The sequence below is a fragment of the Geodermatophilus sp. SYSU D00867 genome, assembly GCF_054050315.1.
The window spans coordinates 165,578-220,648 of sequence record NZ_JBJGZC010000001.1 but is presented as its reverse complement, the minus strand read 5'-3'; the positions used below and the strand labels follow the sequence as shown (position 1 = coordinate 220,648).

General features: G+C 76.0%; 60 protein-coding genes (2 of these 60 only partly in view). 18 read left to right on the top strand and 42 right to left on the bottom strand.

Features of this window, described 5'->3' with window-relative positions:
- Positions 1-483, bottom strand: the 5' portion of a protein-coding gene (locus tag ACI8AK_RS01205; protein ID WP_456954879.1) for a hypothetical protein. It extends 360 nt beyond the left edge of the window; only the first 483 of its 843 coding nucleotides appear in the window; the start codon lies at positions 481-483; its stop codon lies off the left edge, out of view.
- Here ACI8AK_RS01205 and ACI8AK_RS01200 point away from each other — a divergent pair.
- Positions 467-823 carry a CAP domain-containing protein gene (locus ACI8AK_RS01200; RefSeq protein WP_456901363.1) on the top strand — a complete coding sequence of 119 codons (357 nt, stop codon included), beginning with the start codon at positions 467-469 and terminating at the stop codon, positions 821-823. The genes ACI8AK_RS01205 and ACI8AK_RS01200 overlap by 17 nt on opposite strands.
- 1,135 nt (positions 824-1,958) lie before the next feature.
- Here ACI8AK_RS01200 and ACI8AK_RS01195 read toward each other — a convergent pair.
- Genes ACI8AK_RS01195 through ACI8AK_RS01180 form a run of 4 tightly spaced genes read right to left on the bottom strand, consistent with a single transcriptional unit; the run spans position 1,959 to position 5,416 of the window.
- Positions 1,959-3,182 carry an NADP-dependent isocitrate dehydrogenase gene (locus ACI8AK_RS01195; RefSeq protein ID WP_456954878.1) on the bottom strand — a complete coding sequence of 408 codons (1,224 nt, stop codon included), beginning with the start codon at positions 3,180-3,182 and terminating at the stop codon, positions 1,959-1,961.
- 60 nt (positions 3,183-3,242) lie between these two features.
- A complete protein-coding gene (gene mdh / locus ACI8AK_RS01190) occupies positions 3,243-4,196 on the bottom strand; it encodes a malate dehydrogenase (RefSeq protein ID WP_387987598.1) in 954 nt (317 codons plus the stop codon).
- A 51-nt stretch (positions 4,197-4,247) separates the two neighbouring features.
- Positions 4,248-4,547, bottom strand: a complete 300-nt coding sequence (locus ACI8AK_RS01185) for a DUF3017 domain-containing protein (protein WP_387987600.1) — start codon at positions 4,545-4,547, stop codon at positions 4,248-4,250.
- Positions 4,547-5,416, bottom strand: coding sequence for a bifunctional methylenetetrahydrofolate dehydrogenase/methenyltetrahydrofolate cyclohydrolase (locus ACI8AK_RS01180; protein WP_456954877.1), 870 nt, complete (start codon positions 5,414-5,416; stop codon positions 4,547-4,549). Before ACI8AK_RS01180 ends, ACI8AK_RS01185 begins: the two co-directional genes overlap by 1 nt.
- Before the next feature lie 94 nt (positions 5,417-5,510).
- Between ACI8AK_RS01180 and ACI8AK_RS01175 the strand changes: the two genes are divergently transcribed.
- Positions 5,511-6,119 (top strand): hypothetical protein, encoded by a 609-nt coding sequence (locus tag ACI8AK_RS01175; protein WP_456901367.1) that lies wholly within the window; start codon positions 5,511-5,513, stop codon positions 6,117-6,119.
- Positions 6,120-6,254: 135 nt separating this feature from the next.
- Here the strand turns inward: ACI8AK_RS01175 and ACI8AK_RS01170 are convergent, their stop codons facing one another.
- The 9 genes from ACI8AK_RS01170 to ACI8AK_RS01130 form a co-directional block, all read right to left on the bottom strand.
- A complete protein-coding gene (locus ACI8AK_RS01170; protein ID WP_387987606.1) occupies positions 6,255-6,899 on the bottom strand; it encodes a pentapeptide repeat-containing protein in 645 nt (214 codons plus the stop codon).
- Positions 6,896-8,464 carry a bifunctional phosphoribosylaminoimidazolecarboxamide formyltransferase/IMP cyclohydrolase gene (purH, locus tag ACI8AK_RS01165; RefSeq protein WP_387987610.1) on the bottom strand — a complete coding sequence of 523 codons (1,569 nt, stop codon included), beginning with the start codon at positions 8,462-8,464 and terminating at the stop codon, positions 6,896-6,898. The genes ACI8AK_RS01170 and purH overlap by 4 nt, the downstream gene beginning before the upstream one ends.
- Positions 8,461-9,069 (bottom strand): phosphoribosylglycinamide formyltransferase, encoded by a 609-nt coding sequence (gene purN, locus ACI8AK_RS01160; protein WP_387987612.1) that lies wholly within the window; start codon positions 9,067-9,069, stop codon positions 8,461-8,463. Before purN ends, purH begins: the two co-directional genes overlap by 4 nt.
- A gap of 31 nt (positions 9,070-9,100) precedes the next feature.
- Positions 9,101-10,297 (bottom strand): cell division protein PerM, encoded by a 1,197-nt coding sequence (locus ACI8AK_RS01155; protein ID WP_456954876.1) that lies wholly within the window; start codon positions 10,295-10,297, stop codon positions 9,101-9,103.
- A gap of 136 nt (positions 10,298-10,433) precedes the next feature.
- A complete protein-coding gene (locus tag ACI8AK_RS01150; RefSeq protein WP_456954875.1) occupies positions 10,434-11,495 on the bottom strand; it encodes a hypothetical protein in 1,062 nt (353 codons plus the stop codon).
- 189 nt (positions 11,496-11,684) lie between these two features.
- Positions 11,685-12,563, bottom strand: a complete 879-nt coding sequence (gene sucD / locus ACI8AK_RS01145) for a succinate--CoA ligase subunit alpha (protein WP_456901370.1) — start codon at positions 12,561-12,563, stop codon at positions 11,685-11,687.
- 91 nt (positions 12,564-12,654) lie between these two features.
- On the bottom strand, positions 12,655-13,815 hold the full coding sequence (gene sucC / locus ACI8AK_RS01140) for an ADP-forming succinate--CoA ligase subunit beta (RefSeq protein WP_456901371.1): 1,161 nt from the start codon (positions 13,813-13,815) through the stop codon (positions 12,655-12,657).
- A gap of 64 nt (positions 13,816-13,879) precedes the next feature.
- Positions 13,880-14,263 (bottom strand): methylmalonyl-CoA mutase, encoded by a 384-nt coding sequence (locus ACI8AK_RS01135; protein ID WP_456954874.1) that lies wholly within the window; start codon positions 14,261-14,263, stop codon positions 13,880-13,882.
- Complete coding sequence (locus tag ACI8AK_RS01130; protein ID WP_456954873.1) at positions 14,260-15,360, bottom strand: hypothetical protein; 1,101 nt, start codon at positions 15,358-15,360, stop codon at positions 14,260-14,262. The genes ACI8AK_RS01135 and ACI8AK_RS01130 overlap by 4 nt, the downstream gene beginning before the upstream one ends.
- A gap of 186 nt (positions 15,361-15,546) precedes the next feature.
- Here ACI8AK_RS01130 and ACI8AK_RS01125 point away from each other — a divergent pair, with 186 nt between their 5' ends.
- Both ACI8AK_RS01125 and ACI8AK_RS01120 read left to right on the top strand, forming a co-directional pair.
- Entirely contained in the window at positions 15,547-16,437 is an 891-nt protein-coding gene (locus ACI8AK_RS01125) for a lipase family alpha/beta hydrolase (protein ID WP_456954872.1), read from the top strand.
- A 192-nt stretch (positions 16,438-16,629) separates the two neighbouring features.
- On the top strand, positions 16,630-17,556 hold the full coding sequence (locus tag ACI8AK_RS01120) for a M23 family metallopeptidase (protein ID WP_456954871.1): 927 nt from the start codon (positions 16,630-16,632) through the stop codon (positions 17,554-17,556).
- 109 nt (positions 17,557-17,665) lie between these two features.
- On the opposite strand, the gene pcrA is transcribed toward ACI8AK_RS01120, so the two are convergent.
- The gene (gene pcrA / locus ACI8AK_RS01115) at positions 17,666-19,960 is read right to left on the bottom strand and encodes a DNA helicase PcrA (RefSeq protein WP_387987626.1); all 2,295 of its coding nucleotides are present in this window, start codon (positions 19,958-19,960) and stop codon (positions 17,666-17,668) included.
- A gap of 251 nt (positions 19,961-20,211) precedes the next feature.
- Here pcrA and ACI8AK_RS01110 point away from each other — a divergent pair, with 251 nt between their 5' ends.
- The 4 genes from ACI8AK_RS01110 (at position 20,212) to ACI8AK_RS01095 (ending at position 22,864) form a co-directional block, all read left to right on the top strand.
- Positions 20,212-20,481 carry a chorismate mutase gene (locus ACI8AK_RS01110; protein ID WP_387987627.1) on the top strand — a complete coding sequence of 90 codons (270 nt, stop codon included), beginning with the start codon at positions 20,212-20,214 and terminating at the stop codon, positions 20,479-20,481.
- Positions 20,482-20,602: 121 nt separating this feature from the next.
- Entirely contained in the window at positions 20,603-21,175 is a 573-nt protein-coding gene (locus ACI8AK_RS01105; protein WP_387987629.1) for a carboxymuconolactone decarboxylase family protein, read from the top strand.
- Positions 21,172-22,044: an RNA polymerase sigma-70 factor gene (locus ACI8AK_RS01100; RefSeq protein ID WP_387987631.1), complete on the top strand. Its 873-nt coding sequence runs from the start codon at positions 21,172-21,174 to the stop codon at positions 22,042-22,044. Before ACI8AK_RS01105 ends, ACI8AK_RS01100 begins: the two co-directional genes overlap by 4 nt.
- Before the next feature lie 85 nt (positions 22,045-22,129).
- Positions 22,130-22,864 (top strand): PIG-L deacetylase family protein, encoded by a 735-nt coding sequence (locus ACI8AK_RS01095; RefSeq protein ID WP_387987633.1) that lies wholly within the window; start codon positions 22,130-22,132, stop codon positions 22,862-22,864.
- A gap of 9 nt (positions 22,865-22,873) precedes the next feature.
- Here ACI8AK_RS01095 and ACI8AK_RS01090 read toward each other — a convergent pair whose 3' ends face one another.
- Complete coding sequence (locus tag ACI8AK_RS01090; RefSeq protein WP_387987634.1) at positions 22,874-23,533, bottom strand: response regulator; 660 nt, start codon at positions 23,531-23,533, stop codon at positions 22,874-22,876.
- The gene (locus ACI8AK_RS01085; protein WP_387987636.1) at positions 23,530-24,819 is read right to left on the bottom strand and encodes an ATP-binding protein; all 1,290 of its coding nucleotides are present in this window, start codon (positions 24,817-24,819) and stop codon (positions 23,530-23,532) included. Before ACI8AK_RS01085 ends, ACI8AK_RS01090 begins: the two co-directional genes overlap by 4 nt.
- A 125-nt stretch (positions 24,820-24,944) precedes the next feature.
- Here ACI8AK_RS01085 and ACI8AK_RS01080 point away from each other — a divergent pair, with 125 nt between their 5' ends.
- Both ACI8AK_RS01080 and ACI8AK_RS01075 read left to right on the top strand, forming a co-directional pair.
- Positions 24,945-25,841, top strand: coding sequence for a PspC domain-containing protein (locus ACI8AK_RS01080; protein ID WP_387987638.1), 897 nt, complete (start codon positions 24,945-24,947; stop codon positions 25,839-25,841).
- Entirely contained in the window at positions 25,834-26,133 is a 300-nt protein-coding gene (locus ACI8AK_RS01075; protein WP_387987640.1) for a hypothetical protein, read from the top strand. Before ACI8AK_RS01080 ends, ACI8AK_RS01075 begins: the two co-directional genes overlap by 8 nt.
- 71 nt (positions 26,134-26,204) lie before the next feature.
- On the opposite strand, the gene ACI8AK_RS01070 is transcribed toward ACI8AK_RS01075, so the two are convergent.
- Positions 26,205-26,789: a dienelactone hydrolase family protein gene (locus tag ACI8AK_RS01070; RefSeq protein WP_387987641.1), complete on the bottom strand. Its 585-nt coding sequence runs from the start codon at positions 26,787-26,789 to the stop codon at positions 26,205-26,207.
- Positions 26,790-26,853: 64 nt separating this feature from the next.
- Here ACI8AK_RS01070 and ACI8AK_RS01065 point away from each other — a divergent pair, with 64 nt between their 5' ends.
- Positions 26,854-27,540 (top strand): helix-turn-helix transcriptional regulator, encoded by a 687-nt coding sequence (locus tag ACI8AK_RS01065; protein ID WP_456954870.1) that lies wholly within the window; start codon positions 26,854-26,856, stop codon positions 27,538-27,540.
- 3 nt (positions 27,541-27,543) lie between these two features.
- Here ACI8AK_RS01065 and guaA read toward each other — a convergent pair whose 3' ends face one another.
- From guaA to guaB, 3 genes are read right to left on the bottom strand one after another with little or no spacing between them, the layout of a single operon-like run.
- The gene (gene guaA / locus ACI8AK_RS01060) at positions 27,544-29,106 is read right to left on the bottom strand and encodes a glutamine-hydrolyzing GMP synthase (RefSeq protein ID WP_456954869.1); all 1,563 of its coding nucleotides are present in this window, start codon (positions 29,104-29,106) and stop codon (positions 27,544-27,546) included.
- Positions 29,106-30,248, bottom strand: coding sequence for a GuaB3 family IMP dehydrogenase-related protein (locus ACI8AK_RS01055; RefSeq protein WP_387987647.1), 1,143 nt, complete (start codon positions 30,246-30,248; stop codon positions 29,106-29,108). The genes guaA and ACI8AK_RS01055 overlap by 1 nt, the downstream gene beginning before the upstream one ends.
- Positions 30,245-31,762: an IMP dehydrogenase gene (guaB, locus tag ACI8AK_RS01050; RefSeq protein WP_387987650.1), complete on the bottom strand. Its 1,518-nt coding sequence runs from the start codon at positions 31,760-31,762 to the stop codon at positions 30,245-30,247. The genes ACI8AK_RS01055 and guaB overlap by 4 nt, the downstream gene beginning before the upstream one ends.
- 210 nt (positions 31,763-31,972) lie before the next feature.
- Here guaB and ACI8AK_RS01045 point away from each other — a divergent pair, with 210 nt between their 5' ends.
- Entirely contained in the window at positions 31,973-32,365 is a 393-nt protein-coding gene (locus ACI8AK_RS01045) for a DUF5319 family protein (protein WP_387987652.1), read from the top strand.
- 64 nt (positions 32,366-32,429) lie between these two features.
- On the opposite strand, the gene ACI8AK_RS01040 is transcribed toward ACI8AK_RS01045, so the two are convergent.
- Positions 32,430-33,164 (bottom strand): response regulator transcription factor, encoded by a 735-nt coding sequence (locus tag ACI8AK_RS01040; RefSeq protein WP_456901378.1) that lies wholly within the window; start codon positions 33,162-33,164, stop codon positions 32,430-32,432.
- Positions 33,165-33,408: 244 nt separating this feature from the next.
- Between ACI8AK_RS01040 and ACI8AK_RS01035 the strand changes: the two genes are divergently transcribed.
- Positions 33,409-33,708: a WhiB family transcriptional regulator gene (locus ACI8AK_RS01035; RefSeq protein WP_387987654.1), complete on the top strand. Its 300-nt coding sequence runs from the start codon at positions 33,409-33,411 to the stop codon at positions 33,706-33,708.
- A 158-nt stretch (positions 33,709-33,866) separates the two neighbouring features.
- Here the strand turns inward: ACI8AK_RS01035 and groL are convergent, their stop codons facing one another.
- Together groL and groES are read right to left on the bottom strand one after the other, a co-directional pair.
- Positions 33,867-35,510: a chaperonin GroEL gene (groL, locus tag ACI8AK_RS01030; RefSeq protein WP_387987656.1), complete on the bottom strand. Its 1,644-nt coding sequence runs from the start codon at positions 35,508-35,510 to the stop codon at positions 33,867-33,869.
- 105 nt (positions 35,511-35,615) lie between these two features.
- A complete protein-coding gene (gene groES, locus ACI8AK_RS01025) occupies positions 35,616-35,924 on the bottom strand; it encodes a co-chaperone GroES (protein WP_110005357.1) in 309 nt (102 codons plus the stop codon).
- A gap of 183 nt (positions 35,925-36,107) precedes the next feature.
- Here groES and ACI8AK_RS01020 point away from each other — a divergent pair, with 183 nt between their 5' ends.
- The 3 genes from ACI8AK_RS01020 to ACI8AK_RS01010 are packed head-to-tail and all read left to right on the top strand — an operon-like array spanning position 36,108 to position 38,082.
- A complete protein-coding gene (locus ACI8AK_RS01020) occupies positions 36,108-37,322 on the top strand; it encodes a THUMP-like domain-containing protein (protein WP_456954868.1) in 1,215 nt (404 codons plus the stop codon).
- A gap of 32 nt (positions 37,323-37,354) precedes the next feature.
- Complete coding sequence (locus tag ACI8AK_RS01015) at positions 37,355-37,597, top strand: RNA polymerase subunit sigma-70 (protein WP_387987661.1); 243 nt, start codon at positions 37,355-37,357, stop codon at positions 37,595-37,597.
- A complete protein-coding gene (locus ACI8AK_RS01010) occupies positions 37,597-38,082 on the top strand; it encodes a Clp protease N-terminal domain-containing protein (protein ID WP_456901380.1) in 486 nt (161 codons plus the stop codon). Before ACI8AK_RS01015 ends, ACI8AK_RS01010 begins: the two co-directional genes overlap by 1 nt.
- Here the strand turns inward: ACI8AK_RS01010 and tsaD are convergent.
- The 7 genes from tsaD to ACI8AK_RS00975 form a co-directional block, all read right to left on the bottom strand.
- The gene (gene tsaD / locus ACI8AK_RS01005; RefSeq protein WP_456954867.1) at positions 38,072-39,109 is read right to left on the bottom strand and encodes a tRNA (adenosine(37)-N6)-threonylcarbamoyltransferase complex transferase subunit TsaD; all 1,038 of its coding nucleotides are present in this window, start codon (positions 39,107-39,109) and stop codon (positions 38,072-38,074) included. The two genes, ACI8AK_RS01010 and tsaD, sit on opposite strands and share 11 nt — an antisense overlap.
- Positions 39,102-39,569 (bottom strand): ribosomal protein S18-alanine N-acetyltransferase, encoded by a 468-nt coding sequence (gene rimI, locus ACI8AK_RS01000; protein ID WP_387987665.1) that lies wholly within the window; start codon positions 39,567-39,569, stop codon positions 39,102-39,104. The genes tsaD and rimI overlap by 8 nt, the downstream gene beginning before the upstream one ends.
- Before the next feature lie 73 nt (positions 39,570-39,642).
- On the bottom strand, positions 39,643-40,278 hold the full coding sequence (tsaB, locus tag ACI8AK_RS00995; protein WP_456901381.1) for a tRNA (adenosine(37)-N6)-threonylcarbamoyltransferase complex dimerization subunit type 1 TsaB: 636 nt from the start codon (positions 40,276-40,278) through the stop codon (positions 39,643-39,645).
- An 11-nt stretch (positions 40,279-40,289) separates the two neighbouring features.
- Positions 40,290-40,655, bottom strand: coding sequence for a GNAT family N-acetyltransferase (locus tag ACI8AK_RS00990; RefSeq protein ID WP_456954952.1), 366 nt, complete (start codon positions 40,653-40,655; stop codon positions 40,290-40,292).
- Between the two features lie 241 nt (positions 40,656-40,896).
- Positions 40,897-41,646 (bottom strand): hypothetical protein, encoded by a 750-nt coding sequence (locus ACI8AK_RS00985; RefSeq protein WP_456954866.1) that lies wholly within the window; start codon positions 41,644-41,646, stop codon positions 40,897-40,899.
- Positions 41,647-41,719: 73 nt separating this feature from the next.
- The gene (gene tsaE / locus ACI8AK_RS00980) at positions 41,720-42,169 is read right to left on the bottom strand and encodes a tRNA (adenosine(37)-N6)-threonylcarbamoyltransferase complex ATPase subunit type 1 TsaE (protein ID WP_456901383.1); all 450 of its coding nucleotides are present in this window, start codon (positions 42,167-42,169) and stop codon (positions 41,720-41,722) included.
- Entirely contained in the window at positions 42,166-42,765 is a 600-nt protein-coding gene (locus ACI8AK_RS00975) for a uracil-DNA glycosylase (RefSeq protein ID WP_387987673.1), read from the bottom strand. The genes tsaE and ACI8AK_RS00975 overlap by 4 nt, the downstream gene beginning before the upstream one ends.
- Between ACI8AK_RS00975 and ACI8AK_RS00970 the strand changes: the two genes are divergently transcribed.
- Complete coding sequence (locus ACI8AK_RS00970; RefSeq protein WP_387987675.1) at positions 42,655-43,464, top strand: TIGR04222 domain-containing membrane protein; 810 nt, start codon at positions 42,655-42,657, stop codon at positions 43,462-43,464. The two genes, ACI8AK_RS00975 and ACI8AK_RS00970, sit on opposite strands and share 111 nt — an antisense overlap.
- 4 nt (positions 43,465-43,468) lie before the next feature.
- Here ACI8AK_RS00970 and ACI8AK_RS00965 read toward each other — a convergent pair whose 3' ends face one another.
- From ACI8AK_RS00965 to ACI8AK_RS00915, 11 genes are all read right to left on the bottom strand, one after another.
- Positions 43,469-44,689, bottom strand: a complete 1,221-nt coding sequence (locus tag ACI8AK_RS00965) for an alpha/beta fold hydrolase (protein WP_456901384.1) — start codon at positions 44,687-44,689, stop codon at positions 43,469-43,471.
- On the bottom strand, positions 44,689-45,819 hold the full coding sequence (gene alr, locus ACI8AK_RS00960; protein ID WP_456901385.1) for an alanine racemase: 1,131 nt from the start codon (positions 45,817-45,819) through the stop codon (positions 44,689-44,691). The genes ACI8AK_RS00965 and alr overlap by 1 nt, the downstream gene beginning before the upstream one ends.
- A complete protein-coding gene (locus ACI8AK_RS00955; protein ID WP_456901386.1) occupies positions 45,816-47,270 on the bottom strand; it encodes an NAD(P)H-hydrate dehydratase in 1,455 nt (484 codons plus the stop codon). Before ACI8AK_RS00955 ends, alr begins: the two co-directional genes overlap by 4 nt.
- Positions 47,267-47,659 (bottom strand): holo-ACP synthase, encoded by a 393-nt coding sequence (locus ACI8AK_RS00950; protein WP_456954865.1) that lies wholly within the window; start codon positions 47,657-47,659, stop codon positions 47,267-47,269. Before ACI8AK_RS00950 ends, ACI8AK_RS00955 begins: the two co-directional genes overlap by 4 nt.
- A 120-nt stretch (positions 47,660-47,779) precedes the next feature.
- Positions 47,780-49,654, bottom strand: coding sequence for a glutamine--fructose-6-phosphate transaminase (isomerizing) (gene glmS / locus ACI8AK_RS00945; protein ID WP_387987685.1), 1,875 nt, complete (start codon positions 49,652-49,654; stop codon positions 47,780-47,782).
- 88 nt (positions 49,655-49,742) lie between these two features.
- Positions 49,743-50,582: a DUF427 domain-containing protein gene (locus tag ACI8AK_RS00940; RefSeq protein WP_387987687.1), complete on the bottom strand. Its 840-nt coding sequence runs from the start codon at positions 50,580-50,582 to the stop codon at positions 49,743-49,745.
- Positions 50,583-50,651: 69 nt separating this feature from the next.
- Positions 50,652-52,001, bottom strand: coding sequence for a phosphoglucosamine mutase (glmM, locus tag ACI8AK_RS00935; RefSeq protein WP_387987689.1), 1,350 nt, complete (start codon positions 51,999-52,001; stop codon positions 50,652-50,654).
- An 11-nt stretch (positions 52,002-52,012) separates the two neighbouring features.
- Positions 52,013-52,432: a 30S ribosomal protein S9 gene (gene rpsI, locus ACI8AK_RS00930; protein WP_387987691.1), complete on the bottom strand. Its 420-nt coding sequence runs from the start codon at positions 52,430-52,432 to the stop codon at positions 52,013-52,015.
- Complete coding sequence (gene rplM / locus ACI8AK_RS00925; protein ID WP_387987693.1) at positions 52,429-52,872, bottom strand: 50S ribosomal protein L13; 444 nt, start codon at positions 52,870-52,872, stop codon at positions 52,429-52,431. The genes rpsI and rplM overlap by 4 nt, the downstream gene beginning before the upstream one ends.
- Positions 52,873-53,191: 319 nt before the next feature.
- Positions 53,192-53,677, bottom strand: coding sequence for a beta-class carbonic anhydrase (locus ACI8AK_RS00920; RefSeq protein ID WP_387987695.1), 486 nt, complete (start codon positions 53,675-53,677; stop codon positions 53,192-53,194).
- A 76-nt stretch (positions 53,678-53,753) separates the two neighbouring features.
- Positions 53,754-54,809 carry a PfkB family carbohydrate kinase gene (locus ACI8AK_RS00915; protein ID WP_456954864.1) on the bottom strand — a complete coding sequence of 352 codons (1,056 nt, stop codon included), beginning with the start codon at positions 54,807-54,809 and terminating at the stop codon, positions 53,754-53,756.
- Here ACI8AK_RS00915 and moeA point away from each other — a divergent pair.
- A protein-coding gene (gene moeA / locus ACI8AK_RS00910; RefSeq protein ID WP_456954863.1) for a molybdopterin molybdotransferase MoeA crosses the window boundary here: on the top strand, positions 54,789-55,071 show its 5' end (the start). The gene runs 911 nt beyond the window's last position; the window shows 283 of its 1,194 coding nt (coding positions 1-283); the start codon lies at positions 54,789-54,791; the stop codon falls past the right edge of the window. The two genes, ACI8AK_RS00915 and moeA, sit on opposite strands and share 21 nt — an antisense overlap.

The following is a 55,071-nucleotide window of genomic DNA, read 5'->3' as shown; positions in this document are numbered from 1 at the left end:
CGCCCCGACCACCGCTCCGGGGACGGCACCCGGCGCGCCGGGCTCGTCGGCGGCGGACTCCCCCGCGCCGGGCTCGTCCGCGCCGGACACCCCCGCGCCGGGGACCTCCTCGTCGGCGGGCCGCTCCACCGCGTCAGGCGGGTCGTCGTCGGCGCCCTCGTCGTCCTCGGCCGGGACCTCGTCGTCCGCGTCCTCGTCGTCCGCGTCCTCGTCGTCCTCGTCCTCGTCCTCGTCCTCGTCGTCCTCGTCCTCGTCGTCCGTGCTGCCCGGGTCCCCGGCCCCGGAGCAGGGCGGGTCCTCCTCGTCGGCCGGGTCCTCGTCGTCGGCCGGGTCCTCGTCGTCGGCCGGGTCCTCCGCGTCGGCGGCGGGGTCGGGGACGCAGACGCCGCCCCCCTCGTCGGAGCCCGCACCGGCGCCGGTGGCCCGGACCGCCGCCGCCCCGGCCGACCCCTCCGCTGAGGCCGCGGTGCTGACCCTGGTCAACCAGGAGCGCGCCGCCGCCGGGTGTGCGCCGGTGGTCGCGGACGCGGCGCTGGCCGCCGTCGCCCGGGCGCACAGCGCGGACATGCGCGACCGCGGCTACTTCTCGCACGACACCCCCGAGGGGCTCGACCCGTTCGACCGGGCCCGGGCCGCGGGCGTCGGCAACGCGCGGGCGGAGAACATCGCCCAGGGCCAGCCCGACCCGGCCGCGGTGATGGCGGCGTGGATGAACAGCCCCGGCCACCGGGCGAACATCCTGAACTGCTCGCTGACCGAGCTCGGCGTGGGCGTGGCCGAGGGCTCCGGCGGCCCCTGGTGGACCCAGCTCTTCGGCGCCTGAGCGCCGGCGCCGGGTGATCACGCCGGGTCAGGAGGGCTGTCAGCGTTCCGCTGGCACTGCTGGGTCCGGGGTGATCACCGGTCGAGGGCGCGCGCCAGGTCGCGGAGCAGGTCGTCGGGCCCCCGAGGTCGCCCTTCGTCACGAAGTGGACGCGCCAGCCGGCGGACGTCAGCCCGTTGAGACGGCGCCGGTCCCGCGGCAGCTGGTCGGGCGCCCCGTGCCAGGCGCCGTCGTACTCGAGCGCGAGCCGGTGCTCGGGCCAGGCGAAGTCGACGCGGGCGACGAAGCGCCCTCCGCACCGGACCTCGTACTGCGCCACGGGGAGGGGCAGGCCGGACCGGTGCAGGAGGAGTCGCAGGCGCGTCTCCTGGGGCGACTCGGCGAGCCCGTCGGCGAGCGCCACCGCCCGGCGGGCGTACGCGCTGCCACGGCACCGGGGCAGCGCCGCGACCGCGGCCCGCACGGCAGCGAGGTCCGCGACGCGGGCGCGGACCAGTCCGTCGAGCAGGACGACGGCCTCGTCCGTCCCGTCCCCCGGACGAGGTCCACCGCCGTCCGCACACGCGCGGTCCAGCGCAGCCAGGATCCGTCGTGGACGACGTCCCCGCGCAGCGGAGCGCTCCGCACCGCGACTCCGGGTCCCGGGCTCCAGCGTCGCCCTGGCGGCACGACGACCTCCACCGGGTCCTCGGCTCCCGCGAGGTCAGCGGCGCCCCAGAGCACCGCCGCGGTCCGCCCACCCAGCGCGGCGGACCGGGGCATCACCAGGCTGACCCCGCGGGCCATCAGCCGGTGGTCGACGGGCAGCCCGGCATCGGCGTAGACGTCCTGGCGCAACCGGCGCCAGGCCCCGCTCCGCAGCTCGTCCTTCGTCAGCACACCGGCCGCCACCGCCCACGTACCCCGGAACACCCGTCCGTGGAGCAGTGGTGGGCGGCGGGGCGCGACGGGCACCGGTGGAGCCTGCCCGGCGCCGGTCGTTCGGCGTGCCCGCTGTCCACAGCCTCGACCACCTCGGGTCGGGAGGGCGCTCGACGCCCGCGAGTGCCCGCCGGACCCGAGGTGATCACGCGGCCCCGAACGCGAGCGGCCCCCTCACCGCAGGGTGAGGGGGCCGCCGGCGTCAGCGACTACGTCAGGCCATGGCCTTCTGCAGGTTGCTGTCGATGGCCGCCAGGAAGTCCTGGGTGGTCAGCCACGGCTGCTCCTTGCTGATCAGCAGCGCCAGGTCCTTGGTCATCTGACCGCCCTCGACGGTGTCGATGCAGACCTTCTCGAGGGTCTCGGCGAACCGGGTGACCTCGGGGGTGCCGTCCAGCTTGCCGCGGTGGGCCAGGCCCCGCGTCCACGCGAAGATCGACGCGATCGGGTTGGTCGAGGTCTCCTTGCCCTGCTGGTGCTGGCGGTAGTGCCGGGTCACCGTGCCGTGGGCGGCCTCGGCCTCGACGGTGCGGCCGTCGGGCGTCATGAGCACCGAGGTCATCAGGCCCAGCGAGCCGAAGCCCTGCGCGACGGTGTCGGACTGGACGTCGCCGTCGTAGTTCTTGCACGCCCAGACGTAGCCGCCCTCCCACTTGAGGGACGCGGCGACCATGTCGTCGATGAGCCGGTGCTCGTAGGTGATGCCGGCCTGCTCGAACTGGTCCTTGAACTCGGTCTCGAAGACCTCGGCGAAGATGTCCTTGAACCGGCCGTCGTAGGCCTTGAGGATCGTGTTCTTCGTCGACAGGTACACCGGGTAACCGCGCTGCAGGCCGTAGTTCATCGAGGCCCGGGCGAAGTCGCGGATGGACTCGTCGAGGTTGTACATCGCCAGCGCGACGCCGGCCCCGGGCGCCTGGAAGACCTCGTGCTCGATCGGCGCGGAGCCGTCCTTCGGCGTGAAGGTCACCGTCAGGGTGCCCTCGCCGGGGAAGCGGAAGTCGGTGGCGCGGTACTGGTCACCGAAGGCGTGACGGCCGACGATGATCGGCTTGGTCCAGCCCGGCACCAGCCGCGGCACGTTCTGCATGATGATCGGCTCGCGGAAGATGACGCCGCCGAGGATGTTGCGGATCGTCCCGTTCGGGGAGCGCCACATCTTCTTGAGGCCGAACTCCTCGACCCGCGCCTCGTCCGGGGTGATGGTGGCGCACTTGACGCCCACGCCGTGCTTCTTGATCGCGTTGGCGGAGTCGACGGTGACCTGGTCGTCGGTGGCGTCGCGGTGCTCGATGCCCAGGTCGTAGTACTCCAGGTTGACGTCGAGGTACGGCAGGATCAGCTGGTCCTTGATGAACTGCCAGATGATCCGGGTCATCTCGTCGCCGTCGAGTTCGACGACGGTGCCCTCGACCTTGATCTTGCTCACGTCAGACATTCCCTCTCTGCAGCCCCGGCCCGTCGGGCCGGGAGTCGGTCAGGTCGCGGTGCAGTCGCTCTACAGCTCCGCGACGTCGGCCTGCTTGGCGCGCACGGCCTCGGCCGCCTCGCGCAGTCCGGCCAGCTCGCTCTCGGTGAGGTCCCCCTCGACCACCCGGCGCACACCCGCGCGCCCGATCTCGGCCTCGACGCCGAGGTAGACACCGGAGATGCCGTACTCGCCGTCGACCCAGGCGCACACGGGCATGACGGCGCCGGAGTCCTCCATGACGGCGCGGGCCATCCGGGCCGCGGCCGCGGACGGCGCGTAGTACGCCGACCCGGTCTTGAGCAGCGCGACGACCTCCGCGCCGCCGTTGCGGGTGCGCTGCACGAGGTGCTCGACGCGGTCGGGGGCCAGGACGTCGGCCAGCGGCTTGCCGTCGACGGTGCAGCGCGAGGGCACGGGCACCATCGTGTCGCCGTGCGAGCCGAGGGTCAGGGTGCGCACCGAGGACACCGGGACGCCGAGCTCCTCGGCGACGTTGTTGGTGAACCGGGCGGTGTCGAGCATCCCGGCCTGGCCCATCACCCGCTCCTTCGGGAAGCCGGTGGCCAGCTGCGCCAGGGCGGTCATCTCGTCCAGCGGGTTGGACACGACGATGACGACGGCGTCCGGCGAGGTCCGCGCGACGTTCTCGGAGACGTCCCGGACGATCTTCGCGTTGGTCTCGATGAGGTCCATCCGACTCATGCCGGGCTTGCGCGGCAGGCCGGCGGTGACGACGACGACGTCGGACCCCTCGGTGCCCTCGTACGAGCCGCCGCCGACGCCGACGACCCTCGTCTCGAAGCCCTCGATCGGCCGTGACTGGTTGATGTCGAGGGCCAGGCCCTCGGGCTTGCCCTCGACGATGTCGGTGAGGACGACGGTCTCGAAGACGTCGTACTCCGCGAGCCGGAGGGCGGTGGTGGAGCCGTAGAAGCCGGCACCGACGACGGTGACCTTGCCGTTCCTGGGCTGCTCTGCCATGGGCGTCAACCTAGACCCGGGACCCCGGTCGCCGCGCCCGCGGGCCGACGCTCAACTGCCCGGGACCGCGAGGGCCAGCGCCGACAGCGCGACCCCCGTCCCGGCCATGAGGACGACGTCGACCGGCCGGCTGCGGACGGCGAGGAATCCGACCCGGCGGACGGGGAGCACCAGCCGCAGCACGCCCGCGCCGACGAGCGCCAGCCCGACCACCAGCAGGCCGCGCCGCCAGTGCTCCAGCGCCACCATCCCGAGCCCCACCGCGACCACGACCAGCACCGCGAACAGCGGCAGCTGGCGCAGCAGCCCGGCCAGGAACGGCCGGCGCAGGTACAGCGGCGGGCGCGTCATCAGGCGCTGAGCACCTCGTCCGCGGCGGCGCGCTCGGCGGCCAGCACCACGTTCTGCAGGAGCATCGCCCGGGTCATCGGCCCGACCCCGCCGGGGTTGGGCGCCACGTGCCCGGCCACCTCGGCGACGTCCTTCGCGACGTCACCGGCGATCCTCCCGTCGACCCGGCTGACGCCGACGTCGAGGACCGCGGCGCCGGGCTTGACGACGTCGGCCGTGACCAGGCCCGGCACGCCCGCGGCGGCGACCACGACGTCGGCGGTGCGCAGGTGGGCGGCCAGGTCCCGGGTGCCGGTGTGGCAGAGGGTCACCGTGGCGTTCTCGGTGCGCCGGGTGAGCAGCAGCCCGAGCGGGCGGCCGACGGTGATGCCGCGCCCGACGACGACCACCTCCGCGCCGGCCACCGGGACGTCGTACCGGCGCAGCAGCTCGACGATGCCGACCGGCGTGCACGGCAGCGGCCCGTCGACGCCGAGCACCAGCCGGCCGAGGTTGACCGGGTGCAGGCCGTCGGCGTCCTTGGCCGGGTCCATCGCCTCGAGGACGGCGTACTCGTCGACCTGGCGGGGCAGCGGCAGCTGGACGATGTAGCCCGTGCACGCGGGGTCGGCGTTGAGCTCCTCGACGACGGCGAGGACGTCGGCGAGCGTGACGGTGGCCGGCAGCTCGCGCTGGATGCTGGCGATGCCGACCTGCGCGCAGTCGGAGTGCTTGGCGTTGACGTACCAGCGGCTGCCCGGGTCGTCGCCGACCAGCAGCGTGCCCAGGCCGGGCCGGTGCCCGGCCGCCGTCAGGGCCGCGACCCGCGCGGTGAGCTCCTGCCGGATGGTGGCTGCGGTCGCCTTGCCGTCGAGGATCGTCGCGGGCACCCCGACAGTGTGCCGGAGGCGCCTCCCCGCCGACCGCCGCGGCCCTACGCTTCGAGGTGAGCCCCCGCACGGCCGGATCCCTCGAGGAGAGCTGATGACCGAGCGCGACCCGTCCACCCGGCAGCTCGGGGCCGACTGGCGGGAGCAGACCACGCCGGGGCTGGCGCCCGTGGCCGGCGCGTCCGCGGGGGGCCCCGGCGCGTACGGCCAGGCGGGCCCGAACCCGTACACGACGCCCAGCTACTCCGACCGGCCGGTGCCGGTGCGGGGGCCGGACTCGCTCGGCGGGCTGCTGCTCATCCTCGCCGGCATCGCCGCCGCGGTGAGCCTGCCGCTGCGCTGGCTGGCGCGGGCCGGCGACACCGGTTGGGGTCTCGTCGGCCGCGGCTTCGACGAGGCGGACGCCGGCTTCGGCGCCCTGGTGGACTCCGGCTTCTGGCAGCCGCTCGCCGTCGTGCTGGGCGGGGGCGTGCTGTTCCTGCTCGGCGTCCTGCTGTGGCTGCCCGCCCGGACGCACCGCCTCCTCGGCGTCCTCGCGCTGTTCGTCAGCGCGCTGGCGATCGCCGCGGTGCTCGTGCCGTTCGCCGCGGAGGACTGGGACCCGGCGGCGTTCGGCGTCGGCTTCTGGTCCGCCTGCGCCGTCGGCGTCCTCGGCCTGCTCGGCGCGCTCAAGGCCATGCTCACCGGCCCCCGCTACCGCTGACGGTTCGCGACGCTGCCGTCCCACCGGACGGCACCGCGGCCAGGAGCCGTCCCCGGCCCGTGTCGGGCCGCTCCCGGCGCTCGGTCGCGGGAGCCTCCGGCCCCCGCTCCTCCCGCCGCCCGCGGAGTGCCCGGCTCAGCCCTCGACGAGGGCGCCGTGGGCGCGGGCGACCTGCACCGCCTGCACGAGGTCGATCCGGACGCCGGTGAGCTCCAGGCCCCGCCAGGGCCAGGCCTCGGTGGCCGCGCCGCGCAGGTCGGTGCCGCGCAGCTTCGCGCCCTGCAGGCGGGCGCGGTCGAGGTCGGCGCCGGTGAGGTCGCACTCGCGCAGGTCGGCGTCGGTGAGGTCGGCCTCGCGGAACCGCTGACCGGACAGGTCGCTGCCGGACAGGTCGACGCCGCGCAGTGACGTCCAGCTCCAGTCGGAGTCGGTGCTGGTCAGCGGCCGCAGGACGGCGCCGGGGAACTGCGAGCCGGTGAGCTTGCAGCCCTCCCAGACGGCGTCGATCAGCCGGGCGCGGTCGAACCGGCAGGACAGGAACGCGCTGCCGCGGTGCCGCGACCCGCTCATCCGCACGCCGGTGAGGACGCAGGAGTCGAACACGCAGCGGCGGGTGACCAGCTCGGTGAGGTCGGCGTCGTCGAAGCGGCAGCGGGTGAAGGTGACGCCGTCGAGCTCGGCGCCCCACCAGTCGACGCGCGCGAGGTCGGCGTCCTCGAGCTCCTCCCCCGGCTCCGGCGGACGGACGTGGGGCCGGCCCCCCGGTGCGCCCGACCTCAATGCGCGAAGTGGCGGGTGCCGGTCAGGTAGAGCGGGACGCCGGCCGCCCGCGCCGCCGCGACGACCTCCTCGTCCCGCACCGACCCCCCTGGCTGCACCACCGCGCGCACCCCGGCGTCGAGCAGCACCTGCAGGCCGTCGGCGAAGGGGAAGAACGCGTCCGAGGCGGCCACCGACCCCGCGGCCCGATCCCCCGCCCGCGCGACCGCCAGCCGCGCGGAGTCCACCCGGTTCACCTGGCCCATGCCGACGCCGACGGTCGCCCTGTCGTGGGCGAGCAGGATCGCGTTGCTCTTCACCGCGCGGACCGAGCGCCACGCGAACACGAGGTCGTCGAGGCCGGCGGCGTCCAACGGCTCGCCGCACGCCAGCGTCCAGGTGGTCGGGTCGTCGCCGGCGGCGTCGATGCGGTCGGCGCTCTGCAGCAGCAGCCCGCCGCCGACCGGCCGCAGCTCGACCGGGGGCCGACCGGCCTCGGGCAGCCGCAGCAGCCGGATGTTCTTCTTCGCCGTCAGCACCTCGACGGCGTCGGCGGTGAACGACGGCGCGACGACGACCTCGGTGAACACGCCGGCCACCTGCTCGGCCATCGCCAGGTCGACCTCCCGGTTGGCCGCGATGACACCGCCGAACGCCGAGACCGGGTCGCAGGCGTGCGCCTTGCGGTGGGCGGCGGCGACGTCCGGACCGACGGCGATCCCGCACGGGTTGGCGTGCTTGACGATCGCCACGCAGGGGTCGTCGTGGTCGTGCGCGGCCCGCCACGCGGCGTCGGTGTCGACGTAGTTGTTGTAGGACATCTGCTTGCCGTGCAGCTGCTCGGCGTGCGCGATCCCCCCTGTCCCGGCGCCCGGCTCGCCGCTGCGGTACAGCGCCGCCCGCTGGTGCGGGTTCTCGCCGTAGCGCAGCACGTCGGCGCGCTCCCAGGACGCGCCGACCCAGGACGGGAAGCCGGACTCGTCGTCGGGGGCGAGCACGTTGCCCATCCACGAGGCGACGGCGATGTCGTAGGTGGCGGTGTGCCGGAAGGCGGCCACGGCCAGCCGCTGCCGCTCGGGGAGGGTGAAGCCGCCGGCGGCCACGGCGGCGAGGACGTCGCCGTACCGGGCCGGGTCGACGACGACGGCGACCGACGGGTGGTTCTTCGCGGCCGCGCGCACCATCGCCGGGCCGCCGATGTCAATCTGCTCGACGCACTCGTCCGGGGTCGCGCCCGAGGCCACGGTCGCGGTGAAGGGGTAGAGGTTCACGACGACGAGGTCGAAGGCGGCGACGCCGAGCTCCTCGAGCTGCGCGACGTGCTCGGGCTTGCGCCGGTCGGCGAGGATGCCGGCGTGCACGGCGGGGTGCAGCGTCTTGACCCGCCCGTCGAGGCACTCGGGGAAGCCGGTGACCTGCTCGACCGGGGTGACCGCGATCCCGGCGTCGGCGATCCGCCGCGCGGTGGCCCCGGTGCTGACCAGCTCCACGCCGGCGTCGGCCAGGCCGCGGGCGAGCTCCTCGATCCCGGTCTTGTCGTAGACGCCCAGCAGGGCTCTGCGGATGGGGGTCCGGCTCTCGGTCATCGCGGGCTCTCCTCCGTCGTCCCGGTGACGAGTCGCGCCACCGTCTCCACCAGGAGCGTCCGCTCCACGGCCTTGATGCGTTCGTGCAGGCGGTCCTCGTCGTCGCCCGGCAGCACCGGCACCTCGCGCCGGGCGAGCACCGGGCCGGTGTCGACGCCGGCGTCGACCAGGTGCACCGTGCTGCCGGTGACGTCCACGCCGGCGGCCAGCGCGTCGCGGACGGCGTGCGCGCCCGGGAACGCCGGCAGCAGCGCGGGGTGGGTGTTGACCAGCCGGCCCTCGTAGCGGGCCAGGACGGCGGGACCGACGATCTTCATGAACCCGGCGGACACCACCAGGTCGGGCTCGTGCGCGGCGATCGCCTCGGTCAGCGCGCGGTCCCAGGCGGCCCGGTCGGGGAAGTCGCGCAGCGCGACGGTGAACGTCGGCAGGCCGCGGCGGCGGGCGTGCGCGAGCCCGGCGGCGTCGCGGTCGGCGCCGACGGCGACCACCTGCGCCGGGTAGCCGGGGTCGTCGGCGGCCTCGAGCAGCGCCGCGCACAGCGAGCCGGTGCCCGAGATCAGCACGACGACCCGCGCCCGCGGGGAGGACTCGGGGCCGGGCACGTCCGCGACCCTATCGACGGCGCCAGGGGCCTCAGCCGAGGGACCGCCAGCGCGCGGTGGCCGCCCCGACCGCCGCAGCGACGCCGGCCTGCAGCGCGAAGGAGAGCGCGGTGGCCACGGGCGGCACGCCGACGTCGGCGAGCGCGCCGTCGCCCAGCGAGCCGCCGGCCACCGCGGCGAGGACGCCCACGCCCAGCCCCAGGACGACGCCGGCCGGCACGCCCCACAGGCCGGCGACCACCGAGCCGCCGTCGTCGTCGGTCATGCGGCGGCCCAGCGCCACCCCGGCGACCAGCCCGGCCAGCGCCGGGACCGCCTGCGAGACGAACGCCAGCAGCGGCACCGCCTGGGTGTCGGGCAGCGCGGCCAGCAGCGGGAACGCCGGCACCGGACCGAGGCTGATCCCGTGCACCGAGACGATGGTGCCGGCGCCGACGGCGAACCCGGGCCCGGCCGCCACCCCGAGCGCGGCCGCAGCGGCGTTGGGCAGCAGCAGCGCCCCGAGCGCCAGCGTGCCCACCGCACCGGCCCCGGAGCCGCCGAGGGCGCCCGCGACCGCGGCGTAGCCGGAGGCGTCCGCGGCCAGCGCGACGGCGACGACGGCGAGACCCAGTGCGCCCGCGGCGAGCAGCCCGGCGAGGACGGCGGGCAGCAGGGGCCGCACCGGCCCGGGCAGGCGGTCCAGGACGCCGTCGAGCAGGTCGCCCTCCCGGAGCACGCCCCAGCCGACGGCGACCGCGGCGAGGACGGCGGCGCCGAGGCCGCAGCGCAGCAGGTCGGTGCGGGCCCCGGGCCCGTCGACGACGAGCCCGAGGAGGACCGCCAGCAGCGCGTGCACCGCGACCGCGGTCGCCACGACCCCGGCGGCGGCGCGGGCGCCGGCGGGCTCGGCGACGCGCAGCACGCCCCGCCCGGCCCGGTCGAGCCCCCAGGCGACGGCGAGGGTGAGCAGCAGCGGCGCGAGGACCAGCGGCCCCGACGGCAGGTCGAGCCCGCCGCCGTTGGCCAGCAGCCACAGCCGGCCGCCGACGCGGGCCGCGCTCGGGACCGAGAACCCGCCTGCGGGATCGAGCGTCTCGACCACCACGACCGCGAGCCCGAGCCCGAGCAGCCCGAGCAGCGTGACCGCGGCCGTGGCGGCGGCGGTCAGCGCGGCCGGGTACCAGGGCCGCCCGGCACCGGGGCCGCGCTGTCCCGGCACGGGCAGGCGCGCCAGCAGGGAGACCACGTCCCCACTCTCGCAAGCGTCCCCGCCGTCTGTCCGCCGCACGCGCCGGGAGGGGCGCCGGAACGGCGACGAGGGCCGGCGGCAGTGCCGCCGGCCCTCGTCGGGACGGGTGCGCCCGTGACGGAGCGCGGTCGGGTCAGGACTGGCCGTGACCCGAGGCGGAGGAACCGCCGTGCTGGCCGGAGGAGTGCTGACCGGGGTCGGTGACCGGCGACGGGGTGTACGGCTGACCGTGGCCCGGCTGCCCGGGCTGCCCCGGCTGCCCGGGCTGGCCCCACGGCTGCGCCGGCTGGCCGCCGTAGGGGACGGGCCGGCCGTACGGGCCCGGGGTGCCGTACTGGCCGGGAGCCGCCGGCGGGCCCGGGGCGCCGCCCTGGCCGATGCCGAAGTCCGGCGCCTGCTGGTTGGCCCACTGCGCGGCGCCGGCGAGGGCGCCGGGCAGCGCCGGCCTGTTCCGCATCTCCGGCAGCAGCCGCAGGAACGCGAACACCGCCACCGCGACGGTGACCAGGAAGCCGAGCAGCGCGAACACCGAGAAGCCGGCGTCGAAGGTCTGGATCCAGACGACCAGGGTGAGCAGCGCGGCCAGCCCGGCCAGGCCCACGGTGATCCAGCTGCGCGGGAAGCCCAGGTCCAGCTGCACGAACGCCGGCAGCAGCGCCCACACGCCGGCCAGGAGCAGCAGCACGAAGCTGAAGGTCACCAGGCCGCTGACCTCGAAGCCGGAGAAGCTGTAGCTGATCTCCGGGACGTCGAAGCCGGGGACGTCGAAGCCGAAGTCGTCACTGCTGGAGAAGGTCGCCCACGGCAGCAGCGCGAGGACCAGGTAGACCAGCGCGCCGGCGGCGACGACGTAGTCGGCCGTCCTCAGGCGCCCGAGGTCGAAGCCCGCACCGGCCGGGCGCGGGGCCTGGCCGTACGGCGACGGGGCGCCGGGCGGCGGCTGCTGGCCGTACGGCTGCCCGTAGGGCTGCGGCGCGCCGTGGGGCTGCTGGCCGTGGGGCGGCTGCTGCCCGTAGGGGGCCTGCTGGCCGTAGGACGGCTGTCCCTGAGGAGCACCGTAGGACGGCGGCTGCTGCCCGTACCCCGGCTGGCCGTACCCCGGCTGGCCGTACCCCGGCTGGCCGTACCCCGGCTGGCCGCCCGGTCCCGGCTGCCCGGGCATCCCGGGCTGCTGAGGCGGCTGACTGGACGTCATCGTTCGACTCTCCCTCGTCACATCGGTACGGCGTCGCGGATGCTCTCCCCCGCCGTCGACGGGCTGCAACCTCGCCACGCTCGCCCCTCACCACGAGGGGCGAGATCGTGACCGCCCCGCAACCCGTCCCCGGGAAGCGGAACTGCCCCGGCTCCTGGGGAGGGGCCGGGGCAGTCCACGGGGGGGCGATCAGGCGCCGACGAGCTCCCGCATGAGGCGGGCGGTCTCCGACGGCGTCTTGCCGACCTTGACCCCGGCGGCCTCGAGGGCCTCCTTCTTGGCCTGCGCGGTGCCGGCCGAGCCGGACACGATGGCGCCGGCGTGGCCCATCGTCTTGCCCTCGGGCGCGGTGAACCCGGCGACGTAGCCGACGACCGGCTTGGTCACGTTGGCCTTGATGAAGTCGGCCGCGCGCTCCTCGGCGTCGCCACCGATCTCACCGATCATGACGATGGCCTCGGTCTCCGGGTCGTCCTGGAAGGCCTGCAGGCAGTCGATGTGCGTGGTGCCGATGACCGGGTCGCCGCCGATGCCGACACAGGTGGAGAAGCCGATGTCCCGGAGCTCGTACATCATCTGGTAGGTCAGCGTGCCGGACTTGCTGACCAGGCCGATCTTGCCCTGCTTGGTGATGTTGGCCGGGATGATGCCGGCGTTGGAGCGCCCGGGGCTGATCAGGCCGGGGCAGTTCGGGCCGATGATCCGGGTGGCGCCGCCCTGGGCGTGGGCCCAGAAGTAGGTCGAGTCGTGCACCGGGATGCCCTCGGTGATGACGACGGCGAGCCCGATCTGGGCGTCGACGGCCTCGATGACCGCGCCCTTGGCGCCGGCCGGCGGCACGAAGATGACGCTGACGTCGGCGCCGGTCTCCTTCATGGCCTCGGACACGCTGCCGAACACCGGCACGCTGGCGCCCTCGAAGTCGACGCGCTCGCCGGCCTTCTTCGGGTTCACGCCACCGACGATCGCGGTGCCGGAGGCGAGCATGCGCTGGGTGTGCTTGCGCCCCTCCGAGCCGGTCATGCCCTGGACGATGACCTTGCTGTTCTCGTTGAGGAAGATCGACATCTCTTCAGGTCCTGTCTGGAGGTGAGGGAACGGCCCCTTTCCAGGGGCCCGCCCCGAGCCTGCGAGGGGTGGGGAGGGAAGGGGTCCTTCCTCAGGCGGCGAGCTCGGCGGCCCGGCGCGCGGCGCCGTCCATCGTGTCCACCAGGGTCACCAGCGGGTGGTTCGCCTCGGCGAGGATGCGCCGGCCCTCCTCGACGTTGTTGCCGTCGAGCCGGACGACCAGCGGCTTGGTCGCCTCGTCGCCGAGGATGCCCAGGGCGCTGACGATGCCGTTGGCGACGGCGTCGCAGGCGGTGATGCCGCCGAAGACGTTGACGAACACGCTCTTCACGGCTGGGTCGGAGAGGATGATCTCCAGGCCGTTGGCCATGACCTCGGCCGAGGCGCCGCCGCCGATGTCGAGGAAGTTGGCCGGCTTGACCCCGCCGAACTCCTCGCCCGCGTAGGCGACGACGTCGAGGGTGCTCATGACCAGGCCGGCGCCGTTGCCGATGATCCCGACCTCGCCGTCGAGCTTGACGTAGTTGAGGTCCTTCTCCTTGGCGCGCGCCTCGAGCGGGTCGGCCGAGGCGGAGTCCGCGAGCTCGGCGTGCTGGGGGTGCCGGAAGGAGGCGTTCTCGTCGAGGGTGACCTTCGCGTCGAGCGCGAGGACGGTGCCGTCGGGCGCCTTGGCCAGCGGGTTGACCTCGACGAGGGTGGCGTCCTCCTGGGCGAAGGTCTCCCACAGCTGGACGGCGATGGCGATCACCTGGTCGCGCACCTCGGGGGCGAACCCGGCGGCGTCGACGATCTCGGCGGCCTTCTGCGCGTCGACGCCGGTCGTGGCGTCGACGGGGATGCGGGCGAGGGCCTCGGGCCGCTCGACGGCGAGCTGCTCGATCTCCATGCCGCCCTCGACGCTGGCCATGGCCAGGAAGGTGCGGTTGGCGCGGTCGAGCAGGTAGGAGAAGTAGTACTCCTCGGCGATGTCGCTGGCCTGCGCCACCATCACGCGGTGGGTGATGTGGCCCTTGATGTCCAGCCCGAGGATGTCCTGGGCGCGGGCCCTCGCCTCGTCGGCGTCGTCGGCCAGCTTGACGCCGCCGGCCTTGCCGCGGCCGCCGGTCTTGACCTGCGCCTTGACGACGACGGTCTGCCCGATCTCGCGGGCGATCGCCTCGGCCTGGTCGGGTGTCTCGGCCACGCCGCCGGGCAGCACGGGCACGCCGTGCGAGGCCAACAGGTCACGCGCCTGGTACTCGAAGAGATCCACGAACAGGCACCGTAAACCTCGCGCGTCCCGGCCGCCGCACCGGCACCGGGCCCCGTGCCCCGGGTCACAGACCCCCGGACAGCCGCCGCAGCGCGGCCACGACGTCGTCGGGGGTGGTGCCGTCGGGGAAGCGGCGCACGTCGGCCGGCAGGTCGCCTCCGCCGTCGTCGCCGTCCCCGAGGACGAAGGCGGTGACGTCGTCGACGCCGGCGGCGGACAGCCGGTCGAGCACCTCGCCGAGCAGCCCCGGCCGCGCCCCGGCCACGCCGAGGGCGTCGGCGTCCTCCTGCACGACCGTCGCGGCCAGCCGCCCGGCCGAGGCGACCTCGCCGGTCAGCACCACCTCGGCGCCGGAGTCGCGCAGCGCGCGGGCGAGGGCGACCGCGCGCGGGTCGTCCCGGCCCTCGGGCCCGGCGACGACGACGCGCAGCCGCTCGCCCGCCGTCACCGGGCGGTCGTGCGGCGCAGCCGCCAGGCGAGCACGGTGAGCAGCGCGTAGCCCAGCCCGGCGGCGAGCAGCCCGGCGCCGGGGACGGTCCACTCCAGCTCGTCGGAGGCGAGGGCGTCGCGCAGCCCGCCGAGGCCGGCGGCGAGCACGGTCACCGCGACGGCGAGGAAGCCGCCGACGGCGGCCAGCCGCGGCCGCAGCGAGGGCGCCAGCACCGAGGCGAGCAGGACGGCGCCGGCCAGCAGCAGCCCGCCGAGCAGCGCCAGCCCGGGCCGCTCCAGGAGCGCCTGCGGGCCCTGCTGCTCGACCACGACCTCCAGGCCGGTGGACGGGTCGTCGACCAGCCGGTCGGGGACGTCGGCGGCCGGCAGCGCCAGGCACAGCACGGTGAGGACGCCGAGCAGCACCGCCGCGCCGGCCAGCGCGCCGCGGGCGGGGTCGAGCGCCCCCCGGTCCTCCATGACCGTGCGGCTCCACGCCGCCGCGGCGCAGACCGCGGCCAGGACGGTCAGCGCGAGCCCGGCGACCTCGAGCCACCAGCCGGCTCCGGTCTCCACCGAGCTGGTGAGCACCCGCTCCCCGGCCAGCACCTCGACGCCGGGACGGACGGTGGAGGCGCTGCCGCGGTAGACCTCGATGAGCAGGGAGCCCAGCGCCAGCACCCCGCCGACGCCGGCGTAGGCCAGCCCGAAGCGCGGCACCCGGCCGGCGGCGAGGCCGGCCCCCACCGCGACGGCGGTCAGCGGGACGACCAGGCCGACCAGCGCGCCGCCGAGCCCGCCGGCCAGCGACAGCTCCCGGCCGCCGACGACGAGGTAGGTCGGGAACAGCGCGGCGACCCCGGCCAGGCCGGCGAGCACGAGCAGCACCCCCGCGGTGCGGGCGCCGCCGGGGAGGTGCCCGACGACGAGCCCGTCGTCCGGGGCGGGAGGGGCGGCCGGGGTGCGGGCCGGGCGCCGGTCCGCGGCCGGGCGGGCGCCGGTGCGCCGCGCCCCGGCGGCCGCGGCCCCCGTGCGGCGGGCGGCACCCGTGGCCCCGGTCCGCCGGGCGCCGTCCCGGGTCCGGTCGTCGCGGGCAGCACTCTCACGGCCGGCCACGGGTCCCCCTTCGTCGAGATGTGTCGCGTTCCGGTCTCGATCTCGTCGAGATCCCCGCATCGTCTGTGTGACCGTCGCCACACCAGGGCATTACCGTCGTGTGAACCGAGCACCACAGCGGTGCTCCGCCGTCGACGGACCCGGGTCCCGGGACACCGCCGGCGGCCGCCGAACGGGAGGACGTCCATGCGCGCGACCGGCGACCCCGGGTGCCGTCCAGAGTGGCACACGGGAGAGCCTTCCCCGGGTACGCCACGGGACGCGCTCCGGGCACTGGTCTCCCCCACCACCGTCGCCGGCGGGCTCACCGAGCTGGCCTGGGTCGGGGCGCACGCCCTGCTCTACCCGCTCGGCGCGCGGACCGAGGCCCTGCTGCTCGACCCGCGCTGCCGCCCGGGGGTCCAGCCGGCCGCCGTCCGCGCGCTGTTCGCCGCCGACCCGCTCGCCGCGCGCGTCCCGGTGCTGCTGGTCCACGGGCTCATCGACAACCGGTCGATCTTCACCGTCATGCGCCGCCGACTGCGGCGGCGCGGCTTCACCCAGGTCTGCACCTGGAACTACAGCCCGCTGCTGGGGGACGTCGCCGAGGGCGCGCGCGACCTGGGGGAGCACGTCGAGCGGATCTGCGCCCGGACCGGCCACGACCGGGTGCACCTGGTGGGACACAGCCTCGGCGGCCTCATCGCCCGGCACTACGTGCAGCGCCAGGGCGGGGGCCGGCGGGTGGAGTCGCTGGTCACCCTCGGCACGCCGCACGGCGGCTCGGTGCTGGCCCACCTGCTGCCGACGCCGATGGTGCGCCAGCTGCGGCCCGGGTCGCCGGTGCTCCGGGAGCTCGCCGAGCCGGCGCCGGACTGGTCGACCCCGATGACCGCCGTCTACAGCAACCTCGACCAGATCGTCGTCCCCACCGTGGCAGGCCGGTGCGACCACCCGGACCTGCGGGCGCGCAACGTCCTCGTGAGGGGCGTGGGGCACATGTCGCTGCCGTTCCACCGCGGCGTCGTCGACGAGGTGGCCGCGACGCTGGCCGGGCTGCGGCCGGCCGCCCCCGCGCCGCTCGCCGACGCCGCCTGAGCGGCACCCCACCCCGGGGAGACATGGCGACACGCAGCGTCGCTTCCCCCGGTCGGCCCTGACGGAACGTTACGGTCCGATCACGGCGCCGGTACCCACCGGCGGGCGTCCTCCCAGGCGCCTCCACCGCCGTCGCTCCCCCGACGGGCTGCCCCGTGCAGTGGTCCCGGGAGCGTGGACGAAGGGTGTCCCGTGACCGCGCTCCTCGAGCCCGCGGCGACCGGCCGCCGGGCGACCGGGCCCGACGCGACCGGCCGCATCTCGTCCGGCCCGCTGGGGACCCCGGCCGTGCCGCCGGTCCCGCGGCCCGCGGTGCCGAGCACCGTCCTCCCCGCCCGGGTGGTCGCCCCCGTCGCCGGTCCGGCCGAGGACGCCGAGGTCGAGGACGCCGAGGTCGAGGACGCTGCCGAGGCCGCCGCCGAGCCGGCCGGCACCGAGCCCGACACCGAGCCCGCCGCGCGGCGCACCGTCCGCCGCCCGCCCGGGCGCCGCGGCCCGCTGTGGCTGGGCGCGCTCGTCGCCGGTGCGCTCGTCGCTGCCGTCCCCGCCCTCACCGGCGGCACCCCGGCCCCGGCCGCCTCGGTGAGCGCCGCCGACTACGGCCTCGGCGCCGCCGACATCGGCCTGACCGGGGACATGGAGGACGCCGGGGTCCGGCAGGGCATCACCCAGGCCGAGGCCGCCGTCCGGCTGTCGGAGCTGGCCGCCTCCCGCGCCGCCCGCGAGCCCCGGACCGTCGCGCCGACCACCGGCCGGATGACCACCTGCTTCTGCCAGCGCTGGGGCTCCATGCACTGGGGCATCGACCTGGCCAACTCCCTCGGCACGCCGATCCACTCGGTGACCGACGGGGTCGTGCTGCGCGCCGGCCGGGCCTCCGGGTACGGCAACGCCGTCTACATCCAGGACGCCGACGGCAACGTGCACATCTACGGGCACATGCGCTACTACGACGTCGAGGCCGGCCAGATCGTGCACGCCGGCGACGAGATCGCGAAGATCGGCAACGAGGGCCAGTCCACCGGCCCGCACCTGCACTACGAGATCCACCGCGGCGGCATGACCGGCCGGCCGATCGACCCCGAGGAGTGGCTCGCCGACCACGGCGTCACCCTGTGACCCGGCGTCGCTCCGCTCCTGGAGCTCTCCCCGCGCTCCGGGAGTGCTGCAGCACCCCCGGAGGCCGCGAACGACCCCAGGAGCGCCCCTCCCGCGGCGGAGCGCGGGCCTAGAGCTTGACCAGCGGGGCGTAGCGCAGGACGAGGCGCTTGGTGCCGCCGGAGCCGAAGTCGACCGTGGCCTGCGCCTTGTCACCGGCGCCGTTGACCTCGACCACCGTGCCCAGACCGAACGCGTCGTGGCTGACCCGGTCGCCGACCTCGACGGAGATCACCGGCCGGTTGCCGCGGCCGCCGCGCAGGCCGCCCGTCGACAGGCCGGTCGCGGCCACCCGCTGCTGCGCCGACGAGCCGGTGCTCGGCGCCGGCGTCGGGTCGGTGCGCGCCCAGTGCACGGTGTCCGAGGGCAGCTCGTCGAGGAACCGCGACGGCGGGTTGTAGGCCGGCTGTCCCCAGCTGGTGCGCACCGTGGCGCGGGAGAGGAACAGCCGCTGCCGCGCGCGGGTGATGCCGACGTAGGCCAGCCGCCGCTCCTCCTCCAGCTCCCGCGGGTCGCCGAGCGCGCGCAGGTGCGGGAACACGCCGTCCTCGAGGCCGGTGAGGAACACGACCGGGAACTCCAGCCCCTTGGCGGTGTGCAGCGTCATCAGCGTGACGACGCCGGCCTCGTCGCCGGAGACGGGGATCTGGTCGGCGTCGGCCACCAGCGAGACCTGCTCGAGGAAGTCGGTGACCGTGCCGCCGGGGTTGGCCGCCTCGAACTCGGCGGCCACCGAGATGAGCTCGTTGAGGTTGTCGACGCGGCCCTCGTCCTGCGGGTCGGTGCTGGCCTCGAGCTCGGCGAGGTAGCCGGTGCGGTCGAGGATGCTCTCCAGCAGCGCGGCCGGGCCCGAGCCGGTCTCGACCAGCTGCTCGAACTCCTCGAGCAGCGCGACGAACTCCTGGACCGCCTTGAGCGACCGCGGCGCCAGCGTGGTGATCTCCGGGCAGCGGCGCAGCGCCGACGGGAACGCGATCCGCTCGCGGTCGGCGAACTGCTCGATGCAGGACTCGGCCTTGTCGCCGATGCCGCGCTTGGGCGTGTTGATCACCCGGCGGAGGCTGACGACGTCGGCCGGGTTGGCGACCACCCGGAGGTAGGCCAGCGCGTCGCGGACCTCCTTGCGCTCGTAGAAGCGCACCCCGCCGACGACCTTGTAGGGCATGCCGACGCGGATGAACACCTCCTCGAACACGCGGGAGGCGTTGTTGGTCCGGTAGAAGACGGCGATGTCCGCAGGCCGGACCGTGCCCGCGTCGACCAGCGCGTCGATCTGCTCGGCGACCCAGGCGGCCTCGTCGTGCTCGTTCTCGGCGACGTAGCCCTCGATCAGCTCGCCGTCGCCGGCGTCGGTCCACAGGTTCTTGGGACGGCGGCCGGTGTTCTTGGCGATGACGGTGTTGGCCGCCTTGAGGATCCGCTGGGTGGAGCGGTAGTTCTGCTCGAGCAGGATCGTCGTCGCGTCGGGGTAGTCGCGCTCGAACTCGTCGATGTTGCGGATCGTGGCGCCGCGGAAGGCGTAGATCGACTGGTCGGCGTCGCCGACGACGCACAGCTCGGCCGGCGGGACCGGCCCCTCACCCGTGCCGACCAGCTCGCGGACCAGCACGTACTGCGCGTGGTTGGTGTCCTGGTACTCGTCGACCAGCACGTGCCGGAACCGGCGGCGGTAGTGCTCGGCGACGTCGGGGAAGGCCTGCAGCAGGTTGACCGTCGTCATGATCAGGTCGTCGAAGTCCAGCGCGTGCGCCTCGCGCAGCCGCCGCTGGTAGAGCGTGTAGGCCTCCTTGAGCACCTTCTCCGGCGCCGTCTCGGGGCTGAAGGACTCCTCGTCCACCAGCTCGTTCTTCAGGTTCGACACCTGCGCGGCGAGGCTGCGCCCGGGGTAGCGCTTGGCGTCGAGGTCGAGGTCGCGGGCGACCATCGTCATCAGGCGGACCGAGTCGCCCTGGTCGTAGATCGTGAACGACGACTTCAGGCCGAGCTTCGCCGACTCGGCGCGCAGGATCCGCACGCACATCGAGTGGAACGTGGACACCCACATCGCCCGGGCGCGCGGCCCGACGAGGTGCGCGACGCGCTCCTTCATCTCGCCGGCGGCCTTGTTGGTGAAGGTGATCGCGAGGACCTCGCCCGGCTGCACCCCGCGGGCCCCGAGCAGGTAGGCGATGCGGTGGGTGAGCACGCGGGTCTTGCCCGACCCGGCACCGGCCACGATGAGCAGCGGGCCGCCCTCGTGGACGACGGCCTGACGCTGGGGACCGTTGAGTCCGGCCAGCATGCGGTCCAGTTCCCGGCCGGCCGAGCCGGGAGCGGAACGCTGGAGCGCGGCGGTTCCGGGGAGGGCCTGCTGCACGCTGCTCATAGCCACACCACTGTAGTTCGGACCGACGACGGACCCGTCCCGCGACGGACGCCCTCGTGGCCGCCGGGCGTGCTGTGGCACACTCGGCGACGTGCTGATCGCCACCGTCGGCTTTTACTACGGGCACCGGGTTCCGGTGTCCGTCGCCGCCGGCTGAGCAGCCGCCGCAACGAACGCCCCGGGCCCGAGGAGCCCGGGGCGTTTCTCGTTCCCCGGGGTCCGACGGCCGCTCCCCGCCCCGGAGGAACCCGATGACCGCCACCCTGCCGCCCACCGACGCCGACACCCGCATCGCCGAGCTGCGCGGTGAGATCGACGCCTGCGACGCCGAGCTGATCGCGCTGGTGCAGCGGCGGCTCGCCGTCTCGCAGGAGATCGGTGAGCTGCGCCGCGCCACCGGCGGCACCCGGCTGTCGCTGTCCCGGGAGCAGCAGGTGATCGACCGCTTCCGCACCGCCCTCGGCCCGGACGGCGCCGCGCTCGGGATGCTGCTGCTGCGCCAGGGCCGCGGCCGCCTCTAGACGACGGACCCCCTCGCCCCCCACCGCTCGCACGCTCGCGGCGGGCCCTGCGAGGGCCGCCCTGTCACGTTCCGGGCGGCTGCGTCGTCTCCATGGACACCCCACCGGAGAGGACGACGCCGTGACCGAGACCCGCACCGCCCGCATCCCGCTCGACCCGCCGCGCACGCTGCTCACCCGCCTCGTCGACCGGTACTCGCGCCGCCGCTTCGGCGCGACGCTGGACCCCGCCGCGGCGTTCGGGCACCACCCCCGCCTGCTGCTCACCTACCTGCGCCACGAGCAGTCCCTCGCGAAGTGGGACCGGCTGGACCCGACGCTCAAGTCACTCGCGGTCATGTCGGCGGCGGTGACCGTCGGCTGCTCGTGGTGCGTCGACTTCGGCTACTGGGTCGGGACCGCGCACGAGGGCGTGGACCCGGCCAAGCTGCGCGCCGTCCCCGCCTGGCGGGACAGCGACGCGCTCACCGACCTCGAGCGGCGCGTCGTCGAGTACGCCGAGGCGATGAGCACCACGCCGATGGGCGTCACCGACGAGATGGTCGCCGCGCTGCGCCGCGACCTGGACGACGCCGCCCTGGTCGAGCTCACGATGATGGTCGCCGTGGAGAACAGCCGGGCGCGGGCCAACAGCGCCCTGGGCCTGACCAGCCAGGGCTTCCGGGACCGCTGCGAGCTCCCGGCTCCCGCGTGACCGGCCCGCTGCCGGCGTTCGACGCGCACCGGCGGCTGCTGTTCACCGTCGCCTACCAGATGCTCGGCAGCGTGGCCGACGCCGAGGACGTCGTCCAGGACGCCTGGCTGCGCTGGTCGGCGGCCGACCGCGACGACGTGGCCGACCCGCGCGCCTACCTGGTCCGGGTCACCACCCGGCTGGCGCTGGACCGGCTGGACTCCGCCCGCGCGCGCCGGGAGGCCTACGTCGGCCCGTGGCTGCCCGAGCCGCTGCTCACCGACGAGGCCGCGGACCCGGCCGACGAGGCGGTGCTCGGCGAGGAGGTGTCGCTGGCGCTGCTCGTCGTCCTGGAGAGCCTGTCCCCCGCCGAGCGGGCGGTGTTCGTCCTGCGCGAGGTGTTCGGGCTGCCGGCCGCGGAGGTGGCCGCCGTCCTCGGCCGCTCCGAGGCGGCGGTCCGGCAGCTCGGCCACCGGGCGCGGGAGCACGTGTCCGCCCGCCGCCCGCGGTTCGACGCCGACCGGGCGACCCACCGCGAGGTCACCGAGCGGTTCCTCGCCGCGTGCGCGGGCGGCGACGTCGACGCGCTGCTGGCCGCGCTCGCCCCGGACGCGGTCCTGCTGACCGACGCCGGCGGCCGGGCGAAGGCGGCGCTGCGGCCGATCACCGGCGCGGACAAGGTGGCCCGCTTCCTCGCCGCCGTCATCCCCGGAGGGGTGTCGGTGCCGGGACTGCGGATGGTGCTGACCGAGGTCAACGGCCGGCCCGGGGTGGCGGCGTGGACCGGCGGGGAGCCCCTCGCCGCGGTCTCGCTGGTCGTCACCGACGGCCTGGTCCAGCAGGTCCTCGTGGTGCTCAACCCCGACAAGCTGGCGGGCCTGCGGAGGTGAGGTGCGGGAACGGCCTCCTCACAGGGGCCGGCGCCGAGCCTGCGAGGCGTGGGGGGCGAGGAGGCCCGTCACTTAGGCTCCGGCGGTGACCGCCGTCCCGCCCCGGAAGCCCGCCGAGCACGTCGAGCGCGTCCTGTGCGTGCTCGCCCACCCCGACGACGTCGACTTCGGCAGCGCGGGCACCGTGGCGACCTGGACCGCGGCCGGCACCGAGGTCGTCTACTGCATCGTCACCGACGGCGACGCGGGCGGCTTCGACGAGACCCCGCGCGACCGGATGGGCCCGCTGCGGCGGGAGGAGCAGCGCGCCGCGGCCGCCGCCGTCGGCGTCACCGACGTGCGCTTCCTCGGCTACCCGGACGGCCGGCTGGAGCTGACGCTCGACCTGCGCCGGGACATCAGCCGGGTCATCCGGCAGGTGCGCCCGCAGCGGGTGCTCACCAGCTCCCCGGAGCGCTGGTACGAGCGGGTCGGCGCCAGTCACCCCGACCACATGACCGTGGGCGAGTCGACGCTGCGCGCGGTCTACCCCGACGCCCGCAACCCGTTCGCCTTCCCGGAGCTCCTGGCCGACGAGGGCCTGGAGGCGTGGACGGTGGAGGAGGTGTGGCTGGGCGCCAGCCCGCGGGCCGACCACGCCGTCGACGTGACCGACGTCGTCGAGCTCAAGTTCGCCGCGCTCAAGAGCCACGTGACGCAGGTCAGCCACATCCACGACCTCGAGTCCTTCGTCACGGGCTGGATGGCGCAGACCGCCCGCCGCTTCGGCCTGCCCGACGGCCGCCTGGCCGAGGCCTTCCACGTCGTCCACACGGCGTGACCTCGCGGGTCACAGCAACCTGTTGGTCGCCGCCCACCGGGTGAGCTCGTTGCGGTTGGACAGCTGCAGCTTGCGCAGCACGTTGGACGCGTGGGACTCCACCGTCTTCACCGAGATGAACAGCCGCGAGCCGATCTCCCGGTAGGTGTAGCCGCGCGCCAGCAGCTGCATGACCTCGCGCTCGCGGGCGCTGAGCAGGTCCAGGCCGGGGTCGGTCGCCGGGTCCTCGGCGGGCGCGGCCGACGGCGCGCTCGCGGCGAAGGCGTCGAGCACGAAGCCGGCCAGCCGGGGGCTGAACACGACGTCGCCCTCGGCCACCCGCTGCACCGCCGACACCAGGTCCGGCCCGGAGATGGTCTTGGTGACGTAGCCGCGGGCGCCGGCGCGGATGACCGCGATGACGTCCTCGGCGGCGTCGGACACCGACAGCGCCAGCCAGCGCACGTCGGGCAGCTCGGCGCGCAGCGTCTCCAGCACGGTGCGGCCCCCGCCGCCGGGCATGTGCACGTCGAGCAGCACGACGTCGGGGACGGTGGCGCGGATGCCGGCGACGGCGGAGTCGACGTCGGACGCCTCGCCGACCACGGTGACGGCGCCGCCGAGCTCGGCGCGCACGCCGGCGCGGACCATGGCGTGGTCGTCGACGACGAAGACGCGGGGGACGCTCACGCGGCGGCCTCGCGGGGCAGCACGAGCTCGACCTCGGTGCCCTCGCCGGGCGCCGAGCGCACCGTCGCCGTCCCGCCCAGGCGGGTGAGCCGGCCGGACACCGAGTCGCGCAGCCCGCGTCGGTCGGCCGGGACGGCGGACGGGTCGAAGCCGGCGCCGCGGTCGCGGACGAACACCGACACCGACTGCGCGCCCACCTCGGTGTAGAGGTCGGCGGAGGTCACGCCGGCGTGCTTGGCGGCGTTGAGCAGCGCCTCGCGGGTGGCCGCGCCCAGCGCCGCGAGCGCGTCGTCGACCGGGGCGTCGCCGACGACGACCGGGTCCACGGTGAGCGCGTGGTCGCCCTCCACCTCGGCGACCATCTCCGAGACCAGCGCGGACCAGGTGCCGCCGCCGGGCGAGGACGCCGGCTCGTACAGCCAGCTGCGCAGCTCCCGCTCCTGGCTGCGGGCCAGCCGCGCGACGGCCTGCTGGTCACCGGAGTTCCGCTGGATGAGCGCGAGGGTCTGCAGCACCGAGTCGTGCAGGTGCGCGGCGACGGCGGCCCGTTCCTCGGAGCGGATGCGGGCGGTGCGCTCGGACTCGCGGGAGTCCAGCAGCCGCCGCCAGAACGGCGCGGTGGCCAGCACGACGCCGACCAGGATGACCAGGGTGGCCACGAAGCCGTTGCGCGCCGCGGCCAGCTGACCCGTCGTCGCGAGCAGCAGGACCAGGCCGATGGCGGCGAGCGCCGCGCCGCCGGCGAGCACCCAGCGGACGCCGGGCCGGGTCAGCGTGCGGTCGGTGTCCAGCTGCCGCCAGATGACGGCGAGCCCGCCGCCGACCAGCAGCAGCGGGGCGATGAGGTCGTTGTTCCCCCACGTCGCCAGGTTGGTGACCAGCACCATCGCGCCGAGGCCGAAGAAGACCAGGCCGACGGTCTGCCGGCGGCTGGGCCGCGGCGCCGTGTCGGGGGCGACCTCGCCCAGCGGCACGAAGAACCACAGCAGCGCGTAGGCGATGACGCCGATGCCGGTCACCGCCAGCGCGACGAACGCCGCGCGGACGACCAGCGGATCGGTGCGCAGGTGCGCCGCCGTCCCCGCCGCGACGCCGGCGAGCATCCGGCCCTGCCGCGGGCGCACGAGCGGCGGCCGGGTCTCCGCCGGGCGGGTCGCCACGGCGGTGGCGCCCGCGGGAGCCGGCGGGGTCCCGGTGGTCAGCGGGGTCTGCGTGGGCACGCCGACGGGCCCGGCCGGCGGGGCGCCGGCCGGCGGCCCGCCCGTGCTGGGCGCCGTCCTCGTCACGGCACCGATCGTCGCACCGCGCGCACCTCCCCCGGTACCGGGAAGCCCCCGGACGGGCAGGACCAGGGTCGGATGGGGGCCTTCCCCGATGTCGCGGCGGGCGCCCGCTCGGCACGCTCTGTGCCATGACCGCCGCCTCCCCTCCTCCCGCCCCACCCTTCGATCCCCCGCCCGCACCACGCCCCACGCTCCGGCGCAGCCGCACCGACAAGGTGCTCGGCGGCGTCGCGGGCGGCCTCGCCGAGTACAGCGGCGTCGACGCGCTGCTGTGGCGCGTCGGCTTCGTCGCCCTGACGCTCGCCGGCGGCACCGGCGTCCTCGTCTACGCGCTGCTCTGGCTGCTCATGCCGCGCGGCCCGCGCCGGGCCGGCGTCGACGGGGCGCCCGCCGAGCCGCCGGCGCCCCGCTCCCCCGTCGCCGGGATGACCGTCGCGGGGCTGCTCATCGTCGTCGGCCTGATGGTCCTGGTGACCCGCTACACCGACCTCGACCTCGGCCCCCGCGGCTTCCTCGCCGGCGCGCTGCTCGTCGTCGGCCTCGGACTGGTCGTCTCGGCGCTGACCCGCGGCCGCACGCCGCGCGGCGGGCTGATCGCGCTGGGCTCCGTGCTCACCCTGGCGCTGCTGTTCACCTCGTCCGTCCCCGCGTGGGACTCCGACGACCGCGTCGGGCCCGGCGGCGGCGTGGGCGACCGCGACTACCACCCGGCGACCGTCGAGGACGTGCGCCCCGTCTACAGCCTGGGCGCCGGCGACATGGACGTCGACCTCTCCCGCATCGACGTCGACGACGTCGACGAGCCGGTCGAGGTGCGCATCGAGCACGGCGTCGGCGACCTCGACGTCACCGTCCCCGACGACGCCGACGTGCAGGTCGACGTCGAGAACGGCATCGGCGACGCCGAGCTGTTCGACCAGGAGGACGAGGACGGCTACTTCCGCGCACCGGGCGGCGACAGCCGGCCCGAGTTCGTCCTGACCATCGACCACGGGGTCGGCGACCTGGAGGTGTCCCGTGCCTGACTACAGCGAGTTCCCCACCACCCCCACCGGCTGGCAGGAGCGCGCGCTGGCCGCCGACTGGCAGCACACCAGCGCCCTCCCGGTCGAGGCCCCCGCCCCGAAGCGGCGGGTGGACCTGGTCGCGCTGGTCCCGGGCGTCGCGTTCGTCGTCCTGGCCCTGGTCTTCCTCGCCGGGGTGACCGTGCCGCTGGGCTTCCTCGCCGACGGCGGGCTGCTGTGGCTGCTGCTGGTCGGCGTGGGCGTGGCGCTGATGGTGAGCGAGCTGCGGAGGGCGCGCCGCAGGCGCGGCTGACGACACGGGGCGGCCGTTCCGGGGGCCCGGGGAGCGAGGAGCTCCCCGGGCCCTCGCCGTGTCCGCGCGTGTCAGCCGGTGACCCGGTCGACGAAGGCCAGCGCCCGGGTCCAGAACAGGGCGGTGGCCTCCGGGTCGTGCTCCGCCGGCAGCGACGGGTCGGTGAACAGGTGCCCCTCCCCCGGGTAGCGGAAGACCTCGAGGGGCGCGCCGGCCGCGGCGACGTCCGCGGCGAACGCCTCGTCCCACTCCGCGGAGCGCTTCGGGTCGTCCGTGGTCCGGTGCAGCTGCGCGGGCAGCCCGGCCGGCCAGCCCGGCGCCCCGAGGACCGCCATCGGCAGTGCCCCGGAGACCAGCAGGACGCCGCCGCACCGGCGCTGTGTGGCCACGTGCTCGGCCATCCCCGCGCCGTTGGAGAAGCCGGCGGCCACGAACCCGTCGGGCAGGTCCCGGACGGCGTCGACCGCGCGGGCCATGAGGGCCGGGAAGCCGACCGACTCGACGTACGCGCCGGCCTCGGCGTAGTCGTCGAAGACCCGCCCGTCGTACTGGTCGACGACGCGGACCTCGTGGCCGGCGGCCCGCAGCCGGTCCGCGGCGTCGGTGACCCCGGGCCGGACGCCGAGGACGGAGTGGAAGAGCGCGATGGTCGTCACGGACCCACGGTGGCGGGTCCTCGGTGACACCGTCCTGTCACCGACTCCTGCGAGGATCCGCGCCGTGAACCGCACCGACCGGTTGCACGCGCTCACCGAGGAGCTGCGCCGTGCCGGGCCGCGTGGGCGGACGGCGCGGCGGCTGGCGGCGTGGCTGGAGGTGTCCACCCGCACGGTCAAGCGCGACGTGAGCGCGCTGCAGCAGGCCGGCGTCCCGATCTGGGCGACCTCGGGTCCCGGCGGCGGCTACGTGCTCGACGCCGCGGCCACGCTCCCGCCGGTGAACCTGACGCCGGCGCAGGCGGTGGCGGTCGCCATCGCCCTGGCCGGCGCGGCGGACGCGCCGTTCGCCGCGGACGGCCGCGCGGCGCTGGAGAAGGTGCTCGACGTCCTCGGTCCGCAGGCCCGGGCGGAGGTGGAGCGGCTCGGCGGCCGGGTGTGGGTGCGGGCACCGTCGGCCCGGCGGCCGGACCCGGCGCCGGTGGTGGAGGAGGCGCTGGCCCGGCGCCGCGTCGTCGCGATCACCTACCGGGACCGGGCGGGGACGGCGTCCCGGCGGCGGGTGGAGCCGCACCTGCTGGCCCGCACCGGCGACCGCTGGTACCTCGTGGGCTGGTGCCGGGAGCGGGATGCGCCGCGCTGGTTCCGCTGGGACCGCATCGAGGCCGCCGCCTTGACCACCGAACCCGCCCCCGAGCGGGACGCCGCCGTCTACGGCACTCCCCCACCCGACGCGCACTCCGTCAGGTGACCGTCACTCCCACTCGATGGTGCCCGGCGGCTTGCTCGTCACGTCGAGGACGACGCGGTTGACCTCGGACACCTCGTTGGTGATGCGGGTGGAGATCCGGGCGAGCACGTCGTAGGGCAGCCGGGTCCAGTCGGCGGTCATGGCGTCCTCGCTGGACACCGGGCGCAGCACCACCGGGTGGCCGTACGTGCGCCCGTCGCCCTGGACGCCGACCGAGCGGACGTCGGCCAGCAGCACCACCGGGCACTGCCAGATCTCGGAGTCCAGCTTCGCCGCGCTGAGCTCCTCGCGGGCGATCGCGTCGGCCCGCCGCAGCACGTCGAGCCGGTCCCGGGTCACCTCGCCGACGATGCGGATGCCCAGCCCCGGGCCGGGGAACGGCTGGCGCTGCACGAGCCGGTCGGGCAGGCCGAGCTGCCGGCCCACCTCGCGCACCTCGTCCTTGAACAGCGTCCGCAGCGGCTCGACGAGGGTGAACTGCAGGTCCTCGGGCAGCCCGCCGACGTTGTGGTGGCTCTTGATGTTGGCCGTGCCGGTGCCGCCGCCGGACTCCACGACGTCGGGGTAGAGCGTGCCCTGCACGAGGAAGTCGACGGTCTCGCCGTGCGCCTGCGCGTCGGCGACGACGTCGGTGGCCGCCTGCTCGAACACCCGGATGAACTCGCGGCCGATGATCTTCCGCTTCTCCTCCGGGTCGCTGACGCCGGCCAGCGCGGAGAGGAACTGCCCGCTGGCGTCGACCACCCGCAGGTCGGCGCCGGTGACCTCGGCGAAGTCGCGCTCGATCTGCTCGGTCTCGCCCTGCCGCATGAGGCCGTGGTCGACGTACACGCAGGTGAGCCGGTCGCCGATGGCCCGCTGCACGAGCGCGGCGGCCACGGCGGAGTCGACGCCACCCGACAGCGCGCACAGCGCCCGCCGGTCACCGATCTGCGCCCGGATGGCGGCCACCTGCTCGTCGACGACGTTGCTCATCGTCCAGCTGCGCTCGAGCCCGGCGATGTCGAACAGGAAGTGCTCGAGCACCGTCTGGCCGTGCGCGGTGTGCCGCACCTCGGGGTGGAACTGCACCCCGGCCAGCCGCCGGTCGACGTCCTCGAACGCCGCCACCGGCGCGCCGGTGGAGGTGGCGGTGACGGTGAAGCCGGGCGGCGGGACGCTGACGGCGTCGCCGTGGCTCATCCACACCGACTGCTCCACCGGCAGGTCGCCGAACAGCCGGCCCTGCGTGGTGACCGTCAGCGGGGTGCCGCCGTACTCGCGGTCGCCGGTGTGCGCGACGGTGCCGCCGAGCGTCTGCGCCATGGCCTGGAAGCCGTAGCAGATGCCGAAGGCGGGCACCCCGCCCTCGAACAGCGCCGGGTCGACCTGCGGCGCGCCCTCGGCGTAGACGCTGGAGGGCCCGCCGGAGAGCACGATCGCCGCCGGCTCCCGCTCCAGGATCTCCTCGACGGGCACCGAGGACGGGACGATCTCGGAGTAGACGCCGGCCTCGCGGATGCGCCGGGCGATGAGCTGGGCGTACTGCGCGCCGAAGTCGACGACCAGGACGGTGGGGAAGTCCATCAGTCGGGTCGACCGCCGATCACCAGGTCCACCCGCTGGAACTCCTTGAGGTCGCGGTAGCCGGTCTTGGCCATCGTGCGGCGCAGCGCGCCGAACAGGTTGGTCCGGCCGTCGGAGGTCTCGGCGGGGCCGAGCAGCACCTGCTCGAGCGACCCGGCCGACGGGATCGGCGCCGAGGTGCCGCCGCGCGGCAGCCGCGGGTGCGCGGCCACCGAGTCCCACCAGACGCCGCCGCCGGGGGCCTCCTTCGCCGCCCGCAGCGGCTCGCCGACCTGCACGGCGTCCGCGCCGCAGGCCAGCGCCCGCGCGATCGCGCCGCTGGTCTCGATCCGGCCGTTGGCGATGACGTGCACGTACCGGCCGCCGGTCTCGTCGAGGTAGTCGCGGCGGGCGGCCGCGGCGTCGGCGATCGCGCTGGCCAGCGGCACCCGGATGCCCATGACGGCGTCGCCGGTGGAGAAGCTGTCGGCGCCGACGCCGACGACCACCCCGGCCGCGCCGGTGCGCATGAGGTGCAGCGCCGTCTGGTAGTTCGCCGCGCCGCCGACGATCACCGGGACGTCGAGGTCGGCGATGAACGACTTGAGGTTGAGCGCCGCGCCCTGGGTGGTCACGTGCTCGGCGGAGACGATCGTGCCCTGGATGACCAGCAGGTCGACGCCGGCGGCGAGCACCGCGGGCGCGAGCTGCTCGGTGTGCTGCGGCGAGACGCGCACCGCCGTCGTCACGCCGGCGTCGCGCATCTCCTTGATCCGGGCGGTGATCAGGTCCGGCTTGACCGGCTCGCAGTAGACCTGCTGCAGCAGCGACACCGGCGGCGGCGCCTCCGCACCCGCCTCGCGCAGCTGCCGGTAGACCGGCAGCGGGTCGTCGTAGCGGGTCCACAGCCCCTCGGCGTTGAGCACGCCGAGGCCGCCGGCCCGGCCGACGGCGATCGCCGTCGCCGGGCTGACGACGGCGTCGCTCGGGCTGGTGACCAGCGGGATGTCGAACCGGAAGGCGTCGATCTGCCAGGCCGTGGAGACGTCGTCGACGTCGCGGGTGCGGCGGGACGGGACGATCGAGACCTCGTCCAGGTCGTAGCCGCGGCGGGCGAAGCGGTTGAGGCCGATCTCGACGGTGTCGCGGGCGGGCACGGTCACCGCCCCCGGTAGTTCGGCGCCTCGACGGTCATCTGGATGTCGTGGGGGTGGCTCTCCACGAGACCGGCCGAGGTGATCCGGGTCAGCTGCCCGCGGTCCTGCAGGTCGGCGACGGTGCCGGCACCGGCGTAGCCCATCGACGCGCGCAGGCCGCCGACGAGCTGGTGGGCCACGGTCGCCAGCGCCCCGCGGTAGGGCACCTGGCCCTCGATGCCCTCGGGGACGAGCTTGTCGTCGGAGAGGACGTCGTCGGCGAAGTAGCGGTCGCGGCTGTAGGACTGGTTGCCGCGCTTCTGCATGGCGCCGAGGGACCCCATGCCGCGGTAGGTCTTGAACTGCTTGCCGTTCATGAACACCAGCTCGCCCGGGGCCTCCTCGACCCCGGCGAACAGCCCGCCGATCATGACGGTGTCGGCGCCGGCGACCAGCGCCTTGGCGATGTCCCCGGAGTACTGCAGGCCGCCGTCGGCGATGACCGGGACGCCGGCCGGCCTGCAGGCGAGGCTCGCCTCGTAGATGGCGGTGATCTGCGGGACGCCGACGCCCGCGACCACGCGGGTGGTGCAGATCGAGCCGGGGCCGACGCCGACCTTGACCGCGTCCGCGCCGGCGTCGACCAGCGCCTGCGCGCCGGCGCGGGTGGCGACGTTCCCGCCGACCACCTGGACGCCGCCGTCGCCGCCGAAGTCCTGCCGGACCCGGGCGACCATGTCGAGGACGGCGCGCTGGTGGCCGTGCGCGGTGTCGACGACGACCACGTCGACCCCGGCGTCGACCAGCAGGCCGGCCCGCTTGTAGGCGTCCTCGCCCACGCCGACCGCCGCGGCGACGACGAGCCGGCCGTCGGCGTCCTTGGTGGCGTTCGGGTACTGGTCGCGCTTGACGAAGTCCTTGACGGTGATCAGGCCGCGCAGCCGGCCGGACTCGTCGACGATCGGCAGCTTCTCGATCTTGTGCTGGGACAGCAGCCGCAGCGCGGTGTCGGGGTCGACGCCGACCGGGGCGGTGACCAGCGGCATCTTCGTCATGACGTCGCGCACGAGCCGGTTCTGGTCGGTCTCGAAGCGCATGTCGCGGTTGGTGACGATGCCGACCAGCACGCCCTCGTCGTCGACGACGGGCGCGCCGGAGATGCGGTAGCGGGCCGACAGGGCGTCGACCTCGGCGAGGGTGTTGTCCGGCGAGCAGGTGACCGGGTTGGTGACCATGCCGGCCTCGGAGCGCTTGACCAGGTCGACCTGGCCCGCCTGCTCCTCGGCGGCGAGGTTGCGGTGCAGCACGCCCACGCCGCCGACGCGCGCCATGGCGATCGCCATGCGGGCCTCGGTGACGGTGTCCATCGCGCTGGAGACCAGCGGCACGGCCAGCCGGACGCCCCGGGTGAGGCGGCTGCTGGTGTCGACCTCGGCGGGGACGACGTCGGACTCCCCGGGGATGAGCAGGACGTCGTCGTAGGTCAGGCCGAGCGGGGCGAACTTCGCCGGCAGCTCGGGGATCCGTTCGTCGGGCTGCATGGTGCCGCCACCCTCTCCGTCGGCTTCGCCCCCGGCCGGGCGCGCGGGAACCACTCCCGATCGTAGGCCGGGCGCTCCAGCGCCCGGGACGCCGCCGGGCGCTGGGCGTGGGAACCGTCGGCGCGGGCGGCTACCGTGGTGCCCCGGACGGGCGAGCCCGCGCGTCCGGGCCGGGACGCCCGCGCCGCCAGCACGAGGGAGGAGGCACCCGTGAGTCCCTTCGACGACGCCCCGGGGCCCGACTTCGACTCGCCGTCGGACCCGCCACCGCTGTCGATGGAGGAACGGGCCGGCGTCCTCGACGACCTGGCCGAGCTCGAGGTGTTCCGCACCCTGCTCGAGCCGACGGGGATCAAGGGCATCGTCGTCGACTGCCCGGACTGCGACGAGGAGCACCACGTCGACTGGGCGCTGATGCAGGCCAACCTGCGCCAGCTCCTCGAGGAGGGGCAGACCGGCCGGCACGAGCCGCCGTTCGACCCCGACCCCGACGACTACGTCAGCTGGGACTACGCCAGCGGCTACGCCGACGGGGTGGCCGCGATGGCCGAGCGCGAGGAGCCCGGCTCCGGCGGCACCGGCCGCCACGCCAGGGACGACTAGGCGAGGACGCAGCGAGGGGCCCCTCCGGATGCCGGAGGGGCCCCTCGCTGCGTTCTCGTGCGGATCAGCTCATCATGCCGCGGCGGAAGCCGGTGGCCACGGCCTCGGCGCGGTCCTTCGCGCCGAGCTTGCGGAACAGCCGGCGGGCGTGGGTCTTGATGGTGTCCTCGGACAGGTAGAGCTCCCGGCCGATCTGGGCGTTGCTCTTGCCCTGGCTCATCCCGGTGAGCACCTGCATCTCGCGCATCGACAGCGTGACCGCCGGCGCGGCCTCGCGGACGGGGGTGCTCACCACCCGCGGCCCGGCGCCGTTGAGCGGCGTCGCCCAGGCCGGCACGGGGGCGCCGACGGAGTTCAGCGGCACCGGGGCGGGCGCCGGCTGCGGCGGGCGGCCGTCGGCGCGCAGGCCGACGCGGGACAGGCCGAGGCCCATCTCCAGGGCGCTGGCGTCCCAGCGGAGGTACCCGCGGGCCCCGACGGCGACCGCGGCGCGCACCGTCTCGGCGTCGTCGGGCGCGCCGAGCACGAGCACCGGGACGGTGGGGTGGGTGCGGATGACCTGCGTGGCGACGGTCAGGCCGGTGTCCACCGCGCGCTGCGTGCCGACCAGCAGCACGTCGGGCTGGCGGGTGGCCAGGCGCTGGACGAGGGCGGCGGCGTCCCCGACGACCTCGACCCGGCCCACGAACGGCAGGGCCACCAGGCGCGCGGCGACGTCGTCGCGGACACGACGGCGCTCGTCGTACACCCACACGGTCGTGGCCCCGTGGCCCGGACCGCGCATCCTGTCGTCGATCACGTGGTTCTCCTCGTCTCCCCCGGCCGTGGAGGGCACCCGGGTCCCCACGACCCGGAACGGCTACGGCCTGGAACGACCATGACCGGCGGGAACGGGACACGACACCCGTGATCACCCTGCGGGGGGAGACGCGGACCGGGAAAATGTCCGATCCCCCTGTGTTTGACCCCGGGACCCCTCGGGCACCGGCTCCCGTGCGACCGGACCGCCCCCTCCGGCTCGCACCGAGCCGAGGAGGACCGACATGGCCGACATCCGCCGTCTCCCGACGCCCGTTGCCGAGGTGTGGGACTGGCAGTTGCACGGCGCCTGCCGTGGCGAGAGCACCGCGCTGTTCTTCCACCCCGACGGCGAGCGCGGTCCCGCCCGGGCCCGTCGCCAGGCCGCGGCCAAGGCCGTGTGCGCGAAGTGCCCCGTCGTCGAGGCCTGCCTCAAGCACGCCCTGAGCGTCCGTGAGCCCTACGGCGTCTGGGGCGGCATGAGCGAGGAGGAGCGGGCCCGGCTGATCGCCGCGGAGCCCGCCGCCGTCGCCGCGGGGGTCTAGAGGGAGGACCCCCTCCTCCCCACCACTCGCAGGCTCGCGGCGGGACCCTGCAGGGGGCCGCACCCGGCACTCGCGAACGAGAGGGCCGGTCCAGCAGACGCTGGACCGGCCCTCTCGTGCTGTGCGGGCCCCGGGACGTCGCCCGGGGCCCGCACCGTTCAGTGGCTGTGGCCGTGGCCGTGCGAGTGGCCGTGGGTGTGGTGCCCGGCCCCCGCGTGCTCGTCCTCCTCCTCCGGCGCCTCGACGACGGCGGAGTCGGTGGTGAGCACCATCGCGGCGATCGACGCGGCGTTGCCCAGCGCGGCCTTGGTGACCTTGACCGGGTCGATGACGCCCTGGGCGGCCAGGTCGCCGTACTCGCCGGTGGCGGCGTTGAAGCCCTGGCCCACGCCGAGGTCGCGGACCTTGCTGACGACGACGCGGCCCTCGAAGCCGGCGTTGTCGGCGATGCGGGCCAGCGGGGCCTCCAGGGCGCGCTTCACGGCACGGGCGCCGGTCAGCTCGTCACCGGTGAGGTCCAGCGCGTCGATCGCGGCGGCGGCGTGCACGAGCGCCGAGCCACCACCGGGGACGACGCCCTCCTCGACCGCGGCCTTGGTGGCGGCGATGGCGTCCTCGATGCGGTGCTTGCGCTCCTTGAGCTCGACCTCGGTGGCCGCGCCGACCCGGATGACGCCGATGCCGCCGGCCAGCTTGGCCAGCCGCTCCTGCAGCTTCTCGCGGTCCCAGTCGGAGTCGGTGGCCTCGATCTCGCGGCGGATCTGGGCGACCCGGTCGGAGATCGCGCCGGCCGTGCCGCCGCCGTCGACGATCGTCGTCGTGTCCTTGGTGACGGTGACGCGGCGGGCGGTGCCGAGCACCTCGAGGCCGACCTGGTCGAGCTTGAGGCCGACGTCCTCGCTGACCACCTGGCCGCCGGTGACGACGGCGAGGTCGGTCATGAACGCCTTGCGACGGTCGCCGAAGTAGGGCGACTTGACCGCGACGACCTTGATCGTCTTGCGGATCGAGTTGACGACGAGGGTGGACAGCGCCTCGCCCTCGACGTCCTCGGCGACGATCAGCAGCGGGCGGGCCCCGTTGCCGAGCACCTTCTCCAGCAGCGGCAGCAGGTCGGCCAGCGCGCTGACCTTGCCCTGGACCAGCAGCACGAGGACGTCGTCGAGGACGGCCTCCATCGCCTCCTGGTCGGTGACGAAGTAGGGCGAGAGGTAGCCCTTGTCGAACTGCACGCCCTCGGTGACGTCGAGGTCGGTGGAGAGGGTGTTGCTCTCCTCGACGGTGATGACGCCGTCCTTGCCGACCTTCTCCATGGCCTCGCCGATCAGGCGGCCGACCTCGGCGTCCTGCGCCGAGATGGTCGCGACGCCGGCGATGGCGTCCTGCTCCTCGACCGGGGTGGCCACCTCGTCGAGGGCGCCCCACACGGCGTCGACGGCGGCGCGCATGCCGCGGCCGAGGCCCATCGGGTTGGCGCCGGCGGCGACGTTGCGCATGCCCTCCTTGACCAGGGCCTGCGCCAGCACGGTCGCGGTGGTGGTGCCGTCACCGGCGACGTCGTTGGTCTTGGTGGCGACGTTCTTGGCCAGCTGGGCGCCGAGGTTCTCGTACGGGTCCTCGAGCTCGACCTCGCGGGCGATGGTGACGCCGTCGTTGGTGATGGTCGGGGCGCCGAACTTCTTGTCGAGGACGACGTTGCGCCCGCGCGGGCCGAGGGTCACCTTGACGGCGTCGGCGAGCTTGTCCACGCCGCGCTCGAGCGCGCGGCGGGCGTCCTCGTTGAACTTGATGATCTTGGCCATGGGGCCCTTCCGATCAGATCGCTACGGGGTGAGACGGCGACCGCCCCGGGACCCGGTCATTCGGGTCGCCGGGGCGGTCGCTTCAGGCTGAGCGGGGAAGTGTCGTCACTTCTCCACGACGGCGAGCAGGTCGCGGGCGGAGAGCACTAGGTACTCCTCGCCGGCGTACTTGACCTCGGTGCCACCGTACTTCGAGTAGATGACGACGTCGCCGACGTTGACGTCGAGCGGCACGCGGTTGCCGTTGTCGTCGATGCGGCCGGGGCCCACGGCGATGACCGTGCCCTCCTGCGGCTTCTCCTTGGCGGTGTCCGGGATGACCAGGCCGGAGGCGGTGGTGGTCTCGGCCTCGTTGGCCTGGACGACGACGCGGTCCTCGAGCGGCTTGATGTTGACCTTGGTAGCGGTCGTCACGAGGTGACGCCCCCTTCGGGATCGAACGGCGGGTGGTCTCTCATGCTGTGGCACGGGGGCCGGGCCTGCCGTCGCGGGGATCAGGCGCCTGCCCGTGTCAGTTGGCACTCTACCCACGAGAGTGCCAGCCCCTCAACCGGGTCGCCGGGTCGGGCGACGCCGCCCTGCGGGAGGCTGGACGCCGTGCCCGACGACGCCGGCCCGGTCGCCCTCCTGCGCACGCCGGAGGGGACCGCGGCGACCGCGCGGGCGGCGGCCCTGCTGGCGGAGGGGGCCGACGTGCTCGCGGGCGTGGCCCGGCTGCGCGCCGAGGTCGGCCCGGAGCTGGCCGGCCCGGCCTGGGAGCTGGCCCGGCTGCGCGCCCGGGCCCGCCCGGTGTTCGGCGCCGACGCCGACCGGCTGTTCCTCACCGCCGACACCCTCGAGCAGGCCGGCCGTCCAGAGCTGGCCGCCCGCCGCGCCGCCCGGCTGCTCGCCGACGGCACCGACTCCGCCGCCGACCTCGGCTGCGCGGCCGGGACCGACACGGTCGCGCTGGCCCGGGCCGGTGCGCGGGTGCTCGCCGTCGACCGCGACCCGGTGGCCCGGGAGCTGACCGCCGCCAACGCCGCGGCACTCGGGGTGGACGACGACGTGTGGGTGGTCGCCGGCGACGTCGTCGACCTGGTGGACGCCGCCCGCGGTGGGGAGGTGGCCGGCTGCGGCGCCGCCGTCCTCGACCCCGCCCGGCGGGGCGGCGGGCGACGGCTGCTCGACCCCGACCGCTGGTCCCCGCCGTGGTCGACGGTCGCCACGCTGCTCGACCGGGTGCCGCGGGCGGTGGTGAAGGTGGCGCCCGGGCTCGACCACGACCGGGTGCCCGAGGGCGTCGAGGCCGAGTGGGTGTCGGTGCGCGGGTCGGTCGTCGAGGCGCTGCTCTGGGGCCGCGGGGTGTCGGAGGTGTGGCGGCGGGCGACCGTCGTCCGGGACGGCGCGGTGCACGAGCTGACCGCGGACGCCGACCCCGGCACCGCCGACACCGGCCCGGTCCGCGGGTGGCTGCACGAGCCCGACCCCGCCGTCATCCGGTCGGGCCTCGTGTCGCTCGTGGCCGCGGAGCTGGGCGCCACGCTGGTCGACCCGACGATCGCCTACCTGACCTCCGACGCCGCGACCGACTCACCCTGGGTCACCTCCTACCGCGTCGACGAGGTGCTGCCGTTCCACCTCAAGAGGCTGCGGGCGCTGCTGCGGACCCGGGGCGTGGGCCGGGTGGTGGTGAAGAAGCGCGGCTCGGCGATCGAGCCGGAGACCCTCGCGCGACAGCTGCGCGGGCCGGGGAGCGGGACGGCGACCGTCGTCGTCACCCGGGTCGCCGGCACACCCACGGCCCTGGTGTGCGCCATCAACCCGGGTTGACGGGATCCGCTCATCAACCTAGGTTGACGAGCGTGGCGGTCGGACGGGTCGACGTGCCGGGTCCCGAGGACCCGGAGGAGGCGCTGGCTGCCGTCGTCGCCCTGCGCCGGCTCGCGGGCCGGCTCGAGGTGGAGGCGGTGGTCGAGGCGGTCGGCCGGGGCTGGACGTGGGCCCAGGTCGGCGAGGCGCTCGGCATCAGCGCGCAGGCCGCCCACAAGAGGTTCGCCCCCGAGGTCCGCGCGCGGCGCGGGCACCGACCAGGAGGAGAGAGCTGATGGGGATCGCCACCGCGGTGCGGGACCTGCGGACGGTGGAGGCGCTGCTCACCGGCGCCGAGGCCGAGGCACGCGGCAGCGGGGAGGCGACGCCCGGCCCCGAGCACCTCCTGCTCGCGGCCACCGCGCTCCCGGACGGCACGGCCGCCGCCGCGCTCGCCCGGGTCGGGACCGACGCCGAGCGGCTGCGCGCGGCCGTCGAGGCCGCGCACGCCGCCGCGCTCGCGTCGGTCGGGGTCGGCGCCGCGACCGGCGAGCCGGCGCTGCGCGGACCCGCCACCGGCCCGATGCGCTCGACCCCGCAGGCGCAGCAGGTCTTCCGGGCGGCGGTCGCGGCGGCGAAGGCGGCGCGCTCCCCGCTGCGCGGCGCGCACGTCGTCGCCGCGGTGTGCGACCTCGAGCGCGGCACGGTGGTCCGCGCGCTGGCCGACCTCGGCGTCGACCGCGCCCGGCTGCGCGACGCGGCCCGCGCCGTCAGCGGCTGACGACGTCGATCGGCAGCGAGCTGTCGGCGCCCAGCTCCGGCGCCGACGGCTCCACGCCGGCGGCCACCAGCCGCGAGCCGAGCGCGGCGACCATCGCGCCGTTGTCGGTGCACAGCCGCGGGCTGGGCACCCGCAGCATGATCCCCGCCGTCGCGCAGCGCTCCTCGGCCAGCGCCCGCAGCCGCGAGTTGGCCGCCACTCCCCCGCCCAGCACCAGGTGGTCGACGCCGTGCTCGCGGCAGGCCCGCACCGCCTTGGCGGTCAGCACGTCGGCGACCGCCTCCTGGAACGACGCCGCGACGTCGGCCACCGGCACCGGCTCCCCCGCCTTCCGCCGGGCCTCGACCCACCGGGCGACGGCGGTCTTCAGCCCGGAGAAGCTGAAGTCGTAGGGCGCGTCGCGGGGGCCGGTGAGCCCGCGCGGGAAGTCGATCGCCGCCGGGTCGCCCTCGCGCGCGGCCCGGTCGATCGGCGGGCCGCCGGGGAAGGGCAGGCCCAGCACGCGCGCGACCTTGTCGAAGGCCTCGCCGGCGGCGTCGTCGATCGTGCGGCCCAGCGACTGCACCTCCTGGGCGAGGTCGGGCACCAGCAGCAGCGAGCTGTGCCCGCCGGAGACCAGCAGCGCCAGCGACGGCTCGGCGAGGCGGCCGTGCTGCAGCTCGTCGACGGCGACGTGCGCGGCCAGGTGGTTCACCCCGTACAGCGGCTTGTCCAGCGCGAGCGCGTACGCCTTGGCGGCGGCCAGCCCGACCAGCAGGGCGCCGGTGAGCCCGGGCCCGGCGGTGACGGCGACGGCGTCGACGTCGGCGGCGGACACCCCGGCCTCGGCCAGCGCGCGGTGCACCGTCGGGACCATCGCCTCCAGGTGCGCCCGCGAGGCGATCTCCGGCACGACCCCGCCGAAGCGCTCGTGCTCGGCCATCGAGGTGGCCAGCGCGTCGGCGAGCAGCGTGTGCCCGCGGACGACGCCGACGCCGGTCTCGTCGCAGGAGGTCTCGAACCCGATGACCAGCGGCTCGTCAGCCACGGAGCCTCTCCCTCCTCATCACGACCGCGTCGGTGTTGCTCGGCTGGTAGTAGCCGCGCCGCCGGCCGATCTCGGTGAACCCGCGCCGGCGGTAGAGGCCCTGCGCGAGCTCGTTGTCCGCCCGCACCTCGAGCAGCACCACCGGGCTGCGCCGGTCGGCCTCGGCGAGCAGCGCGTCGAGCAGCCGCGCCCCGATCCCCTCACCCTGCCGGTCGCGCGCGACGCCGATGGTCGCCACGTGCGCCTCGTCGTCGTAGGCGATGAGCCCGGCGTAGCCGACCACGGCCCCCTCGTCCCCGTCGTCCGTGTCGACGGCGACCAGGTAGTGGCGGGTGTCGGTGCGGGCGAGCTCGTCGCGGTACATCGCGCGGGTCCAGGTGTCGGGCGCGAAGAGCTCCTCCTCCAGCGCGAGGACCGCGTCGAGGTCGGCCAGCCGCATCGGCCGCAGCCGCACGCTCACCGGACCTCCTCGCCGGCGCTCGTCGGCCCGGCGACCGCCGGTGCTCCGCCCCCGCGCGAGCTCACGAGCCCGCTCACGTGGTGGTCACCGGCTTGAACGACGTCGGCGGGACGGCGTCGGGGCGGCGGAGGTAGAGCGGCACCAGCGGCCCGGCCGACGACGGGTCGTCGAGCAGGGGCGCCGCCGCGCGCAGCAGCCCGGCGGTGGTCACCTCGGCGGGCTCGACCGGCGCGCCCAGCCGGTCGGCGAACCGCGGGTCGCCGACCAGCGGGCCGGGGAGGCCGGCCTCCTCGGGACGGACGACGCCGGGACCGTCCACCCGCGCGCCGGCGTCGTCGTAGGCGGCCCAGTAGACCTCCCTGCGGCGGGCGTCGGTGACCACGGTGCGGCGCCCGGAGCCGACCGCGTCCAGCGAGCAGACCCCGACCGCGGGGACGCCGCGGGCGTCGGCGAGCGCGGCGGCGGTGACGACGCCGACCCGCAGGCCGGTGAAGGGCCCGGGGCCGAGGCCCGTGACGACGGCGCCGACATCGGCGAGGGTCAGCCCGGCCGCGGCCAGCGCCTCGCGGACGGCGGGGACGAGCAGCTCGGCGTGCCGGTTGCCCGAGGGCACCGCCCGCTCGGCGAGCACCTCGACGGCGCCGGCCGTGCGGCGGGCGACCCCGGCGACGAGGGTGGGGGTCGCGGTGTCGAGGGCGAGGACGAGCACGGCTCGCCAGGTTAGACCGACGGCTCGTACACGACCTCGGGGCCGTCGACCTCGTCGACCTGCTCCCCCACCTCGAGGGAGCCGAACGGGAGCGCGACCGCCCGCGACGCCGCGGTGCCCGGCGCGGTGCACACCCGGGCGACCGCGACGCCCGGCGCGCGCCGCGCCCGGTCCAGCAGCAGGGCCAGGGCCGCCCGCGCGCAGCCGCGGCGCCGGTGCTCCGGCAGCACGGCGTAGCCGATCTCCACCGTCCCGCGGGCGTCGGGCGGGCCGTGGAAGCCGGCGCGGCCGACGGCCGGGCCGCGGGCGACGTCCCGGACGACGCCGGTCACCCACGCGGCGGCCGACGGGTCGGCGGTCACCTGCGCGGCCCGCATCCGCCACACCGGCGCCTACTCCGGGGCCGCGAACGCCGGCGGCAGCGGGACCGGCGCCGGGGTGGTGTCGCCGTCGGCGAGGGCCGCGAGCACCGGGCCGCTCAGCGCCGGCACCTCGACCCGCGGCGTCACGGCGACCGATCCGGACAGCTCCCGCGACGTCCGTCCACACCCGCACGGTGCCCGGGGCGGGACGGGCAGGAGCAGGTCCGAGGACCGCCCGTCGGCGTGGGGTCGCCGGTCAGCAGGCGAACTCCTGGTCCTCCGGGACCACCGTCCAGAGGTCCTCACCCGCGTAGTCGGTGTAGAGGTTGGCGATGTACGGGCCACTGGAGGTGTACCTGCCGACCCGCGCGGTGTGGCCGTCGGACCAGACGATCGTGAAGGCCATGACGTACGTGCTGCCGTCGAAGGTGCACGACTTGCCCGTCAGGCTCACCCAGGAGTCGACTTGCGGCTGCGGCGCGGGAGCAGGAGCGGGGGCCGGTGCCGGGGCGGGGGCCGGTGCAGGGGCGGGGGCCGGCGTCGACGCCGGGCGGGAGGGCGTCGCCGCAGCGCCCGAGGAGCCCCGCGCCGGCTGCGGCGGGGCGGTCTGCCGCGAGGCAGCCGTTGCGGCCTCGCCGGCCGCCTGCTCGGCGGCGACCTGCTCGGCGGCCACCTGCTCGGCGGCCACCTGCTCGGCGGCCACCTGCTCGGCGGCGACGCGCTCCGCCTCACGGACGGCGGCAGCGGCGGCCTCCTGCTCCACGGCGAGGCCGTTGACCGTGGGCGGGGCGGTCGCCGGCGCGGACGGGGTGACCGTCGCGGCGTGCGCGGCGGCGCCGACACCGGCGTCCGCGCAGCCCGCGGTGAGCGTGACGAGCCCGGCGGCGACGGCGGCGGTCGTGACCCGGCGCAGGAGGCGGCGGCCCGCTGCACCCGGATCGCACCCGGCGGGCGCGCCGGTCGTCGAGGCGCCGCGGCCGGCGGAGGGAACGGAGGTCGTGGACACGGGGAGCACGTCCGCTCATCGGCAGGGTGCGGCCGCGACTGAAATCCGCCCGATCCCGATCCGGGAAGGGTCCTCAGCCGTCGAGGCGCGCCTCCCAGCCGGGGCCGTGCGGGACCAGCACCGCGGTGCGGACGTCGTCGTCGCGGCGGTCCAGCCGGACCTCGAGGTGCTCGTCGGCCAGCCGCTCGACCAGCCCGGCGCCCCACTCGACCACCGTCACCGACTCCTCGGTGGAGGCGTCGAGGTCGAGGTCGTCGACGTCGGCCACGCTGCCGAGCCGGTAGGCGTCCACGTGCACCAGCGGGAGCCGCCCGCCGCGGTGCACGCGGGCGATGACGAAGGTGGGCGAGGTGACCGGCTCGGTCACCCCGAGCGCGGCGCCGAGGCCCTGGGTGAGCGCGGTCTTGCCCGCCCCCAGCGGGCCGGTGAGGACGACGAGGTCGCCCGGCCGCACCACCGCGGCGAGCGCCGCGCCCAGCGCCCGGGTGTCCTCGGGGGTGGGCAGCTCGTGCTCGCGCCTCACGGGGCCAGGCTCCGCGCCACCGAGGTGAGGTCCTCGAGCAGCCCCGCCCGCGGCGCCCCGGCCGGGCCGAACCGGATCGCCGCCGACGGGTGGTAGGTCGCCCAGACCGCGCGGCCGCCGACGTCGTGCGGGCGGCCGCGGGCCTCGGCGAGCACGGTCCGCGGCCCGAGGAACCACTTGGCCGACGACAGCCCGAGCGCCACGACGACGGGCGGGTCGAGCAGCTCGAGCTGGCGGCGCAGCCAGCCGCTGCAGCGGGCCACCTCGGAGGTCTTCGGCGTCCGGTTCCCGGGCGGCCGGCACTTCACGATGTTCAGCACCGCGGCCTCGGCGCGGTCCAGCCCCGCCTCGGCGAGCAGCAGGTCCAGCAGCTGCCCCGACTTCCCGACGAAGGGCCGGCCGGTCTCGTCCTCGTTGGCGCCGGGCGCCTCCCCGACCAGCGCGAACCGGGCCCGGCCGCGCACCGGCGGGTCCCCGACGACGACGTGCTGCCGGGTGGCGGCCAGCTCGGGGCAGGCGACGCAGGGGGTGGCGGCCGCGGCGAGCTCCGGCCAGCCGGCGGCCGCGGCGGCGGTGCGCGCGACCTCCTCGGCCATCGCCCGGGTCTCGGCGTCGAACCGGGGCGGACGGGAGGCGGCCACGCGCCGACCCTACGGGGGCCGCTGCGGCCGGGCCTCCGGGCTTCCCTCCGCGGCCCGGGAGCCTCACCCTGTGCTCGGGACCCCGCGCCGGGAGGAGCCGCCATGACGCCGCAACCGGACGTGTACGACGTCGCCTGCCTCGCCGGCGGGACGCAGCGGGTGGTCGACACCGCGCTGGTCGCCCTGGTGGTCACCGGCCGGGTGCGCGCCGTCGCCCCGGGCGAGCTGCAGGTGGTCTCCCCGCGGCGCCGGCACCCGGTCGAGGCCGCGGTCCTCGACGCCGTCGGGGCGCGGGGCCGCCGCTCGGTGGAGACCGTGCGCTGGCGTGCGCTCGGCGACGACCGGGTGACCGAGGTCGTGCGGCGGCTGCGGCACGAGGGGCTGCTCGGCCGGCTGCTCGGCCCGACCGCCGCGGGCCGGCGGCTGCTGCGGGACGCGCGGGCCGGCGACGGCGACCCGGTGCGGCGGGTGGCGCTCGACGGCGTGCAGCGGCTTCCCGACCCGGCGCTGCGGGCGGCGGTGGTGGCGCCCCCGCGCCGCCCGGTCGTGCCCGGCGCCGGGACGCCGTGGGAGCTGACCTTCGCCGACGGCTGCGAGGCCGCCCACCGCACCCGCGAGGAGCTGATGGGCCGCCTGTACGACGCCCGCGGCTGAGGGCTCAGTCCCGCACGGGCACCCCGGCGGCGACGCGGCGCAGCAGGCCGGACAGCGCCCGGGTGACCTCCTCGGGCCGCTCCAGCGGGACCAGGTGCCCGGCGTCCGGCACGACGACGTACTCGACCATCGGGCCCTCGCCGCCCAGCAGCTCCACGAGGGTGTCGCTGTGCGCCTTCGGGATCATCTTGTCCGCGTCACCGGTGAGCACCAGCGTCGGCACGCTGCGCAGCGGCTGCAGCGCGCCGGTCTCGTCGAGGCCGGCCAGCGCCGGGTAGAACTCCGCGATCACGTCGACCGGCGTGCCGCCGATCATCGCGTCCACGTAGCGGCCCAGCCGCGGGTCGACGTCGGTGGAGGAGAACGACAGCGACCAGGTGGCCGCGGAGACGACGTCGGCGGCCAGCCGGCGGGTGCGCTCGGCGAACGCCGGCCGGCGGCGCATCGTCCAGGCCGCGACCGGCAGCACCGCGGCACGCAGGCGGGTGAGGAACTCGGGCAGGCCGAAGTCGAGGTCGGCCAGGTTGCCGCTCGACGTCGACACCAGGGCCGCGCCGACGACCTTGGTGCCGAACAGCTCCGGGTGCAGTTCGGCCAGGCCCATGACGGTCATGCCGCCCATGGAGTGGCCGACGAGCACGACCGGACCCTCGGGCACCCGGGTCTCGACGACGGCGGCGAGGTCGCGGGCCAGCTGCTCGATCGTCGAGTTCTCGGCCGGGCCCCGGGTGGAGCCCCCGTGGCCGCGCTGGTCGTAGAACACCAGCCGGGCCGCGGGGCGGTGCCCGTTGGCGGTGGCCAGCTGCGCGCCCAGCGACCGCCGCTGGAACGTCCACGACGCCATCGACAGCGTGTAGCCGTGCACGAAGACGACGGTCAGCGGCGCGTCGAGCGGGCCGACCTCCTCCACCGCCAGCAGCACGCCGTCGTCGGCCTGGACCAGCGCGGTGCGGTCGGCCCGGCGGGAGGCCGGGCCGAGCGGGTCGTCCTCCCGCAGCTCGGCGGCGGTGGCGCCCTCCGGCAGCGCCCCGGCGGGGCTCAGCCGCTCCGCGCGCACCCGCCGGGTGGCGATCCGGGCGACGGCCACGCCGACGGCGGTGGTCGCCGCCGCCAGGCCGACGACGGCCCCGGCGACCCCGGCAGCCGGGTGCCGCTCCAGCGCCCCGGCGACACCGGACCGCGCCGGGGCGGCCGCGCGCCGCACCGGTCCCCTGCTGCGTGCCATCAGACCGCCCCCGCGGACCCGACGTGCCGGCGGGTGAACCGTCCGCCGACCCGGGTGACCAGCTCGTAGTGGATGGTGTCGACCGCGTCGGCCCACTGCTGCGCGGTGGGCTCGCCCCGGTCGCCGGGACCCCAGAGGACCACCTCGTCACCCGGCGCCACGGCGGCGTCGCCGACGTCGAGCACGAACTGGTCCATGCACACCCGCCCGGCGATGGTGCGCTGGGCGCCGCCGGCGAGCACCGGCGCCCGGTTGCCCGCCGCCCGCGGCACCCCGTCGGCGTACCCGACCGGCACGAGCGCGAGCGTGGTCTCGGTCACCGGCGAGTAGGTGTGGCCGTAGGAGACCCCGACGCCCGCGGGCACCCGCTTGGTCAGCGCGACCCGCGCGCGCACGGTCATCGCGGGCCGCAGGCCGTGGACCGCCGGGTCGCCGCCGAGCGGGTCCAGGCCGTAGAGGGCGACGCCGGGTCGGACCATGTCGTACCAGGTGTCCGGCAGCGCCACGGTGGCCGCGGAGTTGGCCAGGTGCCGGCGCCCGTCCAGCCCGGCCCCGCGGGCGAGGTCCACGGCCTCGTCGAACACCCGCACCTGGGCGCCGATCGTCGGGTGGGTCGGCGCGTCGGCGTAGGCCATGTGGCTCCACAGCCCCACGACCTCGACCTCGCCGTCGGCCTGCGCGCGGGCGGCCGCGGCGACCAGGCCTGGCCAGTCGGCCGTCGTGGCGCCCTCGCGGGACAGGCCGGTGTCGGCGAACAGGTGCAGCCGCGCGGCCCGGCCGGTGGCGCGGGCGGCGGCGACCACCTCGGCCAGCCCCCACTCCGCGTTCACCGACAGCTCGACGTCGGCCTCCAGCGCCGGGGCGAAGTCGGTGCCGGGGGTGTGCAGCCAGGCCAGCAGCGGCGCGGTCACCCCCGCGGCACGCAGCGCCAGCGCCTCCTCGAGCACGGCGACGCCGAGCGCGTCGGCACCACCGGCCAGCACCGCCCGGGCCGCGGGCACCAGCCCGTGCCCGTATCCGTCGGCCTTGACCACCGCCATCAGCGGCCGGCCGACCCGCTCGCGCAGCACGGCGGTGTTCGCCGCGATCGCGTCGAGGTCGACGACCACCTCGGCCCGGGGTTCGCTCACACCCCCGAGTCTCGCAGGCCGGTGCCGCGCACCCGGCCCACCGTCTCGGAGAGCCGCCGCACCAGGTCGCCGGCGACCAGCGGCCCGGTCTCGGCGGCGACCTGACCGGCGCGGCCGTGCAGGTGAGCGGCCGCCGCCGCGGTCTCCGCGGCCGGGGTGCCGGTGGCCAGCAGGGCGCCGAGGATCCCCGAGAGCACGTCCCCGGTGCCGGCGGTGGCCATCTCCGGGGTGCCGGTGCCGTTGACGAACGCGGTCCCGCCCGGGTCCGCGACGACGGTGGCGCTGCCCTTGAGCAGCACGACCGCGCCGAGGTCCGCGGCCAGCCGGCGGGCGCTGCCGACCCGGTCGGCGCCGACCGCGACGCCGAAGCGCTCGAACTCGCGGTCGTGCGGGGTGAGCACGGTGGGCGCGGCCCGGCGGCGGACGAGGTCCGGCTCGCGGGCTGCCATCGTCAGCGCGTCGGCGTCGACCACCACCGGCAGGTCGGTGGCCAGCACCTCGGCGAGCACGCTGCGGGCGTCGTCGTCGGTGCCCGTGCCCGGGCCGACCACCCAGGCCTGCACGCGGCCGGCGTCGCCGGGGCGGCCCGCGGTGACGATCGCCTCGGGCCAGGCGGCGCGCACGCCCTCGGCAGCGGTGCCCGCGTAGCGGACCAGCCCCGGCCGGGTGCGCAGCGCCGCCCCGGTGCACAGCACCCCGGCGCCGGGGTAGGTGGCCGAGCCGGCCACGATCCCGACGACGCCGCGGGAGTACTTGTCGTCGACGTCGCCGGGCGGCTGCAGGTGCGCGGCGACGTCGTCGTCGGTGAGCTGGTGCGCCCGCGCCGGGGCCAGGTGCGGGCCCAGGCCGATGTCGACCAGGTGCACCGTGCCCGCGTACCCGCGGCCCTCGCCGACGACGAGCCCGGGCTTCACCGCGCCGAAGGTGACCGTGTGGACGGCGGCGAACGCGGCGCCCTCGACCGCGCCGGTGTCGGCGTCCACACCGCTCGGCACGTCGACGGCGACGGTGGTGCCCGGCCCGGTGGCGGCGCGGTCGGCCAGCCGGGCGGCGTCCGGCCGCAGCCCGCCGCGGCCGCCGATGCCGACGATCCCGTCGAGGACGAGGTCGGCGCGGTCCAGCCCGTCGGGCCCGTCCGGGCCGGTCACCCGCCCGCCGGCGCGGCGCAGCGCCGCCAGCCCGGCGGGGTGGGCGCGGTCCGGGGCGAGCAGCACGGCGGTCACCCGGGCGCCGCGGGCGGCCAGCCGCGCGCCGGCGAACAGCGCGTCGCCGCCGTTGTTGCCGCCGCCGGCGAGGACGGTGACCCGCGCGCCGGGCGCCCGGCCGAGCAGCCGCAGGCAGACGGTGGCCAGGCCGGTCGCCGCCCGCTGCATGAGCGCGCCCTCGCGGGTGCGGGCCAGCAGCACGTCCTCGGCGGCGCGGACCTCCGCGACGGTGGACAGCCCGATCACGGCGCCCCCTCCCGCCCGGCCCCGCCCTCGGCGACGACCACGGCCGACGCGATGCCGCCGTCGTGGCTGAGCGAGAGGTGCCAGCTGCTGATGCCGAGGTCCGCGGCCCGCTTCGCCACCGTGCCGCGCACCTCCAGGTGCGGGCGGCCGCGCTCACCGACCATGACCTCGACGTCGTGCCAGCGCAGCGAACCGGGCGCGCCGAGGGACTTGGCGACCGCCTCCTTGGCGGCGAACCGCGCGGCCAGCGACTCCGCGGTGCGGGGGCTGCCGGACGGCGTCGTCTGCTCGTCCGCGGTGAACAGCCGGTCCCGCAGCCCGGGGGTGCGCTCCAGCGACTCGGCGAAACGGGTCACGGGGACCACGTCGATCCCGACCCCGACGATCACCGGGCCAGTCTGCCGTGCGCCCGCCGGACGCGCCGTCCTGGCTCACCGCCACGCGTCCTGGCTCACCGCCGACGGCGAGCCAGGACGCAGCACGATCAGCTCACCTGATCGTGCACGAGCTCACTCGACGGTGACGCTCTTGGCCAGGTTGCGGGGCTGGTCGACGTCGAAGCCGCGGGTGTCGGCGATCTCGCAGGCGAGGATCTGCAGCGGCACCGTGGTCACCACCGGGGCGAGCAGGGTGGGCGTGCGCGGCACCCGGATGAGGTGGTCGGCGTAGGGGACGACGTCGTCGTCGCCCTCCTCGGCGATGACGATGGTGCGCGCCCCGCGGGCCCGGATCTCCTGGATGTTGGAGACGACCTTGCCGTGCAGCACGCTGCGCCCGGCCGGCGACGGCGCGATGACCACCACCGGCGTGCCCTCGTCGATGACCGCGATCGGGCCGTGCTTGAGCTCGCCGGCGGCGAAGCCCTCGGCGTGGATGTAGGCCAGCTCCTTGAGCTTGAGCGCGCCCTCCAGCGCCACCGGGAAGCCCACGTGGCGGCCGAGGAACAGGACCGTGTCCGCGTCGGCCAGCGACCGGCCCAGCTCCCGCACCGGCTCCATCTGGGTCAGCACCTGCTCGACCGCCTCGGGCAGCCGCTGCAGCTGCTGGACGATCGAGCCGACCTCGTCGGCGTACTTGATCCCGCGCACCTGGGCGAGGAACAGCCCGACCAGGTAGCAGGCGACGATCTGCGCCAGGAACGCCTTGGTCGAGGCGACGGCGATCTCCGGGCCGGCGTGGGTGTACAGCACGGCGTCGGACTCGCGCGGGATCGTCGAGCCGTTGACGTTGCAGATGGCCAGCACGCGGGCCTTCTGCTCCTTGGCGTGCCGCAGCGCCATGAGGGTGTCCATCGTCTCGCCGGACTGGCTGATGACGACGACCAGCGTGGAGCGGTCGAGCACCGGGTCGCGGTAGCGGAACTCGCTGGCCACCTCGACCTCGACCGGGATGCGGGTCCAGTGCTCGATGGCGTACTTGGCGATCAGCCCGGCGTGGTAGCTGGTGCCGCAGGAGACGACGAAGACCTTGTCGACGTCGCGCAGGTCCTGGTCGGACAGCCGCACCTCGTCGAGGAGCAGCTCGCCGTCGTCGCCGAGGCGCCCGCGGAGGGTGTCGGCGACCGCCTGCGGCTGCTCGGCGATCTCCTTGAGCATGAACCAGTCGTGGCCGCCCTTCTCGGCGGCCGCGGCGTCCCAGTCGACGGTGTAGGCGGCGGGCTCGGCGGGCGCGCCCTCGAAGTCGGTGACGGTCAGGCCGCGGGTGCGGTCGATCTCGACGACCTGGTCCTGGCCGAGCTCGCGGGCCTCGCGGGTGTGCGCGATGAACGCCGCGACGTCGGAGCCGAGGAAGTACTCGCCGTCGCCGACGCCGACCACCAGCGGGCTGTTGCGGCGGGAGGCGACCAGCGTGTCGGGCTCGTCGGCGTGCGCCGCGACGAGGGTGAACGCGCCCTCCAGCCGGCGGCTGACCAGGCGCATCGCCTCGGCGAACCGGCCCGGGCCCGCCGGCAGCTCCGCGTAGGCGGCGGCCAGCAGGTGCGCCACGACCTCGGTGTCGGTCTCCGAGCGCATCTCGGCGCCGGCGGCCTCGCACTCGGCGCGCAGGTGCGCGAAGTTCTCGATGATCCCGTTGTGGATGACCGCGACCCGGCCGTCGGCCGACAGGTGCGGGTGGGCGTTGCGGTCGGTCGGGCCGCCGTGCGTGGCCCAGCGGGTGTGCCCGATGCCCAGCGTCGACTCCGGCAGCGGGTCGTCGGCCAGGACCTTCTCCAGGTTGGCCAGCTTGCCCGCCTTCTTGGCCGACGCCAGCTCCCCGGAGCCGTCGCCGTCCACCCGGACGGCCACGCCCGCGGAGTCGTATCCGCGGTACTCGAGCCGGCGCAGGCCCTCCAGGACGACGTCCAGGGCGTTCTGGGGGCCGACGTAACCCACGATGCCGCACATGTGTATCGAGGCTACCGGGGAAGGGGGACCGATCCGTCCCCCTGCGGTGTGAGACGCGGAGCCCGTCCCACCCGCCCCACCGGGCCGGTCAGGACCAGGGCGTCACCGGGCGCGGGCGGGGCACGCCGTCGACGGCCACGTCGAAGCGCTCGTCGAAGAAGCACAGCAGCCCGCGCAGCCCGGCCGCGTCGGGCAGCGGGTCCCGGTAGCTCCACACCGCGTCCGGGACCAGCCCGTCGCCGGTCCGCACCGACCAGTACTCCGCCTGGCCCTTGTACGCGCACCAGGTGCGCGTCTCGCTGGGCACCAGGTCGGCGACGACGTCCTCGGCCGGCAGGTACCAGCGCACCGGCAGCAGGGTCTCGAACACCAGCCGCGGCCGGGAGGAGGCCGCCAGCAGCTCCCCGCCGGCCGACACCCGCACCGACCGCGACCCGGCCCGGACGTCGACCCGGTGGAACGGGTCGCGCGGGTGCCCGTGCAGCGGCTCGTCCTCCTCGTACCAGGCGTCGCAGCCGCCGAAGTCCAGGACGACGTAGCCGGCCAGCGCCGGGTCCGCCGGGCAGAACCCCTCGACGACGCGGTCGCTGCCCGGTACCCGCACCGCCACCGGCTCCCCCGGCGTGCTGCGCACGGAGAACGGGACCCGGGGGTCGAGCACGCGCAGCTCGGTCACGTCGGGGACGGCGAAGCCGGTGCCCGCCGGGACGTCCGGGGGCGGGGCCGGGGCGGGCGCGAGGGTCCCGCGCAGGTCCTCGCGCGGGACGGCGTACGCGGGCACCACCCGCCGCGGCTCCCACACGAGCAGCGCCCGGTCGGTGAGCGCGACGACGACGCCGTCGGCCTCGGCCCGCACCCGCTTGGCGGTGGGCTCGTACCGGAGCCGGCCGACGGCCCCGCCGACCAGGTCGCGCATCCGCACGGTCATCGCGTCCTCCCGCCGGGCCGGTGGGCGCCATGCTCGTCCCGGGGCGGCGCCCCCGGTCCAGCCCGGCGGTCAGTCGACGGCGGCGACGACCGCGGCCAGCCGGGAGGCGATCGCGTCGGCGAGCTCCTGGGTGGGCGCCTCGACCATCACGCGCACGAGCTGCTCGGTGCCGGAGGGCCGCAGCAGCACCCGGCCGTCGTCCCCGAGCTCGGCCTCGGCGGCGTTGACCGCGCCGCCCACGGCCTCGCTCTCCACGACCCGGATGCGGTCGCGGACCGGGACGTTGACCAGGGTCTGCGGGAGCCGGCGCACCACCGAGGCCAGCTCGGCGAGCGAGGCGCCGGTGGCGGCCATGCGGGACAGGAGCGACAGGCCGGTGAGCAGGCCGTCGCCGGTGGTGGCGTGGTCGAGGAAGACCAGGTGGCCGCTCTGCTCCCCGCCGAGGCTGAGCCCCTGCTCGCGCAGCGCCTCGAGGACGTAGCGGTCGCCGACGGCGGTGGTGTGCACCGCGATGCCGGCGTCGCGCATCGTGTGGTGGAAGCCGAGGTTGCTCATCACCGTGGCGACGACCGTGTCCCGGGCCAGCTCGCCGCGCTCCTTGAGCGCCAGCGCGCAGACGGCGAGGATCGCGTCGCCGTCGACCACCCGCCCGTCGGCGGTGACCGCGAGGCAGCGGTCGGCGTCGCCGTCGTGCGCGATGCCGAGGTCCGCGCCGGTCTCGCGGACGGCGTCGGTCAGCGGGCCCAGGTGGGTGGAGCCGATGCCGTCGTTGATGTTCCAGCCGTCGGGCTCGCCGCCGATGACGGTGACCTCGGCGCCGGCGCGGCGGTAGACGTCGGGGGCGACGGTGGCGGCCGAGCCGTGCGCGCAGTCGACGACCAGGCGCAGTCCGGACACCGACGCCGGGAGCGTCGACAGCAGGTGCTCGGCGTAGTCCTCGACGGCGCTGGGCAGGTCGCGGACCCGGCCGATGTCGGCACCGGTCGGGCGGTGGCCGTCGGTGCTCCGGCGGGAGGTGGCGAGGGTGCTCTCGATCGCCGCCTCGACCGCGTCGGGCAGCTTGTGGCCGCCGCGGCTGAACAGCTTGATGCCGTTGTCGGGCATCGGGTTGTGGCTCGCCGAGATCATGACGCCGAGGTCGGCGCCGGTCTCGGCGGTGAGGAACGCGACGGCCGGGGTGGGGAGCACGCCCACGCGCAGCACCTCGGCACCCGCGCTCGCGAGGCCCGCCACGACGGCGGCCTCGAGCATCTCCCCGCTGGCGCGGGGGTCACGCCCGACGACCGCGACGGGACGCGAGGTCCCGTCGCGGTCGGCGAGCACGTTGGCGGCGGCACGCGCCACCGACAGGGCCAACTCCGGCGTGAGGTCGGCGTTGGCCCGACCCCGGACGCCGTCGGTCCCGAAGAGGCGACCCACGGCGGTGCCGGTCAGCGCTTCGAGTACTGAGGAGCCTTGCGGGCCTTCTTGAGGCCGTACTTCTTGCGCTCCTTGACCCGCGCGTCGCGGGTGAGGAAGCCGGCCTTCTTGAGGGCCGGGCGGTCCTCGGCCTCGACCTCGATGAGGGCGCGGGCGATCGCCAGGCGCAGCGCGCCGGCCTGGCCGGTGACGCCGCCGCCCTTGAGGATGCCGACGACGTCGTACTGCTCGGCCTTCTCCAGGGTCACGAACGGCTCGCGGATGAGCTGCTGGTGCACCTTGTTCGGGAAGTACTGCTCGAGGCTGCGGCCGTTGAGGCGGAACTGGCCGGTGCCGGGCACGAGGCGCACCCGGACGACGGCCTCCTTGCGCCGGCCGACGGTCTGGACCGGGCGCCCCTCGGCGTCGGTCACGGTGAGGGGGGAGGTCACTGGGCCACCTGCTTGATCTCGAACGTCTGGGGCTGCTGGGCGGCGTGCGGGTGCTCGGGGCCCGCGTACACCTTCAGCTTCTTGATCATCTGCCGGCCGAGGCTGTTGTGCGGCAGCATGCCCTTCACCGCGCGCTCGACGACGCGGTCGGGGTGGGTGCGCAGCTGGTCGCCGACGTTGATCGCGCGCAGGCCGCCCGGGTAGCCGGAGTGCCGGTAGGCGGTCTTCTGGTCGCGCTTGGAGCCGGTGAGGGCGATCTTGTTCGCGTTCACGACGACGACGAAGTCACCGACGTCGACGTGCGGGGCGAACTGGGGCTTGTGCTTGCCGCGCAGCAGGGTCGCGACCTGGCTGGCGAGTCGACCGAGCACCACGTCGGTGGCGTCGATGACGTGCCAGGCGCGGGTGACCTCGCCGGGCTTGGGTGAGTACGTGCGCACGGCGCTCGTGTCCTCCGTCGTCGTCGGGGTGGCTGGTGGGATCGCCTCACCGAGGACGGGAGACGCCGACGGCGCGCGCGCACCAGCCGGCGGCCGCGCACCAGCCGACGACGATACCAGCCGGATGACGTGCTGGAACGGCCCCGTCAGGGACGGGGTCCTCCCTCAGCCGGTGCCGAGGTCGCGCTGGGCCGGCAGCACCGCCCCGGCCACCGCGGCGCCCAGCCGCCGTCCCCGTGTCCCCGTCACGGGCGGGAGCCGAGGGCGGCGTCTGCGCAGGTCGCACACCCGGGGACGCAGGCGCCCGCCCGGTCGGGGGTCAGCCGACCCGGCGCAGCAGCCCGGTCTCGACGTCGTAGACGGTGCCGCAGATCTCCTTGGACAGCAGGAACGGGCTCTCCCGCAGCAGCCGGATCGACTCGCGGACGTCCTCGTCGACGTCGGTGAACGCGCGCGCGGGCCACGGCGGCCGGACGCCGGTGGCCTGCTCGACCAGGTCGGCGAACGAGGCGTCGTCGGTCTTCTGCAGGCCGCAGTCGGTGTGGTGCACCAGCACGATCTCGCGCGTGCCGAGCACGTGCTGGGAGATGGTCAGCGAGCGGATGGTGTCCTCGGTGACCACGCCGCCCGCGTTGCGGATGACGTGCGCGTCGCCCACGGCCAGGCCGAGCAGCGGGAACAGCGGCATGCGCGAGTCCATGCAGGCGACGACGGCGACCCTGCGCGCCGGGGCCACCGGCAGCCCGCCCCGGAAGTCGCGGGCCCACTCCTCGTTGGCGGCCAGCATCCGCTCGTACTCGGCCACGTGGGCGCTCCTCTCGTGTGGTCAGGCAGTGGAAGCTCTCCGCACGCCTCGGGCGCGCGGACGTGGGGACAGCTTCCTATGCCTCCACCACCCGCTCGCGGGCGACCTGGCCGGCGAGCGCCGCCGGGGAGAGGTCCGGGCGGCCGCCGAGCCGTCGGACGGTGAGCGTGGCCGCCGCCGAGGCGGTCCGCGCGGCCTCGGCCGGGCCGGCACCGCCCAGCAGCGCGGCGACCAGCCCGGCGACGTGGGCGTCCCCGCCGCCGGTCGGGTCGACGGGGTCGCTGTCCGACAGCGGCACGCGGACCACCCCGTCGGCCGGCCGGTCCGCGCCGCCCGTGGCCCGCGACCCACCGGCGCGCCAGGCGACCACCTCGCCGTCGGCGCCCGCGGACAGGACCACCAGCCGCGGTCCGGCCGCCCGGAGCTCGAGCGCGGCCTCCCGGACGTCGTCGACGCCGTCGAGGTCCCGGCCGACCAGCAGCGCGGCCTCCGCGGCGTCGGCGCGCAGCACGGCGGCGCGGGCCAGCAGCGCGTCGCGGGTGGCGTCGTCGGCGGGGGCGCCGTCGGCGACGACGAGCGCGTCCGGGCGGACCAGGTCCAGCGCCGCGCGCACCGCCTCCCCCGGCTGCTGCATCTGCAGGGACAGCGCCTGGCACCCGGCCACGAGGTCGGCGGCCGCGGCGACGTCGCCGGCGGTGAGCAGCACGCCGTCCGGGACGTCCTCGAGCAGCCGGCGCGCGCCGCCGCGCCCCACCACGTCGACCAGCAGCGCAGAGGGGACGCCCGGCCGCCGGCGCACGCCGGACACGTCCACGCCGTCGGCGCGGGCCTGGGCGAGCAGCGGGTCGCCGTCGTCCCCCACCACGCCGACCAGCGCCACCGGGACGCCCATCTGGGCCAGTGCCACCGCCTGGTTGGCGCCCTTGCCGCCGAGCACCTCGATCCGGCGGAGCACCTCCGCCGAGCCGCCCGCGGACGGCAGCCGCCCGACCTGCAGCACCAGGTCCCGCCCGGCCTGCCCGAGCACGACGACGTCGGTCGTGCCGCCCACGCTGCCCGCGGCCCCGGGCACCCGCCAGCCGGGCCGGGGCCCATCCGCCAGGATGACCGCGTGCGCACGGTCGAGGAACACCAGGCGGCGGTCGCCGCCCTGCTCGCCCCGCTCGGGGAGGAGGAGGTGCCGCTGGCCGCGGCGCACGGCCGGGTCCTCGCCCGCGACGTCGTCGCGGAGGTGCCGCTGCCCGGCTTCGACAACTCGGCGATGGACGGCTACGCCGCCCGCTCCGCCGAGCTCGGCGCGCTCCCCGCCCGGCTGCCGGTGGCCGACGACGTCCCGGCCGGCCGCACCGACGTCGTCCCCCTGGCGCCGGGCACCGTGCAGCGGATCATGACCG

What these genes read in the sequence shown, in the direction of transcription:
- ACI8AK_RS01195 (WP_456954878.1), bottom strand. Translation starts at nt 3,182, where the DNA reads ATGTCTGACGTGAGCAAGATCAAGGTCGAGGGCACCGTCGTCGAACTC.
- mdh (WP_387987598.1), bottom strand. Translation starts at nt 4,196, where the DNA reads ATGGCAGAGCAGCCCAGGAACGGCAAGGTCACCGTCGTCGGTGCCGGC.
- ACI8AK_RS01185 (WP_387987600.1), bottom strand. Translation starts at nt 4,547, where the DNA reads ATGACGCGCCCGCCGCTGTACCTGCGCCGGCCGTTCCTGGCCGGGCTG.
- ACI8AK_RS01175 (WP_456901367.1), top strand. Translation starts at nt 5,511, where the DNA reads ATGACCGAGCGCGACCCGTCCACCCGGCAGCTCGGGGCCGACTGGCGG.
- purH (WP_387987610.1), bottom strand. Translation starts at nt 8,464, where the DNA reads ATGACCGAGAGCCGGACCCCCATCCGCAGAGCCCTGCTGGGCGTCTAC.
- ACI8AK_RS01150 (WP_456954875.1), bottom strand. Translation starts at nt 11,495, where the DNA reads ATGACGTCCAGTCAGCCGCCTCAGCAGCCCGGGATGCCCGGGCAGCCG.
- sucD (WP_456901370.1), bottom strand. Translation starts at nt 12,563, where the DNA reads ATGTCGATCTTCCTCAACGAGAACAGCAAGGTCATCGTCCAGGGCATG.
- ACI8AK_RS01125 (WP_456954872.1), top strand. Translation starts at nt 15,547, where the DNA reads ATGCGCGCGACCGGCGACCCCGGGTGCCGTCCAGAGTGGCACACGGGA.
- pcrA (WP_387987626.1), bottom strand. Translation starts at nt 19,960, where the DNA reads ATGAGCAGCGTGCAGCAGGCCCTCCCCGGAACCGCCGCGCTCCAGCGT.
- ACI8AK_RS01110 (WP_387987627.1), top strand. Translation starts at nt 20,212, where the DNA reads ATGACCGCCACCCTGCCGCCCACCGACGCCGACACCCGCATCGCCGAG.
- ACI8AK_RS01080 (WP_387987638.1), top strand. Translation starts at nt 24,945, where the DNA reads ATGACCGCCGCCTCCCCTCCTCCCGCCCCACCCTTCGATCCCCCGCCC.
- guaA (WP_456954869.1), bottom strand. Translation starts at nt 29,106, where the DNA reads ATGGACTTCCCCACCGTCCTGGTCGTCGACTTCGGCGCGCAGTACGCC.
- guaB (WP_387987650.1), bottom strand. Translation starts at nt 31,762, where the DNA reads ATGCAGCCCGACGAACGGATCCCCGAGCTGCCGGCGAAGTTCGCCCCG.
- ACI8AK_RS01035 (WP_387987654.1), top strand. Translation starts at nt 33,409, where the DNA reads ATGGCCGACATCCGCCGTCTCCCGACGCCCGTTGCCGAGGTGTGGGAC.
- groL (WP_387987656.1), bottom strand. Translation starts at nt 35,510, where the DNA reads ATGGCCAAGATCATCAAGTTCAACGAGGACGCCCGCCGCGCGCTCGAG.
- ACI8AK_RS01010 (WP_456901380.1), top strand. Translation starts at nt 37,597, where the DNA reads ATGGGGATCGCCACCGCGGTGCGGGACCTGCGGACGGTGGAGGCGCTG.
- ACI8AK_RS00990 (WP_456954952.1), bottom strand. Translation starts at nt 40,655, where the DNA reads ATGCGGGCCGCGCAGGTGACCGCCGACCCGTCGGCCGCCGCGTGGGTG.
- ACI8AK_RS00975 (WP_387987673.1), bottom strand. Translation starts at nt 42,765, where the DNA reads ATGGCCGAGGAGGTCGCGCGCACCGCCGCCGCGGCCGCCGGCTGGCCG.
- ACI8AK_RS00965 (WP_456901384.1), bottom strand. Translation starts at nt 44,689, where the DNA reads ATGGCACGCAGCAGGGGACCGGTGCGGCGCGCGGCCGCCCCGGCGCGG.
- glmS (WP_387987685.1), bottom strand. Translation starts at nt 49,654, where the DNA reads ATGTGCGGCATCGTGGGTTACGTCGGCCCCCAGAACGCCCTGGACGTC.
- ACI8AK_RS00940 (WP_387987687.1), bottom strand. Translation starts at nt 50,582, where the DNA reads ATGACCGTGCGGATGCGCGACCTGGTCGGCGGGGCCGTCGGCCGGCTC.